Source organism: Corynebacterium sp. KPL4015 (assembly GCF_040225725.1).
In the GTDB taxonomy this organism is placed as follows: domain Bacteria; phylum Actinomycetota; class Actinomycetes; order Mycobacteriales; family Mycobacteriaceae; genus Corynebacterium; species Corynebacterium rhinophilum.
In genome coordinates this window covers 1-56,532 of the sequence record NZ_JBEHGF010000007.1, presented here as the reverse complement: position 1 = coordinate 56,532, position 56,532 = coordinate 1, and the positions used below count along the sequence as shown (strand labels likewise).

The window sequence follows — 56,532 nt, the reverse complement described above, 5'->3', positions numbered from 1 at the left end:
CGGTTGATGGGAAAACAAGTAGAGCAGGCCGGTGACGGGACCTACTACGTCCGCGATAACGATATGGGCAAAACCGCCGGGAATGTGGGCCTCACCCTGGCCGGTGGCATGCTGCTGTCCCTGCCCGGATTTTTGACTAGTTTTATGGGGATCCTGCTCATCTTCGCCCCAACGCGGTCGCTCTTTCGAAAGTTTATAGCCGTATCCATCTACCGCAAGGTAGAGAAGATGGGTGTGCGCATCTACGAGGCATCGCCCATGGCACAGCAGCACGATAGCTATGGCAATTTTGGATCCTTTGGGCAGGCCTCGGGGCAATCTTTTGGACAGGCTTTTGGGCAATCGTCTGGTCAGAGCGACTCCCACGAGGTAATCGATGAGGAAGAGCTGCGCAACTGGTCCGAGAACCTAGATCCTGATGACTTCGGTCCCCGCGGCGATGATAATTCGCAGGATGGAAAATAAGTGGCCATATTTTTCGCCCGCTTGGTCATAGCGGGCATCTCTGGTGCGCTGACCTTTACCGCTGTTGAGCCGCGCGGCTGGTGGTGGGGCGCGATTATTGGCATCGCCCTGCTGTATGTGAGCCTGATGCCGTGGCGTGACCGGCAGGTGCGCGGTTCCTTAGGCGCCCTGTTGGCGGTGACACACGGGCTGATTCTGTACCTACTGAGCCTGCCCTGGATTGGCGAGTTGGTGGGGACCATGCCCTATGCGGCGCTTGCTATCTGGCTTTCGGTCTATGCCATCCTTTTAGGGACATTCGGGGCCGCTGTGGCGCGGTGGCGATACGGATTCCTGGTCTTTCCCTTCGTGTACCTCGCCGTAGAGGTCCTGCGTTCCTCGGTTCCCTTCGGCGGTTTCCCTTGGGTCAAACTGGCGTGGGGACAAATTGAAGGGCCCTTAGCCAATCTCGCGCCGTGGGGCGGGACCTCACTGATTACGGTGGCAACGGCATTGTGTGCTTGCGGCCTTGCCGGCTTATTGCTGCGCGGTGGGCGGGTAAAGATCGCTGCTGGCGCCGCCCTTATTCTCCCACTCATTGCGGGACCCGCGGCCGAGCGCGGCATCGATCCCGCAGACACCAAAGTGGGAGATACCAACGTGGCGGCCATCCAAGGAAACGTGCCGCGCAGCGGTTTGGACTTCGCTGGGCAGCGTCGCGCGGTCCTGAATAACCACGTCCAGGAAACAGAGAAACTCGCGCGCCGCGAAGACGATATTGATCTGGTGATCTGGCCGGAAAATTCTTCCGATATCGATCCTTTCCGCGACGGCGAAGCAGCCCAGGCCATTAGCGGTGCCGTCGATGCCATCGACGCTCCCGTGTTGGTCGGTACCGCCACCCGCGATGAGGTGGGCGCGCGCAATACCATGCAAGTCTTTACCCCCAGCCACGGTGTGGGCGATCACCACCATAAGAAGTACCTGCAACCGTTCGGTGAGACCATGCCCATGCGGGACTTCTTCGCGCATTTCTCGGACTACGTTGACCTTGCTGGTGATTTCAAGGCAGGGGACGGGCCCGGTGTGGTCTCCATGAATTCCGTCGCGGTAGGTGTGGCGACCTGCTACGAGGTCTCCTTCGATAATGCCTTCCACGAATCCATCAAAAACGGTGCGCAGATTCTTACGACGCCAACCAATAACGCCACGTTCGGCTTTTCCGATATGACGTACCAGCAGCTGGCCATGAGCAGGCTGCGGGCGCTCGAAACCGACCGCGCCGTCGTGGTTGCAGCCACCTCTGGAGTCTCCGCACTCGTGCACCCAGATGGTAGCGTGAGCCAATCCACGGAGCTATTTGAGCCCGCGACACTGGTAGAAAGCCTGCCTCTAAAAACCGGTGAAACATTTTCGGTGCGCTACGGTTCGCTCATGCAGTGGCTGATGGTTATTATTGGTACCGTCTGCGCACTCGTTGCCGTGCGTACCAACCGATTGGGTCGTACACCTCGCGGTGTCGGCGCTAAAGAAAAGTAGGAGCATTAATTACTGTGAGCACTCTTGATTCTGCGACGCTGGTTATCATCCCAACGTATAACGAGATTGAAAACCTTCCCCTGATTACCGGCCGCGTCCGCGAGGCGCTGCCAGAGGTTCACATCCTCGTTGTGGATGATAATTCCCCCGACGGCACCGGCGAGAAGGCCGATGCTTTCGCAGCAGAAGATGACCACATTCACGTGCTGCACCGCGAGGGCAAGGGCGGCCTTTTGGGCGCCTATATCGCAGGCTTTGAATGGGGACTGGAGCGCGACTACCAGGTCCTTTGTGAAATGGATGCTGATGGCTCCCACGCCCCAGAACAGCTGCACCTGCTGCTGGAAGAGATTGACAAGGGCGCGGACCTCGTTATCGGTTCCCGCTACGTGCCGGGCGGCGAGACCGTCAATTGGCCGGCATCCCGCGAGTACCTGTCCCGCTTGGGCAACCTCTACATCTCTTTCGCGCTCGGTACCGACCTGTCCGATATGACCGCCGGCTACCGCGCCTTCCGCCGCGAACTCTTGGAAGACATTGACTTTGATGAGCTGTCTAAGGCCGGTTACATCTTCCAGGTGGACTTGGCCTTCCGCGCAGTCAAGGCTGGATACGATATCCGCGAGGTACCCATCACCTTCACCGAGCGCGAGTACGGCGAGTCCAAGCTGGATGGTTCCTTTGTCAAGGACTCTCTCTTCGAGGTAACCAAGTGGGGCGTGGCCCACCGCGCGGAGCAGGTGAAAGGTTTTGCCGGCGAGATGTCCAAGCTGGCGGACCACGAGGTCAAACACGGCTCCGTTCACAATGCTGGCCAGAAGGCGCGCAACGGTGTGGGCTGGGCCACCAATTTGGCCAATGAGCTGGGATACTTGGTCAAGCACCAGGTGGGCCAGCTGACCAAGAAGAAATAACCTAGGCAGCTAAAAAGCCCGTACCCCGTGCCAATATGGCAGCCAGGGTACGGGCTTAAATTAATTCCGCTTGAGCCTTTAAGACTTCTTCTGCTGTTCTTGCTCCTTGAGGAGGCGAGCAGCGGTCCGACGGCGGGAGCGCAGGTGGTTAATGCGCTCTTCCAAAAGCTCATCGAGTTCCTCGATGGAACGGCGCTCCCGCAGCATATCCCAGTGGGTGCGAGGTGGCTTGATGGGCTTAGCTTCCACGCCTTCGCCCTCTACGAGGTGGCCCAGCTTGCCATTCTTGCACATCCATTCTTCAGGGATTTCTGCCTCATGTGCAAAGGGCACCTCATAAATTTCACCATCGTCCGTGCGGTATTTCACCATCTGGCGCGGTGCGAGGTCGTGGTCGCGGTCAGTTTCGTAGCTGACTGCACCCATACGGCTGCCACGGAGTACGCGATCTGCCATGCAACATCATCCTTTTCAAAGAGATCCCTGATTGACGGCGATAGTTTCGCCTAAGAGCTATTTATTATAACGAACACCCACGCGGTATTGTTCCCAGCCCGCCGTTTAATGGACTAAAGTGTATCTAGTGATCCGTACAGCTAGTCGTGAAAGCAATGTCGGTTCCTGCCAATGGTGTGGAAAGGATATTGACCAAGGCGGTAGGGGACGACCACGTAAGTTTTGCAGCGCCTCGTGCAAACAGCGTGCTTATGAACAAAGAAACAATGTTAGTGGCACGGATATTCCTGCCGATGCAGTAATCTTAAGCCCAGATAAAGTGCAAGGTTTGCGCGACGGCCTTTTTGAATTGCGGTGTTCCGCAGAAGACATTCAAACCGCCGCAGAAGAAGGCGCGAGCGCGGAAGAGCTTTCCAGTCTGTGTGAGGAGCTTATTTCGCTGGCTCGGCGTTTAGAAGGACTTCGATAGTAGATGAAAAAGCTTTTTTATAACCGGAAACTCGTCGTTTCCATCTTCGTGGTTTTAATCCTCGTGCTTACCGCCGTAGCTATCGGCCCGATTGTGTACTCGCTTTTCAAAAGCGGCGGCGTCAAGACGGAGCCCGTGACTGCCGATGGCGCCAAGGCAGCCTCGACTCCGCTCGACGGTTCCTGGTCCGTGGCCAAGGGCCGCGCCGATAACCACACTTCGGTGGGCTTTACCTTCGACGAGGTTCTACCGGCGGAAAGGACGTCCACCTCTGGATCGACCACAGAGGTTACTGGACAGGCGGAGATTTCCGATTCCACGCTGGAATCCGCCACCATTACGGTCAATATGGATGCCCTCACCACGGACAAGAAGGTCCGCGACCAAAACATGAAGTCCAAGCTCTTTAAGACTTCAGACTTCCCAGAGTCTTCCTTCACACTTACTAAGCCCGCCTCGCTTGCCGATGTCCCCGAAGACGGCACCATCGGCTCCGTTAAGCTCACTGGTGACCTCACGATCAAGGATAAAACGCAGGAAATCACCCACGAGTTCGATGTCCTGCGCGACGGTGACGATATCGTCATTGGCGGAGACGTTCCGATCAACCGCCTGGACTACAACGTGGAGACGCCAGACATGCTGGCGGCAAAGGTTGCCGAGGACGGCGAGATCAACCTGCGCATCTCCTTGAATAAGGACTAGACCGTGAATTCTCGACGTTTAATTTCCGTACTGTGGTTCCGCCTCGTAGTCGTCATAGCTTTCTCGATTTTCGTTGCGGTTCAACAGATGTGGCTAGTCACGGCGTTTGCAGCATTGCTAGCCGTATTAACCATCTGGCAGCTGTGGAGCGCCTACAAAAATCAATAGCGTTCCTCTTGTTTTAACGTCACGGTGACTAAATGACGGGGTATAAGTGCGCCAAGGTCCAGCGGCAGGAAAGGCCCGCCTGAAGCGAATCTGCGCCCAATCGGATGTCCGATCCGTCCGAGGTTGTGGCGTGCCGCTTGTCAGGCACCCCACACGAGCCTCGCCGAAACGAATTCTCAAGCACGGCTCACTTCAAGTGATTCAAACTCTGGCCGCTGAGGAGCCGGGCCAACTTGGCCACAGAACCTTCGAGTCTCTCAAGGTCTTAGCGCGCGCCAACAGGTGGGCCAGCCAAACCCCGGACCGAATCCACGAGCCTAAGGGATTATGCTCAAACCACCCTCAACTTAACCTCCATATCTCCATTATTGTCCGATAATGTACATTATGTCATTTTAGATCCATGAACGCCCCTCCCATCGTGCCAAGGCCTTTCATCCAAGAATGGCAAAGCCACTCCGGGCGCAGTTTGTTCCAAATTTACAAATAGTGCCCTTCGAAACGCCCAAATCGGCTCACTATTTGCAAAAACGCATCACGCCATGCCATCGCATCACGCCAGCAGGCCATGCCAGCAAGCCACGCCGGCACACGACACCAAACGTGCACCGCCGAAAGCCAACACATATGCTGGAACTCATGACTATTCAACGCGTTGTCACTAAGCCTTCCCGCGCCGCCCTGTTCCTGGTCTTGGACATTGCGGAAGGCGGCGAGCAAGCCACTCGGGACATGCTCTCCGCATTTGGCGATACCTTCAAGTCCGTCAATTTCCGCCACAATGAGGGCGAGCTGTATACGGTCGTTGGCATCGGTGTGTCCATGTGGCCACGCCTCACCAGCGCTCCCCGGCCGGACAAGCTCAAGGAGTTCGAGCCGCTCGAGGGCGCGTACAAGGCGCCTTCCACGCCCGGCGATATCCTGCTGCATTTCCGCGCGAATACTTATGACCTCTGCCACGAGATGGCGCGCCAGGTCTTGCGTCAGCTGGGCGATGCCGCCACCGTCATCGATGAGACCCAGGGCTTCAAGTACCTGGACCAGCGCGATCTCCTGGGCTTTGTGGACGGCACCGCTAATCCCCTCCCCGAGGAAGCCCTAGAGACAGTGCTGCTTGCCGATGACGCCGATTATCCCCGCGGCTCCTACGTCACTGTGCAAAAATACACGCATGACCTAGATAAGTGGAGCGGCATCAGCACCGAAGAGCAAGAACGCGTTATCGGGCGCACCAAGGCCGATGACGTGGAGCTCGATGAGGATGCACAGCCATCAAATTCCCACGTCGCTCTCAATGACCTCGAGGAAGATATCTACCGCGAGAACATGGTCTTTGGTTCCTTTGCCGCAGGTGAGATGGGTACTTACTTCATCGGATATGCCAAGGACCCAGAAGATATCAACGAGCGTTTGCGCAATATGTTCATCGGCGATCCCGAAGGCAATTATGACCGAATCCTGGACTTCTCCACCGCCCTGACTGGAACGAACTTTTTCGTCCCGAGCGTCGATTTGCTAGACGAATTCGACGAGCTTCCGCACTAAAAGCACTAGAAAGCCTAACGGCGCCCGCCGCGATTGCGGTGGGTCAGGCCGAATTGGACGGAATCGATCATTCCGAGGGTCATGAGCGCCTCGCGAAGTGCGAATTGGAAGGTCCATAACCTGCGGAAAACCGGATCAAAGCCGGCAGCGGCGGCCTCGCGAAGGTGCCCATCAAAAAAGGATCGCTGCTGGCGCAGGGATTCAATATAGTGGCTGCCCACGTGCGTTTCGGACACGATGCGCAGGTGAGAGTTCTTATCTACGAGCCGGTGCACGTCCATAGTCAGCGGATAGTCGAGTCCTGGCCAGATATAGGCTCGCATGGCCTGCAAGGATGCTCGGGCAGCCTCCGACATGGACTCGGTGGCCACGATGGATTGAAAAGCCGCCCGACCGTTTGCGGTAAGGAATCGGTCGAGGACTCGGATATAGGCCTTGCGCTCTCGCTGGCTTAATTGCTCGAACTTTTCCACGCTGATGATCGCATCGTAGTGCCCGCGCCATTGCTTCGGGCTCGGAACAGAATCCGGAATCCGCTCTACGTGGATAGAGTCCTCCGTTCCGGCGAAGACAAGCGCCTCGCGCATCTGGGTGATTTGTTCAACATCGCTGGTCAGGACATCGACAGTGGCGCGGCGTTTGGTAGCGCGTATCGCGGCCTGCATTCCGGCCGCGGGATAGACCAGAAGGTGGGTGCCGGCGCCGGTGCGGGTGGCATCGAGAAGCCAATCCGCCGCCCTACGCTGCGCCTCGCCCAAGTCATCCCGGTCTACGTTGGTGGGTTCGCTCACCGTGGTGACATCGACAAAGTGGCTCTTCGGTTCCCTGCCGCCGGCCTTTGGACTAAAGCTTTCGACCGTTTCCCGGATCGTCGTCGGCACGCCGCTGGAGAAGATCCCGCCAACGTGGCTTAGACCATCGCCAGCATAGAGGCGCACTAGGTCGAGAGGCAGCTCCCCTGGCTCAGAATCGCGCACGCTTACCCCTTGCGGTTTGGGAAGATACCCCACCTGCAGGAGTTTGCCTAAAACTTTCACTAATTGGGTGGAGGATGAGACGGTCCACTCGCCTGCCATATAGCTTTCGGCGAAGCCTAACCATCCGGTGGCGGCGATTCGCTCGAATAATGCATCGTGGCCTATCTTCAAATCGGGGCCGCCAGCAGCATCGAGTTCCAGTTCCAAGCCGGCATTATCGCAGGCCTTGGCGAATTCTGCCTCGGCCCGGCGGGATTTTAGCGCCGCCCAGCGCTGCGATGGCACGGTCGCGATATTGGGCCATGCCTCCGCGTCGATGGAGCGTAGATGCTCGGGGGTGGAAAAACTCATGGTTTGGGGAGCGCTCCTGGGTGCAAGGGTCACGGTTGGGTTTATTTTAGCCAGATTCTGAGCGGTTTCGGTTAAGGCGCTCCGCATGAAAGGAAACCTGAAACGCATGTAAATGGGTATCAAGTATGCACGTTATGTAACGAGCGTTTACACTATACGGGTACTTAAATAAGCTTTCTCGAGGAAGGTCGCATTAATTCCATGACTGATACCCCTTATCGTCCAAACGGAAGCCGTCACCACGTCGTCGTGGTTGGCGGTGGATTCGGCGGTCTTAACACTGTGAAGAAGTTGAAGAACGCCGATGTTGAGATCACCCTCATCGATAAGAAGAACCACCACCTGTTCCAGCCAATGCTCTACCAGGTGGCTACCGGCATGATTTCCGCTGGTGAGGTTGCCCCCTCGACCCGCCAGCTGCTGCGCAACCAGGATAATGTGGACTTTGTCAACGGCAACGTGACCGACATTAACCTGGAGGACCAGACGGTTACCGCCGAGCTCGATGACTTTTCGCGCACCTACTCCTACGACTCCCTCGTGGTTGCCGCTGGTTCCAGCCAGTCGTACTTTGGCAACGACCACTTCGCGGAGTTTGCCCCTGGCATGAAGACCTTGGATGATGCCCTGGAGCTGCGTTCCCGCATCATTTCCGCCTTCGAAAAAGCTGAGCTTACCGATGACCCCGCTGAGCGCGAGCGCCTCCTGACCTTCATCATCGTCGGTGCCGGCCCGACCGGTGTGGAGCTCACCGGCCAGATCGCTGAGTTGGCTAACCGAACGCTTAGCGATGTCTACTCCACCTACGGCACCTCCGCCGCAAAGATTTACCTGCTCGACGGCGCGCCGCAGGTACTCCCTCCGTTTGGCAAGCGCCTCGGCCGCCGTGCTCAGCGCACTTTGGAGAAGGAAGGCGTCAACGTTCGCCTGAACGCCATGGTGACCGATGTCAACGAAGACTCCGTGACCTACAAGAACATGAAGACCGAGGAAGAGGTCACCCTCGAGGGCGCGACCAAGATCTGGTCCGCTGGTGTTTCCGCTTCCCCACTGGGCAAGATGGTCGCTGACCAGGCCGGAGTCGAGGCTGACCGCGCGGGCCGCGTTTCCGTCAACGATGACATGACCGTTGGTGACTTCAACAACGTCTACATCATCGGTGACATGATGTCCCTGAACCGCCTGCCGGGCTTGGCACAGGTGGCAATTCAGGGTGGCGAGCACGTCGCCAAGCTCATCGAGACCAAGGTGGACGAGGAGTCCACGGCCGATGAAAAGGAACCTTTCGAGTACTTCGACAAGGGATCGATGGCCATCGTGACCCGCTTCAATGCCGTTGTGAAGCTGGGCAAGACCGAATTCTCCGGCTTCCCAGGCTGGTTGGCATGGCTGGCCTTGCACCTGACCTACGTCGTTGGTCTACGCAGCCGCTTGGCTGTATTGGTCAACTGGGCGGCTAATATCCTCTCCCGCAACCGGGGCAACCTGGAGATTACTACCCAGCAGCGCATCGCCCGCATCCTTATCGATGAGGCGGAAGAAGAAAAGAACTAAATCCTCCTCGGTACCAGCCGCCGTCCTACTACCCTGCTGCGGGGCTGTGGGCGGCGGCTTTCGTTGTTTTCGTTCCTATTTTCCCATTTTTGTTAGGCTTGGGCATTACAACATGGGGTGCCACGCAGTGGCTGAGATACACCCATTGAACCTGCTCTCAGTTAGAACTAGCGAAGGCATTGTTGTGGATTGTTCATTTCTCCGTGCCCACGATGCGGTGCGCGATACCGCTCCACTTATTCAGTGCTTGACCAATAAGGTCGTCAGCAATATTTCTGCCAATGCGCTATTGGCCATCGGCGCCAGCCCAGCAATGGTAGATACTCCAGATGAGTCGCAAGATTTTGCGAAGATAGCCAGCGGCGTGCTTATCAATTGTGGAACCCCGAATTCCGAGCAATACGGCGGCATGCGAGAGGCAATCGCCGGTGCGACCGCGGCTGGAAACCCGTGGGTCCTCGATCCCGTCGGCGCGGGTGGTCTGCAAAAGCGCACCGAGTTCATGCATGAAGTCTTGCTGCAGCGCCCGACGGCGATTCGCGGCAATGCTTCCGAGATCATAGCCTTGGCCGGAACCGGAGCCGGCGGGCGCGGCGTGGAGTCCACCGATGGCGTGGAGGCGGCTCTGGAACCAGCGCTCAAACTGTCCCGCGATACTGGAGCCGTAATTGCCGTGTCTGGTCCCACGGATCTCATCGTGCAGGCAGGCGAAACGCCGCGTGCGGTAAGCCTCGAGTCTGGACACCCGATGCTGCAAAACGTCATCGGCACGGGTTGTTCGCTGGGCGCCATCTGCGCGGCTTACCTGGCAGCGTGGGAGGATCCATTCACAGCGATCATCGCAGCGCATGCGCATGTGGGGGCCGCAGGCAGCGTTGCCGCGGAGAAATCCACGGCGCCCGGCTCCTTTGCGGTTGCCTGGCTCGATGCGCTGTATGGGCTGTCCACCGATGCAATCGAGGAGCGCATCTCTGCCTCCGAGGTCGCCGACATTGCGGAGCTGTCATGAGCATCGATTGGACACTGTATCTCATCACCGATCCTGAGCTCGCCGGCGGGCGGGACAAGGTCGTTCCCATCGTGCAAGAGGCGGTACGCGGCGGGGCTACCGTCGTGCAATTGCGCGATAAAGAAGCCAGCGACGAGGAGGTCGAGGCTACCGCCCGCGAACTCATGAAGGTCTTAGGCGGCGTACCGCTTTTTATCAATGACCGCGCCGAGGTAGCGGCCAAGGTAGGCTGCCACCTGCACATTGGCCAAAACGATATGGATTTTAACCAAGCACGGGAGCTGCTTGGCCCCGATAAGCTCATCGGGCTTTCGGTGGGCACGCGGGAAGAGCTGGACGCCATTGACCCGCAGGAGGCCCCCGATGTCATTGGCATCGGCCCGGTTCACTCGACGGCGACCAAGAAGAATGCGCCAGCGGGAATCGGTGCCGAGGCCGCCAGGCGCCTTGCCACCGCGGCGCGCGAACGCGGCATCGAGTCCGTCGCCATCGGCGGCATCAAGGCACACAATGCCCACGAACTTTCTGCAAGCGACTTCGCAGGGATCTGCGTGGTCAGCGACATTATGGCTGCCGATGACCCGGCAGCGGCAGCACACAACTTAAAGGAGGCCTACTGTGGCTAAAGGAACCTACCCCCGTATTCTCTCGATTGCTGGAACCGATCCCACAGGCGGAGCCGGCATCCAGGCCGATTTGAAGTCCATCGCCGCCGCGGGCGGGTATGGAATGAGCGTGGTCACCGCGCTGGTGGCCCAAAATACCCAGGGCGTGCGCAGCGTCCACGTCCCGCCGCTGGATTTCCTCCAAGAGCAGCTGGATTCCGTCCGCGAAGACGTAAACATCGATGCCATCAAGATCGGCATGCTTGCCGATGCCCCCATCACCGACCTCGTATCCACGTTCCTCGACCAGATCGACCCGTCCGTCCCCGTGGTCTTGGACCCGGTCATGGTGGCCACCAGTGGCGACCGCCTCTTGGACCCCGCGGCGGAAAAGGCGGTGCGCGAGCTGTGTTCCCGCGCTGATGTCATCACGCCCAACCTCAAGGAGCTGGCCGTCCTGACGCAGACGGAGGAAGCTACGGACTTGGACCGTGCCATCGAGGTGGCTAAGACGTGGGCCGCTGAGGCGGATACGGCGGTCATCGTCAAGGGCGGGCACCTTGACTCGGCGATTGCCGATAACGCCGTGGTCACTGCCGATGGCAAGGTTCACCGCGTGGAATCGGCTCGAGTGCAGACCAAGAATACCCACGGCACGGGCTGCTCCCTCTCCTCTGCCCTAGCAACGCGGCTTGGCGCAGGCGATGAAGTCGCCACCGCCCTAGAGTGGTCCACGGACTGGCTGCACGAGGCGATTGCTAATGCGGATGCGCTGGCCGTCGGCAAAGGCAGCGGGCCGGTAGACCACCTGCACCGCCCGCAGCGCTTGATGCGGGCTGCGTCCTCGGTACCGCTTCCTCACCTGGCTGGGCCTTTGGAAGAGGTGGAAAATCCAGACCAGCCGCGCGTCGCGCCCGCAGGACCGTACACGCAGCGCCTATGGAATATCGCTGCGGATCACTGGGAGCAGGTAAAGGCACTCCCCTTTATTCAGAAGCTGGGTTCAGGTGCACTCGCCAATGAAGCTTTCAGCTTCTACCTCGATCAGGATTCGCAGTACCTGGCGTCCTACTCGAAGGCCCTGGCTCGCCTCGCCAGCCAAGCGCCCGATACCGCGCAGCAATTGCACTGGGCGCAGGGCGCCTACGAATGCCTCGCAGAGGAGGCTGAACTGCACCGCGGGTGGTTGAAGGATTCGGCCACCACGGCCCCGTCGCGGGTCACCAGCGCCTACACGGATTTTCTCATCCGCAGCACACACACGGATGATTACGCCGTCGGCATCGCGGCGGTACTTCCCTGCTACTGGCTGTATGCAGAGGTAGGCCTCCACTTAGCGGAATTCGACTCGCCCGATCACCCCTACCATGCCTGGTTGGAGGTCTACGGCGGCGAAGATTTCCTCGCCGGGGTGCGCGAGAGCATCAAGATTGTGGAGGAAACCTTGGAAAAGGCGGATGAGGCTACCCGGACCCGCGCCGAGCGCGCCTTTATCAGCGCCAGCATCCACGAAGTCGATTTCTTCGACCAAGCGGACCGGCGCTTTTAAAGCCTTAAGCCAATAGGTCCGCGCCAGGCCTAGAAAGTACGGCGACCAAGAAGGTGGAATGCTCCGAAAATAGCTTCATGTCCCAAGAAGAGAACGTGAAGTCAACGCGGTAGCCCACCTTCTGCGCCATATCAAGGAAGTCCTGGAATTCCCATCCGCGGCCTTCCCCAAAGCCGGTGACGAAGCGCCCGCCGGGGGTCAGTGAGTTAAAAATATTTCGCAGGGCTTCCTCGCGGCCGTCCACGGCCAAAAAGCCCATGACGTTTCCCGCAGAAACAGCGAGGTCAAAGGGTCCTTCAGGAACCTCTTCGGTACACAGGTCCCCGACGAACCATTCGCCGTCTGGGAAGTCATGTTCGGCGTGTTCGATCAAAATGGGATCCACGTCGATGCCCACCACGCTGTGTCCGCGGCGCAGCAACTCCCCGCCGACGCGGCCGGTTCCACAGCCGGCGTCGAGGATGGTGGAATTGCGTTCCACCATGGCATCGACAAGCCGGGCCTCCCCATGAATGTCTTTGCCCTGCGCCTCAAGCATCTTCCATTTGCGGGCGAAATTATGGGAGTGGGCGGGATTGGCTTCGGTAACTTCTTTCCACGTAGGCATAGATTCGATTATATTACCCACCGTCGGTGTAAGCTTTACCCGCTGCTTAAAACGTGGCCCGTTTTACTACTTGATTGCGTTACTATCCGCACTACCGTGCAAAGGAGGCTGAAACGATGCCGTCCGTACCCACGCCCTTTAGGGGCCGAAAGAAACCCACGCCTCCTAGTCAGCCTTCCTTCCCACCGGTTCCCGCGGAACGCGCCATCGAGCACTGCCGCGTCTTCGTCGATGGTGAGGCCCTACCCGGCGAGTATTCCGCGCATTCCGCCCTGGAAACCGTGGCGGAATATGGCCGCGGGTTTGTCTGGGTGGGCCTGCATGAGCCCTATGAATCCCAGATGACGAAGATCGCTTCGCAATTTGGCATCCACGAGCTCATCGTGGAAGACGCCGTTATGGCCCACCAGCGACCGAAGCTGGAGCGCTACGATGACCAGCTCTTTGTGGTGGCGCGCTCGGTGAATTACCGCGACCACGATGAGGTAAAAGATAAGCGCCAGATCATTTCTACGGGCGAAATTCAGATGATTATGGGCTCTAACTTCATCATCACCGTCCGCCACGGTGCAAAGCTGCCTAACTTGGCCTACACAGTCGAAGACGAGCAGGACTTGGTGGAGCTCGGCCCCGTCGCCATGGCCTGGAAGATCCTGGACATGATGGTTGACCGCTACTCCGAGGTCGCGCGCCTAATTAGCGATGAAGTCGATGAACTCGAAGAGGAAATCTTTACCCCCAACCTCAAATTCGACGTCGACCGCATATATATGTTCAAGCGCGAAGTCTTGGAAATGAAGCACGCCATTTACCCGCTGTCTGCGGCGTTAAAGGCGATGGTTTCGGATCACAAGGACCTCATCTCTAAGCAGATCCGGTCCTACCTGCGCGATGTCTATGACCACGAGCTCGTGGTCAATGACTTGGTGGCTAGCTTCGATGAACGCTTGACCTCGCTTATTGATGCCTCGGTGGCCAAGGTCACCATGCAGCAAAACTCCGATATGCGCACCATCTCCGCGGTCGTCGGCATGTGGGCCGCGCCGACCCTAGTCGCCGGTATTTACGGCATGAACTTCGATATCATGCCGGAACTGCACTGGGCTTTTGGCTATCCCATGGCAATCATCATCATGGTCGCTGTCGTGGGCGGCCTGTGGGCGTGGTTCCGGAAGAACCACTGGCTCTAGCTGCGCTCAGCCATAATCATGGTGCGCAGCGTGGTGCGTGCAACTAGGGTGTCTCCTTGGCACATTTCTACGCTCCACACGTGGGTCCGCGTGCCCAATTGAATGGGGGTGGCCACAGCTTCTAGCTCGCCCTCACCTGTCGCCTTGATGAAGTCCGTGGAGTTATTGACCCCCATCGCTGGGGCATCGGCAGCCGCGACGCTGGCAAGGGAGGCCACCGTTTCCGCGATGGTGCAATATAGCCCGCCATTCGCCACGCCCCACGGTTGGTGGTGCTGAGGGGTCACGGTGAGGTGTGCGCGGGCCTCGGTCGGGCCCACGCGGTCGAAGGTGAGCCCGATGAACTCAGCAAGCCCGCCGTTAACCGAATTTAGTTTCTCCAGTTCCTCCTCGTTGAGCAGGCGCGTATGCGCGGTATGGAGTAAGTCATTGAGTATCTGGGTATCTGACATAGCCTTCAAGCTTAGCCGCCAGCGCGGCGAAAGTGAGGCGGTGACGTAGGATAGGCACCATGACTGAAAAGAACGAACTCGCGCACATTGGTGTTGTCGGCCTAGCGGTAATGGGCTCCAATCTAGCCCGCAACTTTGCCCGCAATGGCAATACCGTCGCCGTCTATAATCGCAGCCCAGAAAAGACCCACGCCCTCATTGAGGCCCACGGCGACGAAGGAAACTTTATTCCTTCCGAGTCCATCGCGGATTTCGTGGCTTCCTTGGAGCGCCCCCGCAAGGCCATCATCATGGTGCAGGCGGGCAAGGCCACCGATGCGGTCATTGACCAGCTTGCCGATGCCATGGATGACGGCGATATCATCATCGATGGCGGCAACGCGCTGTTTACGGATACCATTCGCCGCGAAAAGGAAGTGGCCGAGCGCGGCAAGCACTTCGTGGGCGCTGGCATTTCCGGCGGCGAGGAAGGCGCCTTGAACGGCCCGTCCATCATGCCCGGTGGGCCGGCCGAGTCTTGGGAGACCCTGGGCCCCATCTTGGAATCCATCGCGGCCGAGGTGGACGGTACTCCGTGCGTGACCCACATCGGACCGAATGGCGCCGGTCACTTCGTCAAAATGGTCCACAACGGCATCGAGTACGCTGATATGCAGGTCATCGGCGAGGCCTACCAGCTGCTGCGCTACGGCGCTGGCATGGAACCTGCCGAGATTGCGGAGATTTTCAAGGAATGGAACTCCGGCGACCTAGACTCTTACCTCATTGAGATCACCGCCGAGGTATTGGCCCAGAAGGACCCGGATACGGGCGCCCCGCTTGTCGATGTCATCTTGGACGCCGCCGGCCAGAAAGGTACCGGCCGGTGGACCGCTATCAACGGCCTCGAATTGGGCGTGCCAATTACCGGCATCGCCGAGTCCGTCTTTGCCCGCGCACTGTCTTCTTCGAGCCAGCAGCGCGCCGCCGCGCAGGAGGGACAGCTTCCAGCAGGCACGAACGCGGACTTCGACATCGACAAGGATGCGTTCATCGAAGACGTTCGCCGTGCGTTGTATGCCGCCAAGCTCATCGCCTACTCCCAGGGCTTCGATGAGATCAAGGCTGGTTCCGCCGAATTCGGTTGGGATGTCGATCCGCGCGACCTAGCAACCATCTGGCGCGGCGGCTGCATCATCCGCGCTAAGTTCTTGGACCGCATCCGCGAGGCATTTGATACCAATCCAGAGCTTCCCGCCCTCATCCTGGATCCCTACTTCAAGGGTGAGCTGGAAGACCTCATCGAACCGTGGCGCCGCGTCGTCGTCGCTGCAACCCAGATGGGCCTGCCGGCTCCGGTCTTTGCCTCCTCGCTGTCATACTACGACAGCCTGCGCACCACCCGCCTGCCCGCCGCCCTTATCCAGGGCCAGCGCGACTTCTTTGGTGCGCACACCTTCAAGCGCACCGACAAGCCCGGCACCTTCCACGTCGAGTGGTCCGGCGATCGCAGCCTGACGCAGACGGATTAAGCGCTGCATATAAAAAGGGAGGACCTGGAGTTAGACCAAGCCGAGCCACGCCCAATAGGTGGCAGAGAGCAGCAGGATGAGCAGGTATCCGACGATGGTCAGCGGGATACCGGAGCGAAGGAATTGCTTGGTGCTAAAGGCGCCGGTGCCATAGGCCAGCATATTTTGCGGTGCCGAGACAGGGAGCAAGAACCCGAAGCAGATGACGAATTGCTGGATGACCACGAAGCCGATGCCGCCGTTGGGCACATCCAGTGTGGCGGCCAAGGCGATAAAGACCGGGATGAGCGCGGAGGCCAGCGAGGTAGCAGAGGCAAAGCCCAAGTGGATGAGGATATTAAATAGCGATACCAATGCAATAGTTGCCAGAATCGGCAGCGAATCCAGCCCCATAAGCCCAAAGGTCTTTTCTGATAACCACGTGGCAGCGCCCGTATCCAGCAGGAACGAGCCGAGGGAAATGCCAATGGCAAAGACGATGAGGGTACCCCAGCTCACGGATTTTTGCGCTTCTGGCCAGGTAAACACGCCGATCTTCGGTAACAGCATCAGGGCAACGGCCACCGCGGTAATGACGGCCGAGCTAATCGGGTGCAGCAGTCCCTCCGTGGCCCAGAAGAAGAGCAGGAGGAGGGAAAATCCGATGAGCCTTTTCTCTTCCGGTGAGGTGGGCCCGAGGTCCTCTAGTTGCTTGGCGATGAGCTCCTTTCCTCCCTCAATGCGTTCCGTTTCCGGTTTGATGACGGCTCGCATGATGAAGTACAGCGCAATGGACATCAGGATGGACCAGGGCGCAGCCCAGATGAACCATTGGCCCCACGAGACCGACTGCCCCATTTGATCCTCGATAAAGCCCACCGCCACGAGGTTTTGGGCGGCGGCGGTCTTAATGCCCACATTCCAGATCGATACGGCCTGCGCTGCGGTAATGACGAGCAAGGCGCCCAGCTTTGACTCATAGGACAGGCCGAAGGCGGCTACCATACCGAGCAAGATGGGCACTACGGCGCCTGCACGCGCGGTGGCAGAGGGAACGAAGAACGCCAAGATGATGGCAATCGCAATGGCGCCGATAACGATGTGGGAGGTCTTCTCCCCCGCGATCTTCAGCACGTACAGCGCAATCCGTTTATGCAGGCCCGTAGCCTGCATCGCTCCGGCCAAGATTAGCGCCGCGGCCACAAGCGCTACCGCAGACGAGGAAAATCCTGCCATCGCGACCTTGAGGGCGTTGGAGGTGCCGTAGATACCATCGGATTCTGGATCCGGCCCGAGCCCCAAAAGTAGGGAGATAAGGCCGACGATCAGCAAGGCGCTCACCGGATAGCTCACGGCCTCGGTCACCCACATGATCACCGCAAAGGCCAGCATGCCTAGGGCCACTTTAGCGGGCCAGTCGAGTCCCGGAATCGGGATAAGTAAGACGACCGCTAGGGCCAGGAAGGCCAGCGCGAACCACACGGCATCAAGGTGAAATTTCTCCTTCTTCGTGGGTTCTGTAGATTCCTGCGGCGAGGAGTGGGAAGAAGAACTGGCTGCGGTTGCTTGTGCTTGAGCCATGGAGACGACTCCTTAACAGTTCGGTGTGGCCCTTGGAGGGGGGCCGGTGAGTGGAGGAATAAATCTTGCGTGCTTCCCAGCACCACCTTCCACGTTAGGTAATAACCAGTGAAATACCTAAAGTAGGGACCTATTTTTGCTATGGGATTTCTCACTTGTACGGTGGTCCACCAATCGTGCGCTGCCCGATGCAGGATTTTGCGCACCCACCGGTTAGAATTGCCCAACGATGACTACTTTTGCCGAACTCGGCTTACCTCAGCGCGTGGTTCACGTTCTACACAACCAAGGAATCACGGAAGCATTTCCCATCCAAGCCGCAGCCATCCCGGATGTACTCGCAGGCAAAGACGTACTTGGCCGCGGGCCTACCGGTTCCGGAAAGACCTTTACCTTTGGGCTTCCCACATTGGCCCGATTGGCTGGCTCGGGGGCCTCTACCCCGGGCCAGCCCCGCGCGGTCGTGCTCGCCCCCACCCGCGAGTTAGCGACGCAGATCCAGCAACGCCTCGATGAACCCGCCGCCGCATTAGGGCTGCGCGTTCTCGCGGTGGTCGGCGGCGTCAATATCAACCACCACATCCGCTCTCTGGCGCGTCCAGTGGACCTCTTAGTCGCCACACCTGGTCGCGCTCAGGATCTCATCGCACAAGGCAAGTTGTCCTTTGACAAGGTACAGATCACTACCTTGGATGAGGCAGACCAGATGGCCGATATGGGGTTTCTTCCCCAGGTGCGCAAGCTTTTAAACTACACCCCACCCACCGGTCAGCGGCTGCTTTTTTCTGCGACCCTCGATGGGGATGTTAATAAGCTGGTCGAGCAATTCCTGCACGATCCCGTGATCCACTCCACGGCTCCCGTCGCCGCAGCGGTGGATTCGATGTCGCACCACCTGTTTTTCGTGGGTGATCGCCCCGCTCGCAACGAGGTGGTTATGCGCATCGCCGCGCGCGCAGGCAAGACCATCATGTTCATGCGTACCAAGCACGGCGTGGATAGGCAGGTGAAAAAGCTTCGGCGTGCCGGCATTAACGCTTATCCACTGCACGGGGATAAGGGCCAGGGCGCGCGCACCCGCGCCATTTCTGGCTTTGCCGATGGCTCCATTCCAGTCCTGGTTGCCACCGATATCGCGGCGCGCGGCATCGATATTGCAGACGTTTCACTCGTCGTCCACGTGGATCCGCCTGCAGAACACAAGGCCTACCTCCACCGCGCAGGGCGTACTGCGCGCGGCGGCGCAACAGGCACGGTGGTTACCTTGGTCACTGATGAACAGCGCTCAGAGGTAGCTGCCCTCATCAAGAAGGCCGGTGTGAGCGCTACCGAACACGATATTTCCCACCGCGAAAATCCGGCCGGTGCTCCTGAGCTGCGCACGGTCACCGGCGCCCGCAAGCCGCACGGACCGGCCCTTCCACCGCCGGGCCAAGACGGGTCTAACGGCGCGGGCCAGCAACAAAAGAAACAATCCCCACGCCAACAAAAGCGGCAGGTTGGTGGTGTCAGGAGGGGTAAGGGGCGGCGTCGCTAAGCGCTAGCACAATAGAAAGGAGGAGACGCCCGTGCAGGTTTTATCTACCGCTGACTGGACAACCCGCATGAATGAGCACGAACGGCGGGCGGCGGACCGACTGGAGAGGTTTCGCCATCCGGGCAGCTATCATCCCGTATTTGATTTCCTCTTTGAGTATTACCCTGTCCGCCCGTCGCACCTAAAGCGCTGGCACCCGGGCATTGACACGGCGCTCGAGGGTAACGCGCCGCAGGCTAGCTGGCGCGATTACCACGAGACTGCGGACGGCATCACCGTGGACGTGGAGTCCTATATGCAACGCCGCGGGAGTTCGATTGACTATATTTTGGATCTGCTGCGGCGCTCTGCCACCAACCCGGTGCACTTTGATTGCTTTGGTCTGCATGAATGGGCGATGGTTTACCACACCGATTCCCCACGCCATGATCTCCCGCTGCGCTTAGGCGCAGAAGGAACCAACCGCGTCGTTAATACTCATTCCCTAAAGTGCTCGCATTATGATGCGTTCCGTTTCTTTACCCCGCCCGCGCGTCCGCTCAACTTGACGGTACTCAACCGTGAGGATCAACCGGCCAACGACCAGGCAGCCTGCGTGCACGTGACCATGGATCTTTATAAATGGGCGTGGAAGCTCGGCCCCCTGGTCCCAGGTGATCTCTTCCTCGATTGCCTGGATCTGGCTATCGATGCCCGCATCCTTGACATGGAGGCCTCCCCGTACGATTGCCGTAACTGGGGCCTTGGGGTAGTTCCTATTGAAACACCAGAGGGCAAGGCGACGTATGTCAATCGTCAACGGGGCCTCGCGCAGCGAGCGCAACCGCTGCGCGAGCGGCTTGTCGCAGTAATGGAAAGGGCTTATTGCCAGTTACACTAGATTAAACGCATCATGCGCTGGCTCGGGAGTTTTGGAGAAAGGCACTACATGGCACGGCACTCAAACGGGGAAAACAGATTCGCACTAGCTGGCTGGGTTATCGCGGTTATCATCATCGCAATCCTTGCCGTCATCGCACCGTTGATTTTCCTGTTGCGCGCTGGGGATGACTCTGGAGAGCCTACGGCCGCAGAAACCGCGTCCCAATCCCCTGTGGAAAGCAGCCCAGGAGTCTCCTCCTCCGCTCCGAGTACGCCGGACGATGGCGAAGAGGGCAAAGAGGCTTCGGGCTCGGCTTCCTCTTCCACCGTGGAGATGGCCCCCAATACTCTCCTGCTCGTTGATACTTCTGCGAATATGACCGCGATGTTTGATGCAACGCAACAGGCGCTATCTGGCACCGCGGAAAAATTGAGTGACAACAATAGCCAGGTAGCCTTGTGGAACTATTCGTCCCCCATTTCGGAGGCCGCGTCGGTGGGTTACCGCGATAACCTCGGATTCGGCAATGGCCCTGCGGTGCCGAAGACGCTCGCGGCATTCGGCACCGGTGGGGTGCCGCAATCGCGCAGCGCCACAATTGCCGCGCTGAACACCGCTGCGGATCAGGCCGCCGGTACCAACCGGAAGGCACGGGTGGTCCTCGTGACAACGGGCACCGAGCTCGATATGGACGATGCCCAGTTTGCCGCCGCTCTTGACGGCGCGAAGTCAGACAACGTAGAGCTATCCGTCGTCCACGTGGGCCCAGGGGCTATCGATGAACAGCTAAAGAACGCCGCTGACAACTTCACTAGCGTCGATGCGGGTACGCAGGAGGACCTCAACGCCGCGATGGATAAGGCCGCTGGGGTTTAAACAAAAAAGTTCTCCCTCCACCCCCGTGAGCTGGGGTCTGGAGGGAGAACTTATTAAGAGGACTTAGGAACTCTTGCGGTTGCGGCGAGCGGCGAGCTCATCCAAGCCAACCACGTTGTCATCGGGCAATTCCTCGATGCGCTCTGCGGGGAAGGACGTAATCGTGCCGGACAGTTCCTTCAAGATTCCCGGCACTGCGATGCCGAAGACACCCTGCCCGCCGGCGAGAAGGTCAATGACCTCATCATTGGAGCGGCACTCGTACACGGTAGTGCCATCAGAGACGAGGGTGAGCTCAGCCAAATCGTTAACGCCGCGGTCATGCAACGATTCCACGGCCAAACGGATATTCTGCAGGGAAATGCCGGTGTCGAGCAGGCGCTTGACAATCTTGAGGACCAAGACGTCCTTGAAAGAATAAAGGCGCTGTGAACCCGAGCCGCGGGCGGTGCGAATGGAGGGATTGACCAAGTTGGTGCGTGCCCAGTAGTCCAACTGGCGATAGGTGATGCCAGCAACCTGGCAGGCGATGGGCACGCGGTACCCCACTTCTTCGTCCGGTCCCACATCAAAGAGGGATTCTTGGACGTACTGGGACTCGGACTGAGTGTCCTCGGTGATGCTCACGTAATTACTCCAATGGGGTTTGTTGGAAGTTCTAAAGATCAATTAAATGCCAAGCGCACACCCCCGTCAAGCGGTGCTTGCTTAACCTTCGAGTACAACTTTAGACTTTAAAAACCACATTGTCACCATTAGTCACACGCGTGTCATTAATTTTTTCCGTCTTCTTCCCCCGTATGAAAATCGGATTCATCCATGCCGAGGCTGCGCATCATCTCTTCAAAATCGGCATCGGCCTGCGCGTTTCCAGATGCAGAGGTGCTTTCCCCAGCGGAAGTGGCATCGCTATCTCGCCCCTCCTCGGTGGGGGTAGGAAGCTCAAGGTCGAAATATTCCTTGATGTCCTCCTCGCTGGCGAAAACGGATACCTGCGCCAAGAGCGCAGACTCGGCAACAATGGGAACCTTAAAGTGGTCAGCTACCGCCAAGGCATCGCTTACACGGGCATCAAAAACCTCGCCTTGCGCAGACTGAATATCCACCATGAAGGTGCCTTGGTGGTGATTGACAATCTCGATGGCGTCGACGCCACCTGCAGCCTCTAGAACCTCACAGAGAAGATCGTGGGTCGTTGGGCAGTTCGGGCGCTGGTCAGCAAAAACAGCGGCCAATTGGATTCCGTCTACGGCTGAGAGCCAGACGGGAATGAGGCGATTCTCTTCGGGCCACCGCAGCAGCGCGCACACATCATCTTCTGGCCCTAGCTGGTGAATGCCGTGAAATTCAAGGGTTACATCACTCATAGCTACCACTCTCCCACACGGGAGGCGGCCATGGTGAGTTAGGCGTTAAATTCGTGGCGCAAATCCGTCTTTACCAGGGTGGCGTGCAAAGAAACTACTAACGCCGTCATCTGCTGGGAGAGCTCTTCTGCCTGCTGGTGCGCGGTATCGGAATTCGAGTGCGCCACGGGGGCCGCAACCTGCGAAATCAAATCTGCTTGGCGGCGTGCGCTATTGCGCAGGGACTTCAGCTGGCTAGCGCTAAAGCCGAAGGCCTGCAACGCTACCGCGGCAGAAGCAATGGCCACGTCGTCGGTATTGAAAAATCCCGCGGCATCCGGCTTAATGAGCTTGTCCTTGATAAAGGTGGCAATATCCGCCTCGGATGCTCCGGCTTGCTCTGCTACCTCGGCATCGGTCAAGCGCGTTACCGCGGGTGCTTTGAACTGTTGCGGGGACAGCAAGGTCTCCGCATTGCCAGCAGAAACAATGGCGGTGACCTGGCCAGAATCCATCGCTTCCAGCTGCTCGCGGATAACCTTAAGCGGGGTGTAATTATCCCGCTGGGTGGTCAAGATATAGCGCAACCTATCCACGTCTTCCTGCGTGAACCGGCGGTAGCCGGAGGCAGTGCGCTGGGGAGAAATTAGCCCCTCTGACTCGAGGAAGCGGATTTTAGACACAGTGACATCAGGGAACTGCTGATTCAGCGTTTCTAAGACCACGCCAATGGACATGGTCTTAGCCTTCTTCGTGTTCGGGCTTTTGCGGCGAGCTGATGCCGCCGCGGATTCTGCTGCGCTCACTGTGTCTATCTCTTTAAAAGTGTCTCAGTAGTCGTTGGATATAAAAATTGGATATAAAAAGGAGACTAAACCGCTTTAACCAAGTACGGCAAAACGGCTTGTCTGCTGCGGTTTTAGTCCTGCTTGGTGATGAAGACGAGGCGGAATTTACCGATCTGAATCTCATCTCCCACCTCGAGCACCTGCGAGTTACGCGGCTCGCGGTTGACGTAGGTGCCGTTCAGGGATCCCACGTCTACTACCTCGAATTGGCCGTCATCATTCTTGCGGAATTCAGCGTGGCGGCGGGAGACGGTGACATCATCCAGGAAGATATCTGCCTCTGGGTGGCGCCCTGCCGTGGTGGTGTCCTGATCCAGCAGGAAGCGGGCACCGGCATTGGAGCCGCGCTTGACCACAAGCAACGCCTGGCCGTCCTCCAAGTTTTCCGTACCTACCGCAGAGGTCTCGGTTCCCTTGGTGCCATTTTCCATTTCCTTGAGCAGGTCAGCGCGGAATACAGAGGTGGTCTCCACCTGTGGTTCCGGGGTTGCGGTGTTCTCGCTCATTGTTACCTCCGGGGATTAGTTTTGAGTTACTTATACCAATAATAGCGACTCTACCGAGTCTTTGATCTCTCAGTGGTCAATTATTTCACCGGAAAATGTTTCCGATGCCGCTCAACACGGAATTTCCCTGCCCCGCAAGGGGGTTATCAGAGACCATATAGGTCCACGTTGCGCTTGGACGGTTCAACCCAGAGTCTGCTAGGTGTGCCCCCTCGGCGTCAATAGGCACCTGCCTGAAGGTCTCTACGGCCTGATCTACCGCCCGCTGCGCCAAGTCCTTAAATTCGCGCACCGCGATGCGGTGATATTCGTCAATTGGGGTCTCGCGCGCGATGGCGCGCAGGTGAATGGATTCGCGCACATCATCGAGCAGCTCGAGGTGATCGGCCCAGCCCATGTCCAGGTGATACAGCATGATTTCGCGCGCTGCCTGGGTGCGCGCCGCCTCCGGGATATCCGCAAGCTCGCTCGCCCGCTCTGGGGCGCGCTCGGCAAGTTCCTGCCACGCTTGGTCTGTATCCAATAGCGCTGCACGGCGCTTATCGATGATGATGCGCTGGTCCGCCAAGAGCTGGTTATACTTCCAGGTTTGCGCGTGAATTTCTAGCAATTGGCCCTCTGTTACCCGCTGACAATGGGCGACAAAGTCATGCACTCGTTTGGATTCGATGAGCCCGCTAGGGCCAGGTTGCGCGCTAACCTTTTCCCCAGCGCCGCCTTGTTGCACCACATCATCTTCCAAGGAGACGAAAAATAGCGCCAAGCCTGGGTCCCCTTGGCGCCCTGCACGCCCGCGCAGCTGGTTATCGAGCCGCGCCGTGCGGTGCCGGGAGGTGCCGATCACGGCAAGCCCGCCGCGCTCGGCCACCTCATCGTGGTCGGTCTCATCGGCGCCACCGAGCTTGATGTCGGTGCCGCGGCCGGCCATTTGTGTGGAGACGGTTACCCGCCCTACGTCGCCGGCTTCGGCGACAATCTGTGCCTCTTCGCGGTCATTTTTAGCGTTGAGCACGTTGACTTCGATATCGCGATCGCGCAGCGCCGCCGCCAGGTTTTCCGACTCCGCAACGTCCTGGGTTCCCACGAGCACTGGTTGACCAGCCTCGTGCAGGTGGGCAATTTCTTCGACGATGGCCGCTGACTTCTCCCCTATGGTGGCAAAAATGCGATCTTGTTCATCGAAGCGCTGCAGTGGCTTATTCCGATCGATAACGGAAACGTGCAGGTCATAAAATTGCCGCAGCTGGTCGGTGGCCTCTACCGCAGTACCCGTCATTCCACAGACCAGCGGGTACCGTCGCATGAGTTCTTGCAGGGTAATCGTATCGAGGATGCGTCCGCCCTCAGAGACTTCCAGGCCCTCTTTGGCCTCTACCGCTGCCTGCAGCCCGTCGGGCCAGCGTTGCAGATCGGCGACGCGACCACGGGAGGCATCGATAAGCTGCAGCTTGCCGTCCACCACGATGTAGTGAATATCGCGTATCAACAGCGCCTTTGCGTGCAACGCCAAGTTGACCTTGACGAGGACGGTGCCGATATTGTCCTCGGAATAAAGGGAATCGATGCCGAGCTCTCGCTCTACGCGGGCTGCGCCGACATCGGTAAGCTGCACCGTGCGCCCGTCATCTGAGATGACGTACTCGTGGTTCTCTCGGAGGCGGGAGACCACATTGGTAATTTGCCCCGTGGGAGCTTCACCGGGGCGATTTCCTGCCAGAATCAGGGGCACGAGGGCCTCATCCACTAGGACGGAATCGGCCTCGTCCACCAAGGCGACATCGCCAGGCGCCTGCACCGTCTGTGCGCGTTCGGTGATCTGGTTATCGCGCAATAGGTCAAATCCCAATTCATTGACCGGGGAATAAATAATATTCTGCGCATAGGCTGCGCGGCGCTCATCCGCGCTCATGCCCTCCGTGACGGAGGCTACCTGCAGCCCAAAAAATTCCACGACAGGCCGCATCCATTCGGCATCGCGGCTGGCCAGATAGTCATTGACCGTCACGACGTGGACCCGCTTTCCGGTCAGCGCGAAACCCGTTGCTGCCATCGCGCCAACGAGCGTTTTGCCCTCACCGGTGGCCATTTGAATGACATCGCCGGTAAGCAGGCGCAGTACCGCCTGTGATTGCACGGTAAACGGGTGTAAGCCCAGGGTGCGTTCGCACGCGACGGCCAAGGCGCCGAGGAATTGCGCCTTGTCAGCGACCTCGCCGCCGCGCACCGCATCGCGGGCGGCTTGAGCTACGGCAGCATCGTCGCTCTGTGCGAGTTTCTCCGCGGCGGAGCGAGCTTCATCCACGATGGCCTTGGATTTCTTATCGTTTCGCTCGCTTTGCGAACCCATCGCTTTCCAGAACCAATCGAATGCTCCCACGACAATTCCTCCTTTAGGGGCTGGCTGCCTACGACTCTAGTCAACCTCATCTGGCTTGGAACTTATGGGGCCGTTATTGTAGGTGCCATGCAATCCGTCAATGTTAAGCTGCCGTCCAGCCGAGGAACCGAGATGGCAGGAACCATCGACTTTCCTGATGCTCCCCCTCTCGCCTTCGCCGTCTTCGCGCATTGCTTTGCCGGCTCGCGCCATACCCCTGGCGCGGCCCGCACCTCGAAGCAATTAACGGAATTCGGCATCGCCACGCTGCGCTTTGATTTCCCCGGTTTGGGGCAATCAGAAGGCGAGTTTGCGGACACTACGTTTAACCAGAATGTCGACGATATCCGCGCCGCAGCGGACTGGCTAGAAGAACATTATTCCGCACCGCAGATGCTCATTGGCCACTCCCTGGGCGGTGCGGCGGTGCTCAAGGCCGCCACGGCAATGAAAAAGATTCGGGCCGTTGCCACCATCGGCGCCCCCTTCGATCCGGCGCACTCCGTGCTGCACTACGCGGATAAGATCGGCGAGGTAGACGCTAATGGCGAGGTCGAGGTCGTCCTAGGCGGCAGGGCGCTGACCATTTCGCGTAAATTCCTAGAGGATTTGGCAGAAACCAACCCAGAGGAATACCTGCCGCGGTTGCGCAAGCCACTCTTGTCCCTGCATTCTCCCATCGACCAAACGGTGGGCATCGACAATGCGCAAAATTTTTTCCGCATGACCCGCTACCCCAAATCCCTCGTTTCGCTGGATAAGGCCGATCACCTGCTCACCAAGCAGGGAACCGCAGCCCGCGCCGCTGATCTGATCGGTGCCTGGTCCCAGCAATTTATTGTTCCCGACTATGAGCCCGAGGAAGTGGGCACCGACGCCGCCGTTGCCCGTCCCGCTACCGGCACCAAGTTCGGCGTCGTGGTGCGCCACAATGATCACTCCGTGACCGCGGACCGCACCAAAAAGGAAGGCGGCAAGGGCAAGGGCTTTACCGCAACCGGCCTGCTCATGTCGGCCTTGGCAGCTGCCTCCACCCAGGCCATCAAGGAGGCCGGCAAGAAGCTTGCGCTTGACGATGTCCACGTGACCATCACCCAGACCGGTACCACCTCCTTCGAGCGCCGCATCGAACTAAAAGGCTCCTTGAGCGATTCCGATATCGATGCACTGCGCGCAGCCGCGCGTGATACCGATGTCGAGCACATGGCCGCCGGCGCCACCATCACCGATATCGTGGACTCCAACTAATGGTGGCCCTCAATCCCATCGCCGATTCCCGCCGCTGCCCCTGCACGAGCGGGCTGAGCTTTGGCGAATGCTGCGGCAAGTACCATGCCGGTGCCAAAGCTCCCACAGCCGAGGCCTTGATGCGGTCACGCTTTAGCGCCTTCGTCAGCGGCGATGAGGACTACCTCCTGCGCACCTGGGATCCGGTGACTCGGCCGAGCTCATTGGACTTGGCCGACTCCCCCATCCGGTTCTACCGCCTCGATATCCTCGATACCGAGCGCGGTGGCCTAGTAGACGATGAAGGCATCGTGGAATTTGAGGCCTTCTACAAGGGCGAGGCAGTGGGCTCCCAGCGGAAGCGATCGTCTTTCCGGCGCCTGAATGGCGCATGGGTCTATTCCACCGGCGAGCTTTAATGCAGGTCACGGCCTAGATTTCACTGTGGAATTATCCTGATGTAATCTAGGGCAGTCGCAACAAATAATGCGACGCCGGGCTATGGCGCAGTTTGGTAGCGCACTACACTGGGGGTGTAGGGGTCGCAGGTTCAAATCCTGTTAGCCCGACAAATTATCCCACGGCTATGGAGTAACTCCTCGGCCGTGGGATTTTCTGTATGCCTCGTCTACACCGCAAAAAGGATGGCAAGGCCTAATAGGATAAGCACCGTGGGAAATAACACGCTCTCCCACTTCTCTAGCGCTTCTGCTACGGCTGGCCGTGTGGCCACGAACTTCGCTACCGCTACAAGGCCGGCGACCAAAACGAGGAATACGATGCAGTACACCGCGATGTCTGAGGGCGAAGACGTGGTAAATACCGGCAGGTACACTCCGATATTATCGCCGCCATTGGCAAAGGTGACCCCGGCTACCGCAGCGACGCTGAGCTTCTTTCCGGAAACGTCATCGTCCTCTTCCCCGCGAAAGGCCTCCCAGGCTGCCCAGAGACCAATGGCCAAGGGAATAAGCCCGAAAAAGCGTATCCAGTCTTCCGGAAGAATAGCGCTAAGTCCCAGGCCAAGTGCTACAGAGACCGCGAGGATCCCTAAAAATCCCAGATATTGCCCCAAAAGAATGGCTTTGGTCGTGCCCTTCCTGCCCGCGCCACGGGCAAAGAACAGCGAGAGAACAACGATATCGTCGATATTGGTGACGATAAATAAGACGATTGCGGATGCGAGAGTAGTAATCACATAATCAGCTTAACGTATCCACCGATGACAATTGTCATGGAAACTTCGTGACACGACCCCTGCTATTAAAAGCGCAAACGTAGTTAAGTGCAAGACATGAAAACGACACGCACCCCGAGCTCAATTTCCTCACCAGCGATTGAGGTACGCGACGTAGAAAAAGTCTTCGCAGCAAATTCCTCGCATGCAGTGCGAGCACTAAATGACGTATCAGTCTCCATCGATACCGGAGAAATCGTAGCGTTATTAGGTGCCAACGGCGCTGGAAAGTCCACACTCATTGACCTCATCTTGGGCCTTACCGAACCATCTTCCGGCGCTATTACAGTCCAAGGCAAAAGCCCCCGGGAAGCGATCAACAACGCACAGCTAGCAGCGGTGCTCCAGTCCGGAGGTCTGCTCCCCGATCTCACCGTAAGCGATACGTTAAAGATGATTTCCGCTACCTTTGCCCAGCCGCTAGACATTGGCGAGGTTGCACATCACACCAACTTAGAACCGATATTGTCTCGACGGGTAGGCAAATGCTCCGGTGGCGAGCAACAACGTCTTCGTTTCGCGCTGGCGCTCCTCGGTGACCCGCAGATCCTCATCCTTGACGAGCCGACTGCCGGTATGGATCCAGGCGCTCGCCGGGAATTTTGGGCGTCCATGCAGCACCAGGCTGAACTCGGGCGCACCATCATCTTCGCGACACACTATCTCGAAGAAGCAGACAATTTTGCCGAAAGGATAGTGCTTTTGCACAAAGGGGAAGTTGTGGCCGATGACAAGGTAATTGACATACGCAGCCGCGGCGAGGTTCGAAGAATTACGGCCCAGTTTGACGGCAGTATTCCTCCAGTCAGTTCGCTACCGGACGTAACTGAAGTCACCCGCACTGGAGATCACATTCAAATGACTACCTCAGATTCGGATTCACTGGCCCGCCATCTTCTTAACCACACAGGCGCCTATGACCTCACGATTAGCGCTCATAGCCTAGAAAATACTTTCCTCGCGCTCACCGATGAGCACAGGTAACCCATTTTTTCCTCCCGTCACCACCAAAAGAAAGACCTCAACCATGCCTAAAAGTTCCACTGCACCCGCGTTTAGAAACACAATGCGCTTTGCTGGGTACAATTTCCTCCGGCTGCGCCGCAACCTCGCCCCGCTATTTTTCACCACCATTTTGCCGGTATTTTTCTATTTACTTTTCGGCACACTAATGGACGTTGGCAGCCTTCCCATTCATAACGGTAAATTTGCAGCTCTCCAAATGATCAGCATGGCCCTGTACGGCGGCGTCGCCGGTGCAGTGGGAACTGCCGCTTCTTCAGTCACTGATGCTCGGTCCGGTTGGAGACGTCAACTAGCGCTTACTCCGCTGCGCCCTCACCAAATCCTCTGGGCGAATATCACATCCATAGCATTGCAAGCTCTACTACCCATTACGGCGGTGTTTCTCACCGGCGCATTAACTAAAGCTGACATGGAGCCCCACCAGTGGGCTTTGTCCTTTCTTGCTTGCGCTATTGTCTCTATTCCCTTTGACTTATATGGGATGATATGGGCACTTGCTTTACCGACGGATAACTCCGTGGCCATTGCTTCTTCCTCTATTGTCCTCCTGCTGTTCGCCGCCAATGTCTTTATCCCTCTATCTTCCTCACTTATGGCGTTTGGCCGCTTTACACCCCTTTTTGGCCCAGTCGTGTTGGCTCAATGGCCATTGGCAGAAGGGATGCAACTGCTCAATGATGCCGATGGCACGGTTAACCATTCCCTGTGGAGCGCGGGACTAAACTTCGCCGTATGGACCGCAATTTTCGTCGGAGCCTGCGCAGCGCTGCTCCACCGCGACAAATCACGAATGTAATGAATTCATTCCACTCGCCCTTTAAGGGATTCGCTACAAATAATGCGGTGTTTGCCAGCGTTTGGCTTATATTTCTGCTCTTCGGCTTAATTCTCAATTTTGCTCAGCCTGGTGTGGACGCTACGCAGCGCCTAGGATCCACTGCCTGTGTTATCGCTTTCAGCGCCGTATATTTCTTCAGCTTCGGTTCGGTGAATTACTACCCGCGGGGCTGGAACTTACGTTATCGCTTGGCCGCTCGGTGGTCTGTCTTAGCGCTCATAGCACTTATCTCCATTCCCTTCTTCGGAGTTTATGCTACGACATTTGTGCCCTATCTAGCTGCTTTCCTCGGGTTTCAATTACCACTGCGCCGGGCATTATTATGGGTACTTCTTACCGGACTCGTAGTCACAGGTGCCTTATGGAGCGTCGATTCGCAAGACCTCTTGGGGACATTCTTTGTGATATTCGGCTGGCCAATCTTGCTGGTGATGCTAGGCACAATGTCTCAAAGGGAAGACTCGCGCACGGATTTGGAGCATCAACTCGATCTCGCTCGCCAACGCGAAGACATTGCCACCGACGTTCACGATTTGCTCGGTCACTCGCTTACCGTCATCAATTTAAAATCTGAGTTGGCACAGCGGTTAGTAGACGTAGATCCAACTCGAGCTCGAAACGAGCTTCAAGAAATAAGTGACCTTTCCCGTAAGAGTTTGGCAGAAGTCCGCTCCACAGTTACCCGGATGCGCATGCCGACCTTGGCGGGAGAAGTTCAGGCAGCACGACGAGCATTCGATACTACAGGGATTCAAGCGCATCTTCCTGCCAACGTCCAAGCCGTAGGACTTTATGACGCCGCCTTTTCCTGGGCATTACGTGAGCTCACCACTAACGTTATTCGCCACTCAGGAGCACAGCACTGCTGGGTTAGCATAACCCAAAATAAGCTCCAAGTCGTAGACGATGGTTGCGGCTTCGATCCGAAAATGCAGTACCAAAGTGGCGGGCTACACGGGCTTCACAAGCGAATGAAGGACAGCGGCGGAAAGTTGATTATTATGAGGAAGGACGACCGCACCGTAGCGCTGATTACTATGAATGGTGATACTGAGTTACTACCCTTGGACAGTGAAATTGGTTCCGATGGCTGATACATCTCCACCCATCCGTATCCTTATCGCAGAGGATCAATCATTGGTTCGCGGCGCCCTTGTCGCTCTCCTAGCTACCGAACCAGATATTGACGTAGTTGCTCAATGCGCGACTGGCAACGAGGTTGCGGGGCTCGTTGTCAAGCACAACGTGGAGGTAGCTCTACTCGATATTGAGATGCCTGGAAAGAGCGGTCTAGACGTAGCTGAAGAGCTCTCCGACAGTCCATGCAAATGCCTCATCGTTACTACTTTTGGCCGCGGCGGCTATGTAAAACGTGCTATTGATGCTGACATCGCTGGATTCATAGTCAAAGACACTCCCCCAGAACAACTCGCGGAGGCAATTCGCCGAGTAAAGGCTGGGCTGCGGGTGATCGATCCTGCCTTAGCACGAGAAAGTCTTTTTACCCCGGACAACCCGCTCACACCCCGGGAACGAGGAATCGCGCGGCTTTTATTATCTGGGGTGACTTCCTCAGAACTGGCGCGCAAAGTGCATCTTAGTCCAGGCAGTGTACGCAACGTCGTCTCCAGTATCATGACAAAAACCGATGCAAATAATCGCTACGAGGCTGCGACGAAAGCCCAAACTCAGGGCTGGATTTAAAGAACACATTTTTCTCCAGCCCAATTGGACCGCGTTTTCCAGAAAAATCGGCCATAGACCTAGGCTTAAGCCCCGCTCCTGTCTGGAACGGGGCTTAAGCGTTATTTAATTAGAAATTAGGGCGAGAACTACTTGTTCTCGTCGTCACCGTCGTCATTGGTGCCGAGCTTGTCATCAATGGCATCGCGGGCCTTGTCCACCTGGTCTGCCTTGTCCTCGCCCAGCTTGTCCTTGGCAAAGTCCTCGGCCTTGTCCAGGCCTTCCTTGGTAACTTCCTCGCCCTTTTCGGAGTTCAGTGCTTCCTTTGCCTTGTCAAAGATACCCATTGCTAATCCTTTCGTTGTTTACTTCATCTAACCATTGCCGCATCCGGCAACACTGCCCACGATAACGACACTGCCGGTGCTTCGCCACCAAAGCTAGTCAGAGGTCCTAAAGTGATAGCGTTAATGAGACCATTGACCAGCTCGCACGGAAAAGGCAACAAATGACCCACACTAGCCCTAGTGCAGATGGCAACGCCGGAGAATTCTTTGGGCTGGTATGGCCTGGCAAGCAAGCCGCGCGCGCGGCGGCGGAGGCTCCCCTATCTTCCGAGTTCGAGCTCGATGCTGCGTTAAGCACCTCTCCTACCTCGCCCAATAGCATCCACTTGTCCGATAACCTGCCGGTTCTACAGCACTGGGCTTCCACGGGCGAGACTTTCGATGTCATCTACATCGACCCGCCGTATAACACCGGCCGGGACTTTGTCTACCGCGATAATTACCGCGCGCGGCGCGAGGTAAATTCCGGCAGCTATGCCCAGTGGCACGCCGAGTGGCTTTCCATGATGCTCCCGCGGCTCATCTTGGCGCGGCGCGTTTTGGCGGAGAACGGCTTTATATTCGTCTCCATTGGAGAGGACGAGGCTGCTAATACCCGCAAGGTTTTAGACGAGGTTTTTGGCGAGGGCTGCTATGCCGGGCAATTCATTTGGAAAAAGGCCGGCACTGGGAAAAACGATTCCAAGTATGCGGTGGTAGAACACGAATACATCCTCTGCTATGCCAAGAACCCGGATAACCCCGGATTCAATGTAGATGCTGAGGGCTATACGAGCACCAAATATAACCACGAGGATGAACGTGGCAAATACTCCTTGGTGCGCTTAGATTCTAAGACTCTGGGGTATCTGCCATCGCTTGATTTTCCCATTTCCTCTCCCGATGGCACGCAACACTGGCCTGACCAACCGGCTGGCCACAGCCAGATAGCGCGTTGGCGCTGGGGCAAGGATATGGTGGCAAAGCGCTACGATGAGCTGGTCTTTCGGCGCGGTTTTGTCTACACCAAGAACTATCAAAAAGCAGGGGCGCGGCCGCGTTCCATCCTCGATGGGCAAAGGTTTGGCGTAACGCGCACCGGACGCCGCGACGCAGAGGACGTCATGGGCGTGGAGGGAATCTTTGATTTCCCCAAGCCAGTACGCCTTATCAAGCATCTCATCGCCATTGGCGGCGGCGCCCATGCCCGGGTGCTCGACTTTTTCGCAGGCTCTGGCACCACGGCGCAGGCGGTCATCGAACTTAACCGAGAGGATAAGGGCGAGCGCAGCTTTCACCTAGTGCAAATTCCAGAGCCCACTGCCCCGGACAGTGCAGCGCACCGGGCAGGCTTTCTCAGCGTCGCGGATATTTGCGTCGAGCGCGTGCGATCCGTGCCTGGGTCCTCTTTCCGGGCCTACCGCGCGATCTAGGTTTCGCGGGTGCCGTCGGGTCTGCCCGGAATGCCGAAGAAGTCCAGGACGCGGTCAGTGGCGAAGAACTTTCCTACTTCATTATTTTTGTCTCCAATACCACCCGGCCACACGTGGGAGCCGCCACCGATGCGGATATGCTCCAGCGGTGCGGTGCAGCCCCGCCAATGCATGTCGAGGGCATTATTGACCAAACGGTTGGTATCTACCTTCTCCGAGCATTTATTGCGCTTGCGGTCCTGCTCTAAGACAGATTCAACGGAGAAATACTTGGTCTTGTGTCGGGTTCCGCCGTAATAGCCCACGACGGGGTCATCGGTGCCGTGCATATCCAGGCGCCCTACCGGTTCATGGGCGCAGTCTTTCAGGATATCTTCGTAATACGCAGCGGAAATGGTGGCAACCGAGTGGAAGATGCCGGGCATCTGGCAGGCCAGGTAGGCAGCAAAACCGCCGCCGTTGGACATGCCGGTGGCAAAAAGCCGCGAATCATCGACGTTGTAGGTCGCGCGGAGGGAATCGAGGATATCGAGCACGAATTTCTTGTCCTCGCTCCCGCTGGTTTCCGCGTACGGGGCGGGACTCCAGGCCTTTTTCTTGCCCGTGGGAAATACGGTGATGGCTTGTGCCGCATCGAGGCGGGAATAGCCGCGCAGGTTTTCCGCCGACTGCCCCCACCCGTGAAAAGCCATGACCACTGGCCACTGTTTTTGGGACGTATACTTTTCTGGCACGCTGAGGATAAATGAGCGCCCGGACGGAAGGTTAATCGTCGTATGCGATCCTGGTTCCGGCCCACTGAGCGGCGCAGAGGTAGGAATCCCGAGCTGCGAGGCAGCCGAACCGTGCGCTTGCGTGCTTTCGCTGCGTGCCGCCGAGCCCGATTCTTCCTCGTTATTTGCGCATGACACGCCCAGCGCCGCCACGCAGCACAAGACTGCGGTGCTCAACGCAGCGCGCACCGGCCTCCGTCTCATGATGTTCGTCCCTTCTGCCAAGCGGCCCATAATTGTTTATAACGGCCCCCATAATTTAGCAGTTCTAAATGGCTACCCTGTTCTACCACCCGGCCATTGTCCATGACCACGATGGCATCGGCGCGCGAAGCCTGATCCAGGCGGTGCGCAACCACTAAGGCGGTCCGACCCTCCATCACAGTCTCTGCGGCGTCCTCTAAGGATTCAGCGCCCACCGAGCCTGCTTCCGCCGTGGCTTCGTCCAAGATAATAATGCGGGGATCCAGCAGCACGATTCGGGCAAGAGCCAATTGCTGCGCCGCCACCGGGTCCAACGGCATGCCTTGCGCGCCCACGATGGTATCGAGGCCCGCCTCCAGATCGAAGAACCAGTCAGCCTGCACTTGGCGTAGGGTCTGCACCATTTCAGCATCGGTAGCCTGTGGCGCCGCCAGCGCAAGATCCTCGCGCAGGCTCCCAGAAAAGACGTGCACCTCCTGGGAGACAAGGGCGAGGCGCTGGATACGCTCGGCATCGGAAAGCAGCGCAACCTCGACGCCATCGACAAGCACTGTGCCCTTATCCGGGACGCGCAAGCCCGCGAGCAACGCTGCCACTGTGGACTTCCCCGCCCCAGACGCCCCGACGAGGGCAACCGTTTCGCCCGGCTTAATCTTTAGGTTGAGTCCCTCAACGGCCCAAGAGTTATCGCCATAGCGGAAGGAAATATCCCGCATGTCCACGCTGCCATCGCCCCTCGGTGCACCGCTATCCGGTACCGGCGCGGGTGGATCGATAACCACGCCAACGATGCGCGCCAACGAGGCATACCCAGATTGCACCGTATCTAGCACGCGCATCAGCCCCATCAGTGGCCCGCGCAGTCGTATAAGCAGCAACATCGCCGCGGTGACCGCCCCAACAGTAAGCGCATTGGCCTGCACCACCCAAAAGCTCACCGCTAAACCGCTGGCCAATAAGACCAGTTCAATGCCGGTGAGGTGAGCTTGGAGAACCATCATCGTCCGGCGCGCGTTATATCCCTCTTCCACCACACGCGTTGAAGCCGCGCCGATTCGATCGCGCATCGTATTTTCCATGCGGAACGCGCGCACCGTGTCCCTGCCGTGGATCGCCTCTAAAAGCCGGCGAGCGCGGTCCGCCATAGCGGCGCGCTCAGCGGCATACCTGCGTGGGGCACGCCGCAAGTAATACCGGCCAGCTAAAAAATACAGCGGGGTCACGGCAACAATGACCGCGAGGTATTGCCAGTCCACTGTAAGCAGTGCCACTCCCGTCGAGGCAATGGCAAAAATGGATTTCGCCAGCACGGGGACCGTCTCCGTGACCGCAGCAGAAAGCTCCGCCACGTCATCGGTAGAACGCGATACCAAGTCCCCTGTTCCGGCATCCTCGACGCGGTGCGTGGGAAGGCCGAGTGCCGTAGAGACCATATCCTCGCGCAGGGACGCGATGACGCGCTCGGTCAGCTGAGAAAGGACATAGAATCCCGCCGCCGACAATGCGGCAGATACGGCGGCGACCCCGATGAGCAGGACTCCGAGGAGGGCAATGCTGGTGCCTGTCGTCACGGCATCGACGATCTTGCCGAGCAGGATCGCAATGCTGACATTGGCCGCTGCCCCGGCGATCAAGAACACCACGGCAATAACGGCGCGCCGGCGCGCGTGCGGGATGGCCGAGAGCTGCTGCGCCACAACCTTTCTTACCTGTGGCCAGGTGGCGGTGGGAAAACGCATTAGGACTCCACCCCCACTGCATGCCAGGCGGGCGCCGACGTATAGACGATGGTCGGTTTATCCTTCCGGTAGTCCGCAACGCGGTGGGCTACCTCTTGCTCGGTCACGGAATCGACCGCCGTGGTGGGATCAGAAAGAATCAGCACCTCTGGATCCGCGGCAATAGCGCGGGCAAGGGCGACTCGTTGCTGCTGGCCGCCGGACAAGTTGTTTCCGCGCTCTCCCACGGCACGGTCAAGCCCACCGGGAATATCCGCGCCCGCAGCCACCTCTAGGGCCCGTGCGGCCGTATCCGCATCCGGATGAATATTGTCTTGCACGGTCCCGTCAAACAGCATGACCTCGTGCGGCACGACGATGAATTTCTCCCGGGGTAGCTCTCGCAGTTCCTCCGGAGCATGCCCATCAATGGCGGTCACCCCTGGCCGCAGCGCTGGCACCTGTGGTGCAGAGTCTCCGGGCAGCACTGGAGCTCCCAGCAGGCCTACTATTCGCTGCGCACTCGCCTGCGCCGCGGCCCACCGGGAGGCAATATTTCGGCCCAGCATGGTCATCGGGGTAATGATGAATTGGGTAAGGCCAATGACCATAATGAGCTCGCCGGTGCTCATCTGCCCATTCAGCGCCAGATAGCCGGCGGCAACAGCGACGGCGATGACATAGATCGAGCCCAACGCCTCGGTAGAAGCATTCAGCCCTGCCTGCGCCGCATTGGCCTCAACAGTTCGCTCATAGGCGGCATCGGAATCACCCGCATAACGCTTACGCACGGTACCTATCGCCCCGATCCCCTTAATAATGCGCAAGCCATGGACTATATCCGTCGCCGTCGCACTGGCGCGGCCCAATGCCGCTTGCCGGATGCCAGAACGCATGCGCAACGGACCAGCCGAGCGCAGCGATCCCCACACCACAAGGGGACCGCCGCATAAAATGGCCACTCCAAGCGGCACATTCACCCGACTGGTCATCACCGCGACATAAATGATAGACGTAATCTCTGCCACCGGAAAAACCGTCATCATCACGGCATTTTGTACGCGGGTTGCATCGGTAGAGGCAATAGCCAATAACTCGCCTGGCGTGCGTTTCGGACCGCCCATCCCCTTGGGATCCATAATCCGATCCGTAATGGCCATGCGCACGTCGTGGCCGATAACGAGCATGCTGCGCGCATTGAGCCCACGGCCATACCACCCGGTGACGGCATTAAAGGCGAAAGCTAGGACCAGGAGTGCAAGCCACCACCACAGTCGCTCGATCGATCCTTCCACCACCGCTTCATCGATGGCATAACCCACGATGACCGGCGTTGTGCCATTGAGGACGAAGGAGATAGCCATGCACACAGCGGCGGGAATGGTCATCCCAGGCCTAGAGAAGACGGTTTTCAGCAACCACCGCGGATCTGATGGTTCTGGAAGTGTTGCCATAACAAGCCATTCTAATTCCCGGTAGGTTAGATAGCCTATGTCGACTCGCCACCCCAACCCCCAACACTTCCCCAGCTACCGCAATCCCTCTGCGAAGCAGAAACCTACCTTTGGCACCGATCCCCAGCGCACCCAGGCAGCGCGCGCCTTTCACCACGGTGCGCATACCTATCAGGACGTCCGCCCCCATTACCCGCCCGAGGTTGCTGAGCTCATTGCCGGCGCCCACCGCGTTGCCGATATCGGCGCCGGCACCGGCAAGCTCACTGAGTCCCTCACCAACCCCAACGTGCTTGCGGTCGAGCCATCGGCAGATATGGCCCGCGTGCTCCAACACCGCCTGGACATTCCCATCATCCGCGCCACGGCCGAGCACACCGCGCTTGCCGATGCCTCCCTCAACGCCGCCTGCCTCGCCCAAACCTGGCACTGGGTCGACGTTGCCGCCGCTTCCGCCGAGCTGGACCGCATCCTCGCGCCGGGCGGGCGCGTGCTTTTAGTGTGGAATACCCTCGATGTCCACGCGGATCCGTGGATCCTCCGTTTAAGCCGCATCATGCACTCTGGCGACGTGCATAAGCCCGGCTTCTATCCGGAGTACAAGGCGCCTTGGACCTTAGACCGCGAGCTCCGGCTGAGCTGGACCCACGAACTCACCCCAGAACAGCTCCACCAACTCATGCACACCCGTTCATACTGGCTCAGAAATAGCGAGGACATCCACGAGCGCATGACCCACAACCTAAACTGGTACCTCTACGAGCACATGGGCTTTTCTGCCGGGCAAAAACTACACATCCCGTACCGCACGGATGCTTTCGTGCTGGTACGGGAGGCGAAGTCTCGCGACTGATTACAAGAGAACCTGAGCCAAGAGGGAGCCGACCACACAAGAGGTGAATACGGAGATCGCTCCGGGGATAAGGAACGAGTGGTTGATGACGTATTTGCCAATTCGCGTCGTACCCGTGCGATCGAAGCCGATGCAGGCCAAGTCGGAAGGATACGTGGGCAAGATAAAGTAACCATAAGCCGCACCGTAGAACCCGACGATGACAGCCGGGTCAATGCCCAATTGCAAACCAATGGGTGCAATCGCTACCAAGGCAGCAGCCTGCGAATTTACCAACTTGGACACAACTACCAGCACAACGGCGTACGTCCATGGGGCCGCCTCGACGACGGAACCCAAGTTCGTCTCCAGTGCATCGATGTGGGATTGGAAAAACGTATCTGCCATCCACGCAACACCAAAGACAGAAAATACAGCTGTCATGCCGGCCTTGAATACAGGAGTAGACGCAATCTTTTTAGTATCCACCTTGCAGCTAAGCAGGATGATGGCACCGGCAACGAGCATGACTATCTGGATCACCAGGTTCATCGATACCGGGCTAAGCTCGCCGTCATCACCAGGAACCAAGGGGCGCAGGAACTCGAAGGCGCCGAGGAGTACCACGCAGGCAATAGCGATAAGGAAGACGACTACCGAGCGCTTAGCCTCGCGGGAAAATTCCTTACCGATGAGCGAGTCGGCGCTCTCGTTGATGCTGGCAGCAAACTCTGGGTCTTTCATCCGCTCTTGGAAAACCGGATCCTTGTCCAGGTCTTTGCCGCGACGCAGCGACCAAAACGCGGCGAGAAGAACACCACACAAGGACGCGGGTAGCGCCACCATAAGAATTTGCGGAATCGAATAGGCCTTGTCGATAGCTCCAGCATTTTCCGCAAGGATTGATGCAAGAGAAACAGTAGCCACGGACACCGGCGAAGCGGTAATACCCATCTGCGCCGAGGTCGAGGCCACTGCCATCGGGCGCTCAGGACGGATTCCCTTTTTGAGCGCGATATCTTGAATAATCGGAAACATGGTGTAGACCACGTGGCCAGTACCGCACAGTACGGTGAGGAACCAAGTGGTCAGTGGAGCCAAAATGGTGATGCGCTCTGGATGAGCACGCAAGAACTTCTCCGCATGCTGCATCATCACTTCCAACCCTTGTGCTTGTTGCAGTGTGGCTGCACAGCCGATAACGGCAATGATCGTCAGCATGACCGACACAGGGGGCTCGCCCGGTGCCAATCCAAACACGAAGACCATGAGCATTAAGCCGATGCCGGAAATCAATCCAAGGCCGATCCCGCCGTAGCGGGTACCCAATAACAAAGCACTTAAAATGATTATGACTTGAAGCACGATAGCCAGGATTGAATCCGGGGCAATCACATTCGCTAACATGTCATGCCTTTCAAACAGAAAGTAAATGGTTGACAAGTTTTATCTTATCGGTGCCATAGTGCTATCACCGAAACGAAAAGAAGAGCGAAGTGTCACACCAGCACTAGTGACACTTCTGCTCTTCTCAGTGGTAAAATACCAGGTTAAACAGCAATATCATCTACCATCGAACCCGCTTTCCTGCACGAGCACAGAGGCCATTCTGCCGACCGGGGCCTCCTCTGATGCGTTCGTGCTGGTACGGGAGACTAACCCTCACCGTTGATTGTGGGTCCTCACGCCCTTTGCTTCCCAGACTTTAATTCAACCTTATACTGCAAGTGATTTTTCACTGCGGGCCACTCATGCCGCAGCACGCTGTACACGCAGGTGTCCCTAACCAACCCGTTATCGAGTATCTGGTGGCCACGAAGGATTCCATCAAGATGTGCCCCTAGGGATTCCAATGCACGGCGGCTTTCGCGGTTAAAGGAGTTGGTGGTGAAGAATACCGATAAGCAATCAAGCTGCTCAAATGCGTGGCCCATGAGGGCGAGTTTGCAGTCTGCATTAACCGCGGTATTCTGCGCCGATGCTCGGTACCAGGTGTATCCGATCTGTGCCCGCCTGTTATCTGGTTCTAAGGCCTGATAACCAGTCATTCCTACCGTATTGCCAGCAGAATCGAACACCGTAAAAAGCTGCGACCCGTGGGAGTCATACCAAGAAATGCGTTCTTCCACGGCTTTTTCCATCTCACTCGGTGATGGAACCTTGGTATACCACCGCTTCCATAATTCCCCGTCCTGCACCGCCTCAGCTAGTCCAGAGGTATGGTCTACGCTCAACGCCTTGAGAGTGATATGTTGCCCGCGCAAGATCTCGATTTTCTGTGACACCGTATTTACCTTCTTGCTTTCTGGGCCTAAGCCAATGATCTAATGTCTTTCAAGCTTAGCTGCCAATGACACCGAGCGTAATGAGGTAGATAAAAAACGAGCGAAGCCCCACAGTTGTGAAAGCTTCGCTCGTCTACGAAGTAATCCCTTATTTCCGCTTTTTGCCTCGGCGTTCGCGCACGCGCACGGCGATGCGGATGGGCGTGCCGTGGAAACCAAAGCGCTCGCGGAACTTGCGCTCAAGGTAGCGCCGGTAGGATGCGTCGAGAAACCCAGTGGTAAATAGAACAATCGTCGGTGGCTGGGTTGATGCCTGTGTAGCAAAGAGCACGCGCGGCAAACGATTATTCTTCATCGGCGGCGGGTTGGCCGCAATCGCCTCACGCATCCAGTTGTTGAGCTGACCGGTAGACACGCGCTGATCCCAGCTTTCTAGGGCCTCAATCATGGCCGGCTCCAGCTTTTGCAAGGCGCGACCGGTCTCAGCAGAAATGTTAACGCGGGTTACCCACGGTAAGTGCCGCAGCTGCTCGTCAATCTCACGATCGAGGTAATAGCGGCGGTCCTCATCCATCAGGTCCCACTTATTAAACGCGATGACCAAGGCTTTGCCGGATTCCAGCACCATATTGAGCACGCGCTGGTCCTGCTCGGAAATCTCCTCGGAGGCATCGATAAGCATGATGCATACCTCGGCAGCATCGATCACGCCGCGGGTGCGCAAGGAAGCATAGTATTCGTGGCCCTGCGCATTCTTGACCTTCTTGCGCAGGCCCGCGGTATCAATGAACTTCCACAACTGCTCATCCAGCTGCACCAGCGAGTCCACGGGGTCTACCGTGGTGCCGGCGACATTATCTACCACCGAGCGCTCCTCGCTGGTGAGCTTATTGAGCAGCGAGGACTTGCCCACATTCGGCCTGCCGACGAGCGCGACACGGCGAGGTCCCGACGTAATTGAGGTCTCGCGCGGTTCTTCGGGGAAGCTGCGCAGGATCTCATCCAGCACGTCTGCGCCACCGCGCCCGTGCTGCGCAGAAACCGGCCACGGATCCCCGAGGCCCAAGGCGTAAAACTGCGCCATATCCGCATACTGGTTATCGGAATCGAATTTATTCGATACCACGATCACCGGAACCGGGGATTTTTGCAGGCGGCGCGCCATGACCTCATCGGTTTCGGTAATGCCCACCTTGGTGTCTACCACCATCACGATGACATCGGCGGTATCCATCGCCATTTCTGCCTGTCGGGCGATATCGGCGTGCATGCCTTTGACGTTGGGATCCCAGCCGCCGGTATCCTGCACGATAAAGCGCTGTCCATTCCAGTCCGCCACGTAGGAGACGCGGTCACGGGTCACGCCAGGGTGATCTTCTACAACGGCCTCGCGGCGGCCGAGGAAGCGATTAACCAGCGAAGACTTGCCCACATTCGGCCGCCCCACAATAGCGACGGTGCACAGGGCTTCTTCAGTGGCATCGGCAAATCCGAGCGATTGCGAGAGCTGCTCCCACTCGTCCTCACTGAGAGGCTGCTCTAGGTCTTCCTCATCCCCGTAATCGGCCTCGCCGAACTCTGACTCATCAAAGTCGTAATCAAATTCTTCAGCATCGAAATCGTCCGTAGCCCAACCCGGCGAGGTCTCTACCGTTTCCTCGTCGAACTTACCCGCAGGGTAATGGAACTGCGTGACTTCTTCCTCTGGGGACTCAAAATCTTTATTGCTCATGAGCGGGACTCCTTAACCACGTTGATTAGAGCCTGCACGACGTCCTCCGGGCTCATGTCAGAGGTATCGACGATAGTGGCATCGTCGGCTGGGCGAAGCGGCGAGGTTGCGCGGGAAGAATCCGCGGCATCGCGGCGCTGCACATCCGCCAGTACAGATTCAAAATCGGAGGCAATGCCGGCCTTTTCGTTTTGATCGTGTCGGCGCTGCGCACGGACTTCTGCAGAAGCCGTCATAAAGGCCTTCGCTGGTGCATCGGCCAACACGACGGTGCCGATATCGCGGCCCTCTACGATGGCGCGGTGGGCGCGCTGCGCCAGCGTGCGCTGCAATGACACCAAGTTCTCCCGCACCTCCGGGATGGCAGATACTGCGGAGACGTTCTGGGTGACCTCATCTCCCCGGATGACGCGGGAGACATCGGCGCCATCGAAAAGCACCTGCGTGGAATCCGGATCATCGGAGACCTCCAAGGGGAGGTTAGCCGTCGCGGAAATCACCGCTTCCTTGTCCGCGGGATCCACGCCTTGGCGCAATACCGCCAAGGTTGCCACGCGGTACATGGCGCCGGTATCGATGTATTTTGCATCCAATTGCTTGGCTAGGGCCCGGCATGTCGTGGACTTTCCCGTTCCGGAGGGGCCATCGACCGCAAGAATCAGGCCTTCATCAGGCATATTCGAAATCATTACATTCCCACCGCCTTGTACAAGCTCGTCAACTCGTTGGAATTTAGCGCGCGCAGTCCGCCGGGCTTCATATCGCCCAATTGGACCGTGTGCAGCTTGGTGCGCACCAAGCGCTGCACGGGATAGCCGGCTTCCTTCAGCAAGCGGCGCACGATGTGCTTGCGCCCTTCGTGCAGCTCTACTCGGACCAGAGAGAACCCCTGGTTTTTGTCCACTACCTGCACGAAATCGGCCTTTGCCAGGCCATCTTCTAGCTCGATGCCCTCTTTGAGCTGGCGCACAAGCTTATTATCGGCCTCACCCAATACCGTGGCCAAGTAGGTTTTCTTCACCTCATACTTGGGGTGCATCAGGCGGTTGGCCAATTCCCCATCGTTGGTGAGGATGAGCAGGCCTTCCGTATCCGCATCCAAGCGGCCTACGTGGAATAGGCGCTGGCCCGAGGCAACCTTTTCAGACACCACGTCACCCACGCAGGGGCGGCCGAGGTCATCTGACATCGTTGACTGCATTCCGCGGGGTTTATTGAGGATGAAATATTCTTGGTCTTCGTTGACGTTAACGCGAACACCGTCGACGCGGATGACGTCCACGGCGGGATTGACCTTAACGCCCTGCTTGAGAATGACATTGCCATTTACTTCGACACGGCCGGCATCAATGAGGATCTCCGCGTGGCGGCGCGATGCGACGCCCGCCTTGGCCAAGACCTTCTGCAGGCGCTCGCCCTTGGGCTTATCGTCATCGACCAGCCAGTCAGCGCCCAAATCGCGCGCCACCGATTCTGCAGTGGCCTTCTGCTTTTTCTTGGAAACGTGTTGATTACGAGCCGGCTTGGCATTAGAGACAACGATATCGCTGTCTCGCTGCTTCTTATCCGGTGTGCCGTCACGGCGAGCGGGAGGAGTCACTTAAGTGTCCTTTTCTCTCGAAGATATGAAATTACCTGCGTGAGTCTACCCCACCTCAGTACTCTTCGTCGATTGCATCGACATCTGGGAGAAGCGGTGCCAAATCAGGAAGGCGTTCCAACGAGTCTATGCCTAAGAGTTCGAGGAAAAGTTCCGTGGTTTCATACCGGTGCGACGCTCCTTCGAACTCATCCTGCGGGAGCTCGCGGATGAGCCCTCGCAGGTTAAGGGTGCGCATTACGCCGTCCACGTTGACACCGCGGACCGCAGAGACCTGCTGGCGTGTGACCGGTTGGCGATAGGCCACGACGGCTAGCGTCTCCAAGGCCGCGCGCGAGAGCTTCGTTTGCGCCCCATCCAATAAAAACTCCTCCACCGCGCTGGCGTTTTCCTGGCGGGTATAAAACCGCCAACCCTCAGGGGTTTCGCGCAGCTCAATTCCAGAGCCGCGGTTGTCGAATTCGCGTTGAATGGTCCGCAGGCAGTCACTAATGACCGCCGGTTCCACGTTAAGCGCCCGTGCCAAGGACTCTACGGATGCCGGCGAATCAAGCACCAGCAAGATCGACTCGAGCCGGGACCGCAATTGCGAAATGAGCGGAAGATCCATGCCCCTTAGATTACAACCAGCGACGGCGGTGCTAGTACTAGTCCCAATTTGCTGCTGCAACGACTGCGGGATCTACGTCCAAGCCGGTCCAGGAAAGGTCCAGCTGGCCCAGTGCTTCCTCCTGCTGGGCATCAACCGCCTTGGCCTTAAATAGTTCCAAGAGCGCCAAGAACCTGCCGACGATATGCATGGTTGTGGTGCAATCCCGGGTCAGCGAAGAAAAACTTGTCCACTGCCCAGCGCCCATGAGTTTAAGCGTTTCGAGGATCTTTCCAGCCTGCTCAGGCACGGAGACGGCAACGCCATGAATATGGCCCGTTGCCACTTCTTCCGGCGGCTTGGGGCGAAAGACACCCGCCGCCATTTCCGCAAAGCTCGCTGGAGTATGCCCCAACATCACGGGAGGTAAAAGCTCTGCAAATTGCTCCTCGATGCTGACCGCGCGCGGATAACTGCACTGCGCCTCTCGCTGCCAGCGGGCAAATTGGTCCGCCGCCTGTTTATAGGCCTTGTACTGCAAAAGCCGGGCAAAGAGCAGGTCACGCGACTCCAGCAACTCTAGGTCCTCTAGATCATCGACCTCACCCCGTGGCAATAGCCGTGCGGCCTTTAAGTCCAATAGCGTTGCCGCCACGACCAAGAAATCAGTCGTTTCATCCAGATCCGCGTTCTCGCCCAATTGGCGCGTGTAGCCCACAAATTCATCGGTCACCTCAGACAAGGCCACATCCGTGATATCCATCTTCTTGGCCTGGATGAGCTGCAAAAGCAGATCAAATGGCCCCTCGAAATTCCGCAGGGCAATGCGGAATCCCGTAATCTCTGGTTGCGTCACGGTAGCTTAGACGGTCGAGCGCTCGATGACTTCCTTCGCCAGATCGCGGTATTGCTGCGCGGCCTGCGAATTAGGTGCCCACGAGGTAATGGGCTCGCCGGCCACGGAGGTTTCTGGGAAGCGCACGGTACGAGTAATGACGGTATCGAATACTTGATCCCCAAAGTATTCCACCACGCGGGACATTACCTCGCGGGCATGCTTGGTGCGCCGATCAAACATGGTGACCAAAATGCCCATGACTTCCAGATCGAAGTTGATGCGGTCAGAGACCTTTTCCACCGTGTCCGTGAGCAAGGCAAGCCCGCGCAGCGAGAAGAACTCGCATTCCATGGGGATGATGACGCCCTGGGAACAGGCCAAGGCGTTGACCGTAAGCAGCCCCAAGGAAGGCTGGCAGTCAATAATGATGAAGTCATAGTCGCGGCGCACCGGACGCAGGGCTCGCGCCAAGGTGTGCTCGCGGCCTACTTCATTGACCATCTGGATCTCTGCTGCGGAAAGGTCAATATTGGCCGGAACGAGGTCCATGCCGGACACGCTGGTGTGGTGAATGGCGGAGTGGATAGAGGTATGGCTATCCAGCATTACGTCATAAATCGAGTCCTCGATGTCGTCATGGTTTAATCCCAGCCCAGCCGAAAGGGCGCCTTGCGGGTCCAAATCAACCAGTAGGACCTTGCGTCCATACTCTGCGAGGCAGGCCCCCATATTGATGGTTGACGTGGTCTTGCCCACGCCGCCCTTTTGGTTACACATCGAGATGATGGTGGCGGGCCCATGTTTTTCCAAGGGGGCGGGTTCCGGCAGCTCGCGGACAGGGCGGCCAGTTAGCCCCGTCTCTACATCAGAGGCTGAAAAGAGACCCTCTTCGCTCACAGTCAAACCTTCTTCCTTGACGCCAAGTCATGGACCATGACATTTGGCATAGGGTTGCTTACAACGTTGTAACTATAGCGTACCCGCTCCCCTTTATGACTACCGAGACTTTGCAAATATCAAGTCTCTAACTTTGACTTGAGCAGTGGAAGCTACGCCCGAGGATGCGCGGTCCTCCACACCTCCCGCAAGGAATCAGCAGTGACGTGCGTATAGATCTGCGTCGTAGTTACTGAGGAATGCCCTAAAAGCTCCTGCACGGTGCGCACATCGGCACCGCCTTCGAGAAGGTGCGTGGCAAAAGAATGGCGCAGCGTGTGCGGGGAAATAGATTTATCCAACTGGCTGCGCTGCGCGGCCGTCTTAATGATGGACCACGCGCTTTGCCGCGATAGCGCCCCACCGCGGGTATTCAATAATAGCGCGGCGGTCTTCCCCTTTCCCAGCACGGGCCGGGCGCGCACTAGGTAGGCGTCGATGGCCTGCCTGGCGTGCGAGCCAAGGGGTACAAGCCGCTCCTTATTGCCTTTGCCATGCAGCATTAAGACGTCATCGGCAGTAGTTACGTCATCGACGTTGAGCGAGATTACCTCAGAGATGCGCGCCCCAGTGCCATAGAGCACTTCTAGAAGCGCTCTATCGCGGAGGTCAACCGGTGTTTCCGTAGGCGTCGATTCGATAAGCCGAGTCACCTCATCCACGCTCAAGGTCTCGGGCAAGTGTTGCCCCGTGGAAGGCGGGCTCACCTCGGCCGCAACATCGCTATCAACTTCGCCCTCCGCAACGGCGAATTTATGCAACCCGCGCGCAACGATGAGGGCACGGTTGGCAGAAGATACCGCCATATTTTCACGCAGATCCTTTAAATAGGCCTCCACCATAGGTCGAGTTACCTGCCGTAGGTCCTGGACCCCATTTGCTGCCAGCCAATCCACATACCGGCGAATATCCCGCCGGTAATTGCTCAGGGTATTTGCTGAAACGCCGCGTTCGACGGCGAGGTGATTCAACCAAGTCTGAGCGATGTCCTCTGCAGCAGTCACTGCTTTTTCAGATCCGGTCCGCTGCGTCGAGCAGCCATATGGGTTGGGCGCAAATCGAACGGCGCATCCACCGAACGCGTCGGCTTTCCACCAATGACCGTGGCATATGCAGATAAAATACCCGCGCACGCAACGGAATTAACTATCTCACCGCCCAGCACCTTGTCAACTGCCTTATCTAAATCAACCCAGGCAAAATCCATATCGGCTTCTTCATCGCCGGTATCCTGCAGCGCCGGTACCTCACTAAGGTCGTGAGCAAGGAAAATCCGCACGGCTTCCTCACAAAACCCCGGTGAGGTCACCATATCCGTGAGAACTTCCCAATCCTTCGCGGCAAGGCCCGCTTCCTCCTGCAACTCGCGCTGCGCGCCGGAAAGCTCATCCTCGCCCTTTACATCAAGCAATCCTGCCGGCAGTTCCCACAGCCGCTTGCCGACGCTATGCCGGTACTGATGCACCATCGCGATGCGCCGATCCTCATCTAGGGCGACCACCGCGACGGCGCCCAAGTGCTCGATGATCTCCCTATCCGCGGTGTTCCCTCCCGGCATGGATAGGGTATCGCGGCGTACGGCCACGATAGGGGCATCGAAAATTAACTCTGAATCCAAGACTTGAAAATCGTGGGTCACTGTTATTTCTCCTCTTCAGGTAGGGCGGAATCCGCGCTTTCTGCTGAACCGTAGTCTCCCCTGCCCCCATTAAGCTGTTCTTCGGTAGCGGAAATCACGGCAATGCGCTCTACCGCACGCTCAATACCATCTACGGTAGAAAGATCCACGTCTTTGGTGCGCAACTGCTCCACTGTCTTATCATCTTGGGTCTGCTTGCTCCGTGCGCTAAGCACCACGCTGCCATTGACCTCATCCAAAGCGGTGGCTAACTCAGCCAAGGTGTCCGAATAGTATCCGCGCACCCCACTGCCGGAAACAATGATGATGGACTGGGCGGGAAGGATGGTCCCGTCCTTATAATCAATAAAATCCTCATCGCGCAGGGCACGCAGCAGCTCAGATCGTTCCTTTACGCTTGCGATTGGCTCCGTGCTTTCTGGATCCATGGATAAGGCCGCCCCCAAAACCTCGCCGCCGTAGCTTCCCACGGTTTTATCGAGTCCCTTAAGATCTGCCTTTTTCGGGGCCTTATCTTTAAGGATTTTTACGATATCGTCTTTGCTTTCCCCCCGCAGGAAGTCTTTACTTAGCTTGATTTCTCCTGCAGCGGTGGCCCCGGAGGCTTCTAAGAGTTTCGTGATTTCAGAAAGTTCATTGCTATTTGCATCATCGGTGGAAATAACCAGCACTGGCCGCTGCGATAATGTACCGGAGACCAAATCTGGGGCTACATCACTGACGATGTCATCACTCGCCTCGTTTTGATTCTGCAAGATCTTATTTTCTTGCACCACCTTGCGGTGTTCTGCACGGATCGGGTCATCGTCGGCCACGCTGGTGGTCAGGTTGGGCGCGATCACCAAGGCACCAAGGGCCACTCCAACCGCCGCCCCAAGTCCGAGGCCCGTAATTAGTTGCGCTTTCGCCATATTTTTACCCCCGCTTAGAATAGGCTCGACCACGTCTGGCTTAAATTACTCAAGAAATCCTGGCTCCCGCCGAAGCCCACGATCAAGATGATCGCTGCAATCGCCACCAAAATGCTCAAAAGGGCCCATAGCCAACCAAGGTGCGAGGACGGAGCGGAATACAGGTTGATTACTGCCTCAGCATCGACCACCTTGGTTCCGGCCTTCAGCCGAGACAGTACAGCAGACGGAGCCACGCGGTTGGCAAAAACATCATCGAGGTCAAAACCACCACCTGCCTGCACGATAAGGCCCGCACCGTGGTAATCCGCAAAGAGCAGCGCTAAATCCGTGGCCGATTCCGAAGCCGCCGGAAACGTCATGGCTCCGATGCCCAATTCTTGGATGCGGTCAATGCTCTCCACGCTGCCTTCTGGATCCGCGGGCACCACAATGCGCGCGCCGCAACGCAGCGACTCATCGCTCACCTTGGCAGGATCGCCAATGATAAAGTCAGGCTTATATCCCTGCTCCAGCAAAGAATCCGCGGCTTCATCAACCGCAATGAGCAGCGGCTCATACTCCCGAATGAAATTCCGCAATTCTTTTAGCTGGGAGCGGTGGTCTTCGGTGGGAGATAAAACAATGACCTTCCGGCCAGCAATCTCGGCACCGGATGCGGGGACCCCGAGGCCATCGATAAGCAAGGGGCCTTCAGAGTTAATGAAGTCGATGGAGCTCGCGAAATAGGACTCCATGTGATCAATGAGTGCGCTTTGTGCCGCCTTGAAGTTCTTGTCTGCGCGCTCCCTGGAAACCTTCTGCCCCGTCCCGATTACTTTATCCGCGACGTAGACCTTTCCATCGTCCCCAATATGTGCCTTCTTGCCATCCTTAAACTCCGAAATAAAGTCCTCGCCGAGGCCTTCGAGGAGGTCAATGTCGGCATCGAGAAGCATGTGCGGACCGCAATTAGGAATGGAGCCAGTAGAAAACCTGGCGACGTTGACCACCGCGGAGGGCTGTAATTCCACAAGCGTTTGTGCCTCGGGGCGAGAAATATTCGCCGCATCAATAACGGCGATGTCACCTGCAGAAAACTTCTTAAGACCTTTCGCTCCCGGGGTGCAATCGCGCAATGCAGCATGCTCACCAGGATGATCGGGGGTACGGGAAAACAGAGCCATGGGCTCCATTGTTCCTTGCTTAGTCCGCCAGCTGGGTAAGGCGCGCGGAAGCTTCTTTTTGTGCGCGATCAAAAAGCTCTTGGGCATGCGCGCGCCCCGTCTCCGTGTCATCCAAACCAGCCAGCATGCGCGCCAATTCCTCCACGCGCTCCTGCTCCGTTAGCTCGGCTACCCCCGAGGTAAATTTGTCCTTCGAGACATGCAAATGCGCATCCGCATACGCCGCTACCTGCGGCAGGTGGGTCACGACGATAACCTGATTGTGCGCAGCCAGCCGTGCTAGCCGACGCCCAATTTCTACCGCCGCACGCCCGCCCACGCCAGCATCGACCTCATCGAAAACCAAGGTCGCACCGTCTTCGCTGGCGAGCACGACCTCAAGGGCCAGCATGACGCGAGACAACTCGCCACCGGAGGCCGCAGTGGCCAAAGGCTTCCCATTGAGCTGCAACTCCGCAGCATCGGCGCCTGTCTTGGAATACTTAGCCGCGGACAGCTCAACCGACAAAGTGGAATTCGGCATGGCCAATCCATGCAGCTCTTCAGTCACCAACTTGCCCAGTGCCTCCGCCGCTTTCCGGCGGCTTTTCGTAAGCTTCGCCGCCTTCCGCTTCATCTCCTGCTCGGCCTCTTTGACCTGCGCCTTAAGTTCCTCGAGGACTTCAGTGGAGGTATCCATCGACTGCAATTTGGACTCCGCCTCATCGCGCCATGCCAAAACGCCGTCGATATCGCTGGCGTATTTACGGGTCAAGGCTCGGAGATCCTGTTGGCGTTGCAGTGACTTCTCCAGCAGATTCGGATCTGCCGGCAGCCCCGCGAGGTATCCACCGAGCTCGGCCGAAATATCGCCTAGCTGCGAGGTGATTTCAGATATGCGCTCGCCCAAATCCGCCAGCTCTTTATCCGAGGATCCCACTAACGCCGATCCCGCGCGCCCTAGCAGCGAAGAAGCAGCCTCATCGATCTCTTCCGTTCCATCGATCGCTGCCAAGGCAATGTGCGCGGATTCGCGCAGACCGTCGACGTCTTGCAGGCGCTGCACCAACTGCACCAACTCCGCGTCTTCCCCTGGCTCGGGTGCCACACCGTTGATTTCCTCTAGGGCATATTGCAGGCGGTCAGCTTCCTGGGCAAGCTCCCTACGTGACTCCGTGCGCCGACGATAGTCCTTGGCCAGGCTGCGCCACTTTTTAAAGGCCTCAGCATAGTCTTCCCGAATGCCAGCCAGTTGCGGGTCTGCACGGTCCACGGCCGCGAGTTGCTCCTCTGGGGCCAAGAGGCGCAATTGGTCATTCTGACCATGCACGGTAATTATCTCCCGCGCGAAATCTCCCAACGTGGCGGCCGGTACGGCTCGCCCTCCCAAATACGCCCGCGATCGCCCCGCAGCCGAAACTGTGCGCGAGACAATAAATTCACCATTTTCATCTGGCTCGCCGCCCACCGAGTCCACCAGTTGGCTGATGCTCTCCTTCGCGGAACTAAAATGGCCTTCCACGGCCGCTTTTTTAGCGCCATCGCGCACCCTAGAGGCATCGGCACGCCCGCCAGCCAACAATCGAAGCCCCGTAACCACCATGGTTTTGCCTGCACCGGTCTCACCGGTCAATACGGTCAGGCCCTCCGATAATTCCGCAGAGCTATGGCGAATGACTCCTAAATCATTGATAGAAATATCGACAAGCACTATTTCTCCTTCGGTCCGCGCCAGCCTTCCACGGGCAACCGCAGCTTAGAGACCAATCGATCCGTAAAGGGCTGATCATCCAACCGCACCCAGCGTACGGGGCGCTTACCGCGCACCACCTCAACGCGGGCGCCCGGCGGCATAATAAGTTCCCTGCACCCATCCAAGATAACCACGGCCGGTGTGGTTTGCATGGTTGATTCCACCGCCACCAAGGAGTTGGGAGAAACCACTAAAGGTTTAGTAAAGAGTGCATGGGCATTATTCGGCACGACCAAGATTGCATCTAGCGATGGCCACAGCACTGGGCCGCCGGCAGAAAATGCATACGCCGTAGATCCCGTAGGAGTCGAAATCAGCACGCCGTCACAACCGAACGACGAGACCGGGCGCCGGTCGATCTCCAAAATCGCATCCAACACGCCCGACCTGTTCTGGTTTTCTACCGAGGCCTCATTCAAAGCCCAACTGCTAGCCATTTGGTGACCGTTGGCGTCCGAAATAGAGACATCCACCGTCAGCCTGTCCTCCACCCGGTAGCTCTTCTCTATTACGCGAGCGACGGCACGGTCTAATGACTCCACTTCCCATTCCGCGAGGAAGCCTACGTGCCCTAGATTCACTCCGAGGACCGGAATATCAACCGCGCGTGCCATATCAGCCGCGCGCAGGAAGGTGCCATCACCGCCGAGAACAAGAACCAATTCACATCCTTCCGCCGCAGCATCAGAATGCGGCACGTGCTGTAGCCCTGGCAGGACGGTTTCGTCCGCACAAACTCGAACCGTTATCCCTGCCTCCTCCAATAACTCGGCTGCACGGGAGGTAGCCTGCAGGTTCTCTGCGCGATTGGCATGTGGAACCAACAATATCTCTCGCATTACTGCGGACCTTTTTCAACGGCAGTATCAATCATCTGTTTCATTGTAGCCACGTCCGTGGACATACCGTCCTTTTTCAGCCACAGGAAATATTCCACATTTCCACTCGGACCCGGCAACGGTGAAGCCACAACACCGTGCAGGCTAAGGCCTAAAGACACGGCAAATTCAGCAACGTCCTGCGTGGCCTCTTTGCGCATCTCCGGAGAACGAACCACCCCGCCGCTGCCGATGCGCTCTTTGCCCACCTCAAACTGCGGCTTGACCATCGGCAGCAGCCACGCACCGTCCTTCATGCACTCCACAATTGCTGGCAGCACCAGTTTTAGGGAAATGAAAGATAAATCCCCGACCATGCCATCGCACAGGCCATTGGTCATCTCCGGATTAATAGTGCGGATATTGGTCCTATCCAAAACCGTCACGCGGTCGTCATTTTGCAGGCGCCACAATAATTGCCCATACCCGACGTCAACGGATAGCACCTCACGCGCACCAGACGCCAAGCACACATCTGTAAATCCTCCTGTCGATGCCCCTGCATCTAAGATGCGGCCATCCATGTCGACGTCGAATGTGGCTAGTGCGCCCAAAAGCTTATGCGCGCCGCGAGACGCCCACCTGTCTTCCTCAGACTCCTCGACCTTGATGGAGACTTCAGGATCCACAACTGTTGCAGGCTTTTCTGCCTTAAAACCGCCGACGGTCACACGGCCAGACTTGATCATCTCGCGGGCTTGCTCACGAGATCGCGCAATCTTTCGGCGCACAAGTTCTGCATCCAGCCTGCGGCGTTGTGGTGGCATTAGTTCTCCTGCAAAGCATTCCGCAATACGGAATGCGCCCTGTCCAGTTGGTCGACTTCTTCTGCGAGTGTTGGCGCATCTTCGCCGAGAATTGTCGAAATCTCCGAATCTACCTCTTCAGGCTCTTTCACGGCCCGAAAATCGTGTGGCTTTACCGCCATTTCGACACAACCTTTTCCGCAAATTCGCTACGCGGCTGAATATACCGAGGCGGTGCCGGCATCGACCACGCTACTTCCAAGACCGTCCGCAGCGCTTGCACCGAGGTAGAGGATTCATTTCCCCCCTGCAATAGGACATCATACCCATCGCATCGCGCGGTAAAATCTCCTTGCGGTCCCGGTCGCACCTGCGAAATAGGCAATGAAAGCTCGTGCATGCCTGCCCCAATAAAATTAGGCCGTGCCTCCACCGGGGCTTCGATAAGCTCCAGCTCGCCCGATACACCGGTCAAGACATGGAAGGTATTCATCGCTGCGGCGTTACCCCCAACGATATCCGTATCTAGCCTGTCGCCCACCGCCAATGGCTTCTTGGAACCGGCCTTCTTGGCCGCGAGGAAGAACATCGCTGGTTCAGGTTTGCCGGCAGAAACGGGCTCTACTCCCGTCGCCTTCTGGACGGCAGCAACTAGGGAGCCATTGCCAACGCCTAGCCCCCGCTCAATTGGAAGGGATGTATCCAAATTTGAGGCGAAAAACTTCGCGCCTGCCCGGATAGCCAGCGCCCCCTCCGTCAACTGTTCCCAATCAACGGACTTATCAAATCCTTGCAGGACGGCTGCTGGTTTATCATCAGCACTCGAGACCACGGAAAAGCCCATCTCTTTGGCCAAGTCCCGGAAAGAATCCGCGCCAATGATTAGTACTTTCGCACCTGACGGGATTTTCTCCGCGGCCAACTGCAATACCGCTTGGGCGGAGGTGACGATATCACCAGAATCCGCAGTCAAACCGATATCCGTCAGCATTGTGGCGACGGCTTCTGGGCTCCGCGACGCATTATTTGTTACATATACTGCGGGAACGCCGCACGTATTAATAACGTCTACTACGTTACTTAGCGGACGGCCGCCCTCCCAGACGGTTCCATCCAGGTCCAGCAATAAGGCGTCATGTTTGCTCAAAACACTCATTATTTACATTCCGCCAATCGGTCTGCGGCATCGGTCCAATCACCCTCATCAATGGCGATGGTGTGCTCGAACCACTCGCGGGCTTCATCCCTGCGCCCCGCAGCGAGAAGAGCGTTTGCATAGGCATACGACAACCTACAAGCACTCACTCCGCGATCGCTGCGGTCAGGTTGTGCCCTCTGGATGGTAACCACCGCTGATTCAGGTTGATCGAGGTCAAGGCGAGCACCGGCCAGCACGATCGCCAGTTCAATAGCCGATTCTTTGTCTAGTTCTTTCGCCTCCTCGCTGCGTCCTAACTCCAATGCCTTTTCCGGCCGCCCCAGCCCGCGTTCACAATCAGCCATAACCGCAAGCATTCCTGGACCGCCAGAAATACGGCGGGCAGCGCGGAGCTCGGCGAGTGCCTCTTTCCACTCGCCTGCACGGTAAGCAGCGATACCATTAACTTCTCTGGCGATAGCCACGCGGCCCGCACGGTCCTTAGCCGCGCGCGCGTGCCGCAGCGCCAGCTTAGGATCATCGTCCATCCAGGTCGCCGCCATGATCATGTGCTTGGCGACGGCCTCCGAGTTCTCTTTAGAGAGAGATTTCAAATCTTGGAGCACCAATGGGTCCAAGTCATTGATATCAACCTCTTCAGGAATATCCGGATCGGTCATACGCCGGTTGATTCGCTCTTCCCTATACCCAGAGCGCTGTGGAGAGAAAGATTTCTTCTTTCCCCCTCCGCGAGAATCACGGTCCCCCGGGTTGCGTGGATTTCGACCCCGACGGTCTTGTCCGCGGCCGTTACGGCCGTACTGGTTGCGCTCCGACATTCAGTCCTACCCTCTCTTGGTTGGAACTCGCACAGAAATACCGCACCCATTCTACAGTGCTAAACGACATTCAAAGAATCTGGAAATTTCCTTACCTTTGTCCGTGTTTAGATGCACTTCATCGCAATTCCCCACTCCGGTACTGAATCATAGGTTCTTATTTTTTGTTGTTGTGTTTGTTTCTTTTGTGTGTGAGGAATTGTTTCCAGGTGTAGTGCCAGTGTGTGTTTGTGGTGGCTAGTGGTCCTTTCGGGTGGTCTATGTGGTAGGTTCCGTCGGTGTGTAGCCAGGCGATGGTGCCGGTGACGGGGTCCATGATGTAGTTCACGCGTCGGTCGGTTTTGATGTTGTGGTGGTGTTGGCACAGGGTGACGAGGTTGTCGGGGCTGGTGGGTCCGCCGTTGTTGTATTCGATGCAGTGGTCGAGTTGACATTTGTGTGCTGGTGTGGTGCAGCCGGGCCAGCGGCAGGTGAGGTCTCTTCCTTGTGTGTAGGCGCGGATGTGGCTGGTGGGCTGGTAGCCCGGGGTTTCTTCTGGTTTAAGTTGTCGGGTGAAGGTGTCGATGCCTTCAAGGTTAGTCATCGTGGACCAGCCGTAGCCTGGGAAATACACTTTCGCCTCACCAGCACCAGCCCCGGCAGCGTTATTGCCACCGGTGGTGGTGTCGGTGGTGAAGGTATTAATCGCAACTTTGGTATGCGTGGGCCCGACCCCCGGAAAGTGGACACATCGGGGGCTAGCTATGCTGCTGTGGTCAGTATAGCCGAAGTCTCGGCTTCAAAGACATCAGGAGC

The 56,532-nt window shown here is 57.6% G+C and carries 56 protein-coding genes, 1 tRNA gene, 1 pseudogene and 1 riboswitch (1 of these 59 only partly in view); of the genes and pseudogenes, 24 read left to right on the top strand and 34 right to left on the bottom strand.

Annotation, left to right across the window (positions count from 1 at the left end; all coding sequences use genetic code 11):
* The 3 genes in view from ABRP64_RS04240 to ABRP64_RS04230 are tightly spaced (at most 14 nt apart) and all read left to right on the top strand, a layout consistent with a single transcriptional unit that may run on beyond the window.
* On the top strand, window positions 1-465 hold the 3' portion of the coding sequence (locus ABRP64_RS04240; RefSeq protein WP_349865544.1) for an FxsA family protein. 147 nt of this gene lie to the left of the window's left edge; 465 of the gene's 612 nt are visible here — the last part of the coding sequence; its start codon lies off the left edge, out of view; it ends in the stop codon at window positions 463-465.
* Window positions 466-1,983: an apolipoprotein N-acyltransferase gene (gene lnt / locus ABRP64_RS04235; protein WP_284770676.1), complete on the top strand. Its 1,518-nt coding sequence runs from the start codon at window positions 466-468 to the stop codon at window positions 1,981-1,983. It abuts the gene before it with no gap.
* A gap of 14 nt (window positions 1,984-1,997) precedes the next feature.
* On the top strand, window positions 1,998-2,897 hold the full coding sequence (locus tag ABRP64_RS04230; protein ID WP_349865542.1) for a polyprenol monophosphomannose synthase: 900 nt from the start codon (window positions 1,998-2,000) through the stop codon (window positions 2,895-2,897).
* Between the two features lie 78 nt (window positions 2,898-2,975).
* On the opposite strand, the gene ABRP64_RS04225 is transcribed toward ABRP64_RS04230, so the two are convergent.
* Window positions 2,976-3,353, bottom strand: a complete 378-nt coding sequence (locus ABRP64_RS04225; protein ID WP_005279221.1) for an RNA polymerase-binding protein RbpA — start codon at window positions 3,351-3,353, stop codon at window positions 2,976-2,978.
* A gap of 127 nt (window positions 3,354-3,480) precedes the next feature.
* Here ABRP64_RS04225 and ABRP64_RS04220 point away from each other — a divergent pair, with 127 nt between their 5' ends.
* The 3 genes from ABRP64_RS04220 to ABRP64_RS04210 all read left to right on the top strand — a co-directional run bounded on the left by ABRP64_RS04220 (window position 3,481) and on the right by ABRP64_RS04210 (window position 6,240).
* Window positions 3,481-3,822, top strand: a complete 342-nt coding sequence (locus ABRP64_RS04220; protein WP_042403724.1) for a hypothetical protein — start codon at window positions 3,481-3,483, stop codon at window positions 3,820-3,822.
* Between the two features lie 3 nt (window positions 3,823-3,825).
* The gene (locus tag ABRP64_RS04215) at window positions 3,826-4,527 is read left to right on the top strand and encodes a YceI family protein (RefSeq protein ID WP_239268093.1); all 702 of its coding nucleotides are present in this window, start codon (window positions 3,826-3,828) and stop codon (window positions 4,525-4,527) included.
* 807 nt (window positions 4,528-5,334) lie between these two features.
* The gene (locus tag ABRP64_RS04210; RefSeq protein WP_349865540.1) at window positions 5,335-6,240 is read left to right on the top strand and encodes a Dyp-type peroxidase; all 906 of its coding nucleotides are present in this window, start codon (window positions 5,335-5,337) and stop codon (window positions 6,238-6,240) included.
* A gap of 14 nt (window positions 6,241-6,254) precedes the next feature.
* Here the strand turns inward: ABRP64_RS04210 and ABRP64_RS04205 are convergent, their stop codons facing one another.
* Window positions 6,255-7,568, bottom strand: coding sequence for a class I SAM-dependent methyltransferase (locus tag ABRP64_RS04205; RefSeq protein WP_349838782.1), 1,314 nt, complete (start codon window positions 7,566-7,568; stop codon window positions 6,255-6,257).
* Window positions 7,569-7,769: 201 nt separating this feature from the next.
* Between ABRP64_RS04205 and ABRP64_RS04200 the strand changes: the two genes are divergently transcribed.
* From ABRP64_RS04200 to ABRP64_RS04185, 4 genes are all read left to right on the top strand, one after another.
* Window positions 7,770-9,122 (top strand): NAD(P)/FAD-dependent oxidoreductase, encoded by a 1,353-nt coding sequence (locus ABRP64_RS04200; RefSeq protein WP_349865538.1) that lies wholly within the window; start codon window positions 7,770-7,772, stop codon window positions 9,120-9,122.
* Window positions 9,123-9,225: 103 nt separating this feature from the next.
* Window positions 9,226-9,319: riboswitch (TPP riboswitch) on the top strand.
* Window positions 9,307-10,131, top strand: a complete 825-nt coding sequence (gene thiM, locus ABRP64_RS04195) for a hydroxyethylthiazole kinase (protein WP_349865536.1) — start codon at window positions 9,307-9,309, stop codon at window positions 10,129-10,131. It overlaps the preceding riboswitch by 13 nt.
* On the top strand, window positions 10,128-10,757 hold the full coding sequence (thiE, locus tag ABRP64_RS04190) for a thiamine phosphate synthase (RefSeq protein ID WP_284782822.1): 630 nt from the start codon (window positions 10,128-10,130) through the stop codon (window positions 10,755-10,757). The genes thiM and thiE overlap by 4 nt, the downstream gene beginning before the upstream one ends.
* The gene (locus tag ABRP64_RS04185) at window positions 10,750-12,285 is read left to right on the top strand and encodes a bifunctional hydroxymethylpyrimidine kinase/phosphomethylpyrimidine kinase (protein WP_349865534.1); all 1,536 of its coding nucleotides are present in this window, start codon (window positions 10,750-10,752) and stop codon (window positions 12,283-12,285) included. The genes thiE and ABRP64_RS04185 overlap by 8 nt, the downstream gene beginning before the upstream one ends.
* Window positions 12,286-12,289: 4 nt before the next feature.
* On the opposite strand, the gene ABRP64_RS04180 is transcribed toward ABRP64_RS04185, so the two are convergent.
* Window positions 12,290-12,892 (bottom strand): class I SAM-dependent methyltransferase, encoded by a 603-nt coding sequence (locus ABRP64_RS04180; RefSeq protein WP_126319020.1) that lies wholly within the window; start codon window positions 12,890-12,892, stop codon window positions 12,290-12,292.
* Between the two features lie 116 nt (window positions 12,893-13,008).
* Here ABRP64_RS04180 and corA point away from each other — a divergent pair, with 116 nt between their 5' ends.
* Window positions 13,009-14,082 (top strand): magnesium/cobalt transporter CorA, encoded by a 1,074-nt coding sequence (gene corA, locus ABRP64_RS04175; protein WP_284637338.1) that lies wholly within the window; start codon window positions 13,009-13,011, stop codon window positions 14,080-14,082.
* Here corA and ABRP64_RS04170 read toward each other — a convergent pair.
* The gene (locus ABRP64_RS04170) at window positions 14,079-14,534 is read right to left on the bottom strand and encodes a PaaI family thioesterase (protein WP_284796144.1); all 456 of its coding nucleotides are present in this window, start codon (window positions 14,532-14,534) and stop codon (window positions 14,079-14,081) included. The two genes, corA and ABRP64_RS04170, sit on opposite strands and share 4 nt — an antisense overlap.
* Window positions 14,535-14,593: 59 nt before the next feature.
* Here ABRP64_RS04170 and gnd point away from each other — a divergent pair, with 59 nt between their 5' ends.
* Window positions 14,594-16,045 carry an NADP-dependent phosphogluconate dehydrogenase gene (gnd, locus tag ABRP64_RS04165; protein WP_349865533.1) on the top strand — a complete coding sequence of 484 codons (1,452 nt, stop codon included), beginning with the start codon at window positions 14,594-14,596 and terminating at the stop codon, window positions 16,043-16,045.
* A 30-nt stretch (window positions 16,046-16,075) separates the two neighbouring features.
* On the opposite strand, the gene ABRP64_RS04160 is transcribed toward gnd, so the two are convergent.
* The gene (locus tag ABRP64_RS04160) at window positions 16,076-17,605 is read right to left on the bottom strand and encodes an SLC13 family permease (RefSeq protein WP_349865531.1); all 1,530 of its coding nucleotides are present in this window, start codon (window positions 17,603-17,605) and stop codon (window positions 16,076-16,078) included.
* Between the two features lie 229 nt (window positions 17,606-17,834).
* Here ABRP64_RS04160 and ABRP64_RS04155 point away from each other — a divergent pair, with 229 nt between their 5' ends.
* From ABRP64_RS04155 to ABRP64_RS04145, 3 genes are all read left to right on the top strand, one after another.
* Window positions 17,835-19,142 carry a DEAD/DEAH box helicase gene (locus ABRP64_RS04155; protein WP_349865529.1) on the top strand — a complete coding sequence of 436 codons (1,308 nt, stop codon included), beginning with the start codon at window positions 17,835-17,837 and terminating at the stop codon, window positions 19,140-19,142.
* A gap of 67 nt (window positions 19,143-19,209) precedes the next feature.
* Complete coding sequence (locus tag ABRP64_RS04150) at window positions 19,210-20,022, top strand: 3-methyladenine DNA glycosylase (protein WP_502880511.1); 813 nt, start codon at window positions 19,210-19,212, stop codon at window positions 20,020-20,022.
* Window positions 20,023-20,070: 48 nt separating this feature from the next.
* Window positions 20,071-20,880 (top strand): vWA domain-containing protein, encoded by an 810-nt coding sequence (locus ABRP64_RS04145; RefSeq protein WP_296089249.1) that lies wholly within the window; start codon window positions 20,071-20,073, stop codon window positions 20,878-20,880.
* Window positions 20,881-20,943: 63 nt separating this feature from the next.
* Here the strand turns inward: ABRP64_RS04145 and ABRP64_RS04140 are convergent, their stop codons facing one another.
* From ABRP64_RS04140 to secA2, 5 genes are all read right to left on the bottom strand, one after another.
* On the bottom strand, window positions 20,944-21,507 hold the full coding sequence (locus ABRP64_RS04140) for a MerR family transcriptional regulator (RefSeq protein WP_005282882.1): 564 nt from the start codon (window positions 21,505-21,507) through the stop codon (window positions 20,944-20,946).
* Window positions 21,508-21,653: 146 nt separating this feature from the next.
* Window positions 21,654-22,247, bottom strand: a complete 594-nt coding sequence (locus ABRP64_RS04135; protein WP_349865528.1) for a bifunctional nuclease family protein — start codon at window positions 22,245-22,247, stop codon at window positions 21,654-21,656.
* A 38-nt stretch (window positions 22,248-22,285) separates the two neighbouring features.
* Window positions 22,286-23,032 (bottom strand): transcriptional regulator FtsR, encoded by a 747-nt coding sequence (ftsR, locus tag ABRP64_RS04130; protein WP_023030770.1) that lies wholly within the window; start codon window positions 23,030-23,032, stop codon window positions 22,286-22,288.
* A gap of 113 nt (window positions 23,033-23,145) precedes the next feature.
* The gene (odhI, locus tag ABRP64_RS04125; RefSeq protein WP_284796150.1) at window positions 23,146-23,580 is read right to left on the bottom strand and encodes an oxoglutarate dehydrogenase inhibitor Odhl; all 435 of its coding nucleotides are present in this window, start codon (window positions 23,578-23,580) and stop codon (window positions 23,146-23,148) included.
* Window positions 23,581-23,665: 85 nt separating this feature from the next.
* A complete protein-coding gene (gene secA2 / locus ABRP64_RS04120; protein ID WP_349865525.1) occupies window positions 23,666-25,957 on the bottom strand; it encodes an accessory Sec system translocase SecA2 in 2,292 nt (763 codons plus the stop codon).
* A gap of 87 nt (window positions 25,958-26,044) precedes the next feature.
* On the opposite strand from secA2, the gene ABRP64_RS04115 reads away from it, so the two are divergent.
* From ABRP64_RS04115 to ABRP64_RS04105, 3 genes are all read left to right on the top strand, one after another.
* Window positions 26,045-27,205, top strand: a complete 1,161-nt coding sequence (locus ABRP64_RS04115) for a bifunctional alpha/beta hydrolase/OsmC family protein (protein WP_349865523.1) — start codon at window positions 26,045-26,047, stop codon at window positions 27,203-27,205.
* Window positions 27,205-27,603 carry a YchJ family protein gene (locus tag ABRP64_RS04110; protein ID WP_349865521.1) on the top strand — a complete coding sequence of 133 codons (399 nt, stop codon included), beginning with the start codon at window positions 27,205-27,207 and terminating at the stop codon, window positions 27,601-27,603. The genes ABRP64_RS04115 and ABRP64_RS04110 overlap by 1 nt, the downstream gene beginning before the upstream one ends.
* A gap of 76 nt (window positions 27,604-27,679) precedes the next feature.
* Window positions 27,680-27,753: transfer RNA gene (locus ABRP64_RS04105), tRNA-Pro, on the top strand.
* 59 nt (window positions 27,754-27,812) lie between these two features.
* On the opposite strand, the gene ABRP64_RS04100 is transcribed toward ABRP64_RS04105, so the two are convergent.
* Window positions 27,813-28,382 (bottom strand): cadmium resistance transporter, encoded by a 570-nt coding sequence (locus ABRP64_RS04100; RefSeq protein WP_005279264.1) that lies wholly within the window; start codon window positions 28,380-28,382, stop codon window positions 27,813-27,815.
* Window positions 28,383-28,478: 96 nt separating this feature from the next.
* On the opposite strand from ABRP64_RS04100, the gene ABRP64_RS04095 reads away from it, so the two are divergent.
* The 4 genes from ABRP64_RS04095 (at window position 28,479) to ABRP64_RS04080 (ending at window position 31,989) form a co-directional block, all read left to right on the top strand.
* Window positions 28,479-29,405, top strand: a complete 927-nt coding sequence (locus tag ABRP64_RS04095; RefSeq protein WP_296089776.1) for an ABC transporter ATP-binding protein — start codon at window positions 28,479-28,481, stop codon at window positions 29,403-29,405.
* A gap of 82 nt (window positions 29,406-29,487) precedes the next feature.
* Window positions 29,488-30,243 carry an ABC transporter permease gene (locus ABRP64_RS04090; protein ID WP_349865588.1) on the top strand — a complete coding sequence of 252 codons (756 nt, stop codon included), beginning with the start codon at window positions 29,488-29,490 and terminating at the stop codon, window positions 30,241-30,243.
* Window positions 30,243-31,379, top strand: coding sequence for a sensor histidine kinase (locus ABRP64_RS04085; RefSeq protein WP_349865586.1), 1,137 nt, complete (start codon window positions 30,243-30,245; stop codon window positions 31,377-31,379). Before ABRP64_RS04090 ends, ABRP64_RS04085 begins: the two co-directional genes overlap by 1 nt.
* Window positions 31,372-31,989 (top strand): response regulator, encoded by a 618-nt coding sequence (locus ABRP64_RS04080; protein WP_349865519.1) that lies wholly within the window; start codon window positions 31,372-31,374, stop codon window positions 31,987-31,989. The genes ABRP64_RS04085 and ABRP64_RS04080 overlap by 8 nt, the downstream gene beginning before the upstream one ends.
* Window positions 31,990-32,117: 128 nt before the next feature.
* Here the strand turns inward: ABRP64_RS04080 and ABRP64_RS04075 are convergent, their stop codons facing one another.
* The gene (locus ABRP64_RS04075) at window positions 32,118-32,315 is read right to left on the bottom strand and encodes an antitoxin (RefSeq protein ID WP_023028787.1); all 198 of its coding nucleotides are present in this window, start codon (window positions 32,313-32,315) and stop codon (window positions 32,118-32,120) included.
* A 161-nt stretch (window positions 32,316-32,476) separates the two neighbouring features.
* Between ABRP64_RS04075 and ABRP64_RS04070 the strand changes: the two genes are divergently transcribed.
* On the top strand, window positions 32,477-33,727 hold the full coding sequence (locus ABRP64_RS04070; protein ID WP_349839411.1) for a site-specific DNA-methyltransferase: 1,251 nt from the start codon (window positions 32,477-32,479) through the stop codon (window positions 33,725-33,727).
* Here the strand turns inward: ABRP64_RS04070 and ABRP64_RS04065 are convergent.
* From ABRP64_RS04065 to ABRP64_RS04055, 3 genes are read right to left on the bottom strand one after another with little or no spacing between them, the layout of a single operon-like run.
* Window positions 33,724-34,704, bottom strand: coding sequence for a CE1 family esterase (locus ABRP64_RS04065; protein ID WP_349865517.1), 981 nt, complete (start codon window positions 34,702-34,704; stop codon window positions 33,724-33,726). The two genes, ABRP64_RS04070 and ABRP64_RS04065, sit on opposite strands and share 4 nt — an antisense overlap.
* A complete protein-coding gene (locus ABRP64_RS04060) occupies window positions 34,701-36,443 on the bottom strand; it encodes an ABC transporter ATP-binding protein (RefSeq protein ID WP_349865515.1) in 1,743 nt (580 codons plus the stop codon). The genes ABRP64_RS04065 and ABRP64_RS04060 overlap by 4 nt, the downstream gene beginning before the upstream one ends.
* The gene (locus ABRP64_RS04055; RefSeq protein WP_349865513.1) at window positions 36,443-37,876 is read right to left on the bottom strand and encodes an ABC transporter transmembrane domain-containing protein; all 1,434 of its coding nucleotides are present in this window, start codon (window positions 37,874-37,876) and stop codon (window positions 36,443-36,445) included. The genes ABRP64_RS04060 and ABRP64_RS04055 overlap by 1 nt, the downstream gene beginning before the upstream one ends.
* 37 nt (window positions 37,877-37,913) lie before the next feature.
* Between ABRP64_RS04055 and ABRP64_RS04050 the strand changes: the two genes are divergently transcribed.
* Window positions 37,914-38,729 (top strand): class I SAM-dependent methyltransferase, encoded by an 816-nt coding sequence (locus ABRP64_RS04050; RefSeq protein WP_284850162.1) that lies wholly within the window; start codon window positions 37,914-37,916, stop codon window positions 38,727-38,729.
* Here ABRP64_RS04050 and ABRP64_RS04045 read toward each other — a convergent pair whose 3' ends face one another.
* The 19 genes and pseudogenes from ABRP64_RS04045 to ABRP64_RS03955 form a co-directional block, all read right to left on the bottom strand.
* Window positions 38,730-40,115, bottom strand: a complete 1,386-nt coding sequence (locus ABRP64_RS04045) for an anaerobic C4-dicarboxylate transporter (RefSeq protein ID WP_349865511.1) — start codon at window positions 40,113-40,115, stop codon at window positions 38,730-38,732. It lies immediately after the preceding gene.
* A 275-nt stretch (window positions 40,116-40,390) separates the two neighbouring features.
* On the bottom strand, window positions 40,391-40,993 hold the full coding sequence (locus ABRP64_RS04040; protein WP_349865510.1) for a GNAT family N-acetyltransferase: 603 nt from the start codon (window positions 40,991-40,993) through the stop codon (window positions 40,391-40,393).
* A 148-nt stretch (window positions 40,994-41,141) separates the two neighbouring features.
* Entirely contained in the window at window positions 41,142-42,725 is a 1,584-nt protein-coding gene (gene der / locus ABRP64_RS04035) for a ribosome biogenesis GTPase Der (protein ID WP_284772285.1), read from the bottom strand.
* Window positions 42,722-43,414, bottom strand: coding sequence for a (d)CMP kinase (gene cmk, locus ABRP64_RS04030; RefSeq protein ID WP_349865508.1), 693 nt, complete (start codon window positions 43,412-43,414; stop codon window positions 42,722-42,724). The genes der and cmk overlap by 4 nt, the downstream gene beginning before the upstream one ends.
* On the bottom strand, window positions 43,414-44,325 hold the full coding sequence (locus ABRP64_RS04025; protein ID WP_005279286.1) for a pseudouridine synthase: 912 nt from the start codon (window positions 44,323-44,325) through the stop codon (window positions 43,414-43,416). Before ABRP64_RS04025 ends, cmk begins: the two co-directional genes overlap by 1 nt.
* A 55-nt stretch (window positions 44,326-44,380) precedes the next feature.
* The gene (gene scpB / locus ABRP64_RS04020; protein ID WP_284782881.1) at window positions 44,381-44,935 is read right to left on the bottom strand and encodes an SMC-Scp complex subunit ScpB; all 555 of its coding nucleotides are present in this window, start codon (window positions 44,933-44,935) and stop codon (window positions 44,381-44,383) included.
* Between the two features lie 37 nt (window positions 44,936-44,972).
* On the bottom strand, window positions 44,973-45,770 hold the full coding sequence (locus tag ABRP64_RS04015) for a segregation and condensation protein A (RefSeq protein WP_349865506.1): 798 nt from the start codon (window positions 45,768-45,770) through the stop codon (window positions 44,973-44,975).
* 6 nt (window positions 45,771-45,776) lie between these two features.
* A complete protein-coding gene (locus ABRP64_RS04010) occupies window positions 45,777-46,649 on the bottom strand; it encodes a ParA family protein (RefSeq protein ID WP_023022236.1) in 873 nt (290 codons plus the stop codon).
* 152 nt (window positions 46,650-46,801) lie between these two features.
* Entirely contained in the window at window positions 46,802-47,692 is an 891-nt protein-coding gene (gene xerD, locus ABRP64_RS04005) for a site-specific tyrosine recombinase XerD (protein WP_349865504.1), read from the bottom strand.
* Entirely contained in the window at window positions 47,689-48,327 is a 639-nt protein-coding gene (locus tag ABRP64_RS04000) for an NUDIX domain-containing protein (RefSeq protein WP_349865502.1), read from the bottom strand. The genes xerD and ABRP64_RS04000 overlap by 4 nt, the downstream gene beginning before the upstream one ends.
* A gap of 2 nt (window positions 48,328-48,329) precedes the next feature.
* Window positions 48,330-49,238 carry a copper transporter gene (locus ABRP64_RS03995; protein WP_349865500.1) on the bottom strand — a complete coding sequence of 303 codons (909 nt, stop codon included), beginning with the start codon at window positions 49,236-49,238 and terminating at the stop codon, window positions 48,330-48,332.
* A 14-nt stretch (window positions 49,239-49,252) separates the two neighbouring features.
* On the bottom strand, window positions 49,253-50,413 hold the full coding sequence (steA, locus tag ABRP64_RS03990; protein WP_349865498.1) for a putative cytokinetic ring protein SteA: 1,161 nt from the start codon (window positions 50,411-50,413) through the stop codon (window positions 49,253-49,255).
* Window positions 50,414-50,423: 10 nt separating this feature from the next.
* On the bottom strand, window positions 50,424-52,094 hold the full coding sequence (gene recN / locus ABRP64_RS03985; RefSeq protein ID WP_349865496.1) for a DNA repair protein RecN: 1,671 nt from the start codon (window positions 52,092-52,094) through the stop codon (window positions 50,424-50,426).
* Window positions 52,094-52,975 carry an NAD kinase gene (locus ABRP64_RS03980; protein ID WP_349865494.1) on the bottom strand — a complete coding sequence of 294 codons (882 nt, stop codon included), beginning with the start codon at window positions 52,973-52,975 and terminating at the stop codon, window positions 52,094-52,096. The genes recN and ABRP64_RS03980 overlap by 1 nt, the downstream gene beginning before the upstream one ends.
* Complete coding sequence (locus ABRP64_RS03975; RefSeq protein WP_284852582.1) at window positions 52,975-53,781, bottom strand: TlyA family RNA methyltransferase; 807 nt, start codon at window positions 53,779-53,781, stop codon at window positions 52,975-52,977. Before ABRP64_RS03975 ends, ABRP64_RS03980 begins: the two co-directional genes overlap by 1 nt.
* Window positions 53,781-53,942, bottom strand: a complete 162-nt coding sequence (locus tag ABRP64_RS03970) for a hypothetical protein (protein ID WP_005282788.1) — start codon at window positions 53,940-53,942, stop codon at window positions 53,781-53,783. Before ABRP64_RS03970 ends, ABRP64_RS03975 begins: the two co-directional genes overlap by 1 nt.
* Window positions 53,933-54,916 carry an HAD-IIA family hydrolase gene (locus ABRP64_RS03965; protein ID WP_349865492.1) on the bottom strand — a complete coding sequence of 328 codons (984 nt, stop codon included), beginning with the start codon at window positions 54,914-54,916 and terminating at the stop codon, window positions 53,933-53,935. Before ABRP64_RS03965 ends, ABRP64_RS03970 begins: the two co-directional genes overlap by 10 nt.
* Window positions 54,916-55,728, bottom strand: a pseudogene (locus tag ABRP64_RS03960) (hypothetical protein); the annotation flags it as partial. The pseudogene ABRP64_RS03960 and the gene ABRP64_RS03965, both read right to left, overlap by 1 nt.
* Window positions 55,729-55,894: 166 nt before the next feature.
* The gene (locus ABRP64_RS03955) at window positions 55,895-56,320 is read right to left on the bottom strand and encodes an HNH endonuclease signature motif containing protein (protein ID WP_349865490.1); all 426 of its coding nucleotides are present in this window, start codon (window positions 56,318-56,320) and stop codon (window positions 55,895-55,897) included.
* Window positions 56,321-56,532 lie beyond the last annotated feature (212 nt).

Excerpts from the sequence above, each read along its gene's own strand:
- ABRP64_RS04080 (WP_349865519.1), top strand. The coding sequence starts at position 31,372 with ATGGCTGATACATCTCCACCCATCCGTATCCTTATCGCAGAGGATCAA.
- der (WP_284772285.1), bottom strand. The coding sequence starts at position 42,725 with ATGAGCAATAAAGATTTTGAGTCCCCAGAGGAAGAAGTCACGCAGTTC.
- ABRP64_RS04095 (WP_296089776.1), top strand. The coding sequence starts at position 28,479 with ATGAAAACGACACGCACCCCGAGCTCAATTTCCTCACCAGCGATTGAG.
- ABRP64_RS04110 (WP_349865521.1), top strand. The coding sequence starts at position 27,205 with ATGGTGGCCCTCAATCCCATCGCCGATTCCCGCCGCTGCCCCTGCACG.
- ABRP64_RS04205 (WP_349838782.1), bottom strand. The coding sequence starts at position 7,568 with ATGAGTTTTTCCACCCCCGAGCATCTACGCTCCATCGACGCGGAGGCA.
- ABRP64_RS04200 (WP_349865538.1), top strand. The coding sequence starts at position 7,770 with ATGACTGATACCCCTTATCGTCCAAACGGAAGCCGTCACCACGTCGTC.
- ABRP64_RS03955 (WP_349865490.1), bottom strand. The coding sequence starts at position 56,320 with ATGACTAACCTTGAAGGCATCGACACCTTCACCCGACAACTTAAACCA.
- ABRP64_RS04170 (WP_284796144.1), bottom strand. The coding sequence starts at position 14,534 with ATGTCAGATACCCAGATACTCAATGACTTACTCCATACCGCGCATACG.
- ABRP64_RS04210 (WP_349865540.1), top strand. The coding sequence starts at position 5,335 with ATGACTATTCAACGCGTTGTCACTAAGCCTTCCCGCGCCGCCCTGTTC.
- ABRP64_RS04150 (WP_502880511.1), top strand. The coding sequence starts at position 19,210 with ATGAATGAGCACGAACGGCGGGCGGCGGACCGACTGGAGAGGTTTCGC.
- thiE (WP_284782822.1), top strand. The coding sequence starts at position 10,128 with ATGAGCATCGATTGGACACTGTATCTCATCACCGATCCTGAGCTCGCC.
- ABRP64_RS04160 (WP_349865531.1), bottom strand. The coding sequence starts at position 17,605 with ATGGCTCAAGCACAAGCAACCGCAGCCAGTTCTTCTTCCCACTCCTCG.
- ABRP64_RS03975 (WP_284852582.1), bottom strand. The coding sequence starts at position 53,781 with ATGCCACCACAACGCCGCAGGCTGGATGCAGAACTTGTGCGCCGAAAG.
- ABRP64_RS04085 (WP_349865586.1), top strand. The coding sequence starts at position 30,243 with ATGAATTCATTCCACTCGCCCTTTAAGGGATTCGCTACAAATAATGCG.
- ABRP64_RS04050 (WP_284850162.1), top strand. The coding sequence starts at position 37,914 with ATGTCGACTCGCCACCCCAACCCCCAACACTTCCCCAGCTACCGCAAT.
- gnd (WP_349865533.1), top strand. The coding sequence starts at position 14,594 with ATGACTGAAAAGAACGAACTCGCGCACATTGGTGTTGTCGGCCTAGCG.
- corA (WP_284637338.1), top strand. The coding sequence starts at position 13,009 with ATGCCGTCCGTACCCACGCCCTTTAGGGGCCGAAAGAAACCCACGCCT.
- ABRP64_RS03970 (WP_005282788.1), bottom strand. The coding sequence starts at position 53,942 with ATGGCGGTAAAGCCACACGATTTTCGGGCCGTGAAAGAGCCTGAAGAG.
- ABRP64_RS04065 (WP_349865517.1), bottom strand. The coding sequence starts at position 34,704 with ATGAGACGGAGGCCGGTGCGCGCTGCGTTGAGCACCGCAGTCTTGTGC.
- ABRP64_RS04115 (WP_349865523.1), top strand. The coding sequence starts at position 26,045 with ATGCAATCCGTCAATGTTAAGCTGCCGTCCAGCCGAGGAACCGAGATG.
- ABRP64_RS04180 (WP_126319020.1), bottom strand. The coding sequence starts at position 12,892 with ATGCCTACGTGGAAAGAAGTTACCGAAGCCAATCCCGCCCACTCCCAT.
- ABRP64_RS04135 (WP_349865528.1), bottom strand. The coding sequence starts at position 22,247 with ATGAGTGATGTAACCCTTGAATTTCACGGCATTCACCAGCTAGGGCCA.
- scpB (WP_284782881.1), bottom strand. The coding sequence starts at position 44,935 with ATGGATCTTCCGCTCATTTCGCAATTGCGGTCCCGGCTCGAGTCGATC.
- ABRP64_RS04145 (WP_296089249.1), top strand. The coding sequence starts at position 20,071 with ATGGCACGGCACTCAAACGGGGAAAACAGATTCGCACTAGCTGGCTGG.
- ABRP64_RS03980 (WP_349865494.1), bottom strand. The coding sequence starts at position 52,975 with ATGCGAGAGATATTGTTGGTTCCACATGCCAATCGCGCAGAGAACCTG.
- ABRP64_RS04155 (WP_349865529.1), top strand. The coding sequence starts at position 17,835 with ATGACTACTTTTGCCGAACTCGGCTTACCTCAGCGCGTGGTTCACGTT.
- steA (WP_349865498.1), bottom strand. The coding sequence starts at position 50,413 with ATGGAGCCCATGGCTCTGTTTTCCCGTACCCCCGATCATCCTGGTGAG.
- ABRP64_RS04090 (WP_349865588.1), top strand. The coding sequence starts at position 29,488 with ATGCGCTTTGCTGGGTACAATTTCCTCCGGCTGCGCCGCAACCTCGCC.
- ABRP64_RS03965 (WP_349865492.1), bottom strand. The coding sequence starts at position 54,916 with ATGAGTGTTTTGAGCAAACATGACGCCTTATTGCTGGACCTGGATGGA.
- ABRP64_RS04215 (WP_239268093.1), top strand. The coding sequence starts at position 3,826 with ATGAAAAAGCTTTTTTATAACCGGAAACTCGTCGTTTCCATCTTCGTG.
- ABRP64_RS04225 (WP_005279221.1), bottom strand. The coding sequence starts at position 3,353 with ATGGCAGATCGCGTACTCCGTGGCAGCCGTATGGGTGCAGTCAGCTAC.
- ABRP64_RS04075 (WP_023028787.1), bottom strand. The coding sequence starts at position 32,315 with ATGGGTATCTTTGACAAGGCAAAGGAAGCACTGAACTCCGAAAAGGGC.
- cmk (WP_349865508.1), bottom strand. The coding sequence starts at position 43,414 with ATGATTTCGAATATGCCTGATGAAGGCCTGATTCTTGCGGTCGATGGC.
- ABRP64_RS04070 (WP_349839411.1), top strand. The coding sequence starts at position 32,477 with ATGACCCACACTAGCCCTAGTGCAGATGGCAACGCCGGAGAATTCTTT.
- ABRP64_RS03995 (WP_349865500.1), bottom strand. The coding sequence starts at position 49,238 with ATGGCGAAAGCGCAACTAATTACGGGCCTCGGACTTGGGGCGGCGGTT.
- odhI (WP_284796150.1), bottom strand. The coding sequence starts at position 23,580 with ATGAGCGAGAACACCGCAACCCCGGAACCACAGGTGGAGACCACCTCT.
- ABRP64_RS04045 (WP_349865511.1), bottom strand. The coding sequence starts at position 40,115 with ATGTTAGCGAATGTGATTGCCCCGGATTCAATCCTGGCTATCGTGCTT.
- ABRP64_RS04055 (WP_349865513.1), bottom strand. The coding sequence starts at position 37,876 with ATGGCAACACTTCCAGAACCATCAGATCCGCGGTGGTTGCTGAAAACC.
- ABRP64_RS04060 (WP_349865515.1), bottom strand. The coding sequence starts at position 36,443 with ATGCGTTTTCCCACCGCCACCTGGCCACAGGTAAGAAAGGTTGTGGCG.